The 56013-nt window shown below is 71.8% G+C and carries 51 protein-coding genes (2 of these 51 running past the window's edge); 27 read left to right on the top strand and 24 right to left on the bottom strand.

The annotated features are described in order from the left end of the window. Together ABTX78_RS10500 and ABTX78_RS10495 are read right to left on the bottom strand one after the other, a co-directional pair. Positions 1 to 141 carry the start of an ATP-grasp domain-containing protein gene (locus ABTX78_RS10500; protein ID WP_352206405.1) on the bottom strand. It extends 606 nt beyond the left edge of the window, so the window shows 141 of its 747 coding nt (coding positions 1-141); the start codon lies at positions 139 to 141; the stop codon falls past the left edge of the window. Between the two features lie 588 nt (positions 142 to 729). Continuing rightward, a complete protein-coding gene (locus tag ABTX78_RS10495) occupies positions 730 to 1587 on the bottom strand; it encodes a hypothetical protein (protein ID WP_352206404.1) in 858 nt (285 codons plus the stop codon). A gap of 136 nt (positions 1588 to 1723) precedes the next feature. Here ABTX78_RS10495 and ABTX78_RS10490 point away from each other — a divergent pair, with 136 nt between their 5' ends. The 5 genes from ABTX78_RS10490 (at position 1724) to ABTX78_RS10470 (ending at position 5982) form a co-directional block, all read left to right on the top strand. Beyond that, on the top strand, positions 1724 to 2101 hold the full coding sequence (locus ABTX78_RS10490) for a hypothetical protein (RefSeq protein WP_352206403.1): 378 nt from the start codon (positions 1724 to 1726) through the stop codon (positions 2099 to 2101). Positions 2102 to 2231: 130 nt separating this feature from the next. After that, positions 2232 to 2777 (top strand): NADPH-dependent FMN reductase, encoded by a 546-nt coding sequence (locus ABTX78_RS10485; protein WP_502993842.1) that lies wholly within the window; start codon positions 2232 to 2234, stop codon positions 2775 to 2777. Positions 2778 to 2918: 141 nt separating this feature from the next. Continuing rightward, positions 2919 to 3890 carry an ATP-binding cassette domain-containing protein gene (locus ABTX78_RS10480; RefSeq protein ID WP_352206402.1) on the top strand — a complete coding sequence of 324 codons (972 nt, stop codon included), beginning with the start codon at positions 2919 to 2921 and terminating at the stop codon, positions 3888 to 3890. Further along, positions 3887 to 4753, top strand: coding sequence for an ABC transporter permease (locus ABTX78_RS10475; RefSeq protein ID WP_352206401.1), 867 nt, complete (start codon positions 3887 to 3889; stop codon positions 4751 to 4753). The genes ABTX78_RS10480 and ABTX78_RS10475 overlap by 4 nt, the downstream gene beginning before the upstream one ends. 149 nt (positions 4754 to 4902) lie before the next feature. Further along, the gene (locus tag ABTX78_RS10470; RefSeq protein WP_352206400.1) at positions 4903 to 5982 is read left to right on the top strand and encodes a MerR family transcriptional regulator; all 1080 of its coding nucleotides are present in this window, start codon (positions 4903 to 4905) and stop codon (positions 5980 to 5982) included. Positions 5983 to 6100: 118 nt separating this feature from the next. Here ABTX78_RS10470 and ABTX78_RS10465 read toward each other — a convergent pair whose 3' ends face one another. From ABTX78_RS10465 to ABTX78_RS10445, 5 genes are all read right to left on the bottom strand, one after another. After that, a complete protein-coding gene (locus ABTX78_RS10465) occupies positions 6101 to 9325 on the bottom strand; it encodes an ATP-binding protein (RefSeq protein WP_352206399.1) in 3225 nt (1074 codons plus the stop codon). A gap of 270 nt (positions 9326 to 9595) precedes the next feature. Then, a complete protein-coding gene (locus ABTX78_RS10460; protein ID WP_352206398.1) occupies positions 9596 to 10216 on the bottom strand; it encodes an FMN reductase in 621 nt (206 codons plus the stop codon). Continuing rightward, positions 10213 to 11364 carry an LLM class flavin-dependent oxidoreductase gene (locus ABTX78_RS10455; RefSeq protein ID WP_352206397.1) on the bottom strand — a complete coding sequence of 384 codons (1152 nt, stop codon included), beginning with the start codon at positions 11362 to 11364 and terminating at the stop codon, positions 10213 to 10215. Before ABTX78_RS10455 ends, ABTX78_RS10460 begins: the two co-directional genes overlap by 4 nt. A gap of 130 nt (positions 11365 to 11494) precedes the next feature. Next, on the bottom strand, positions 11495 to 12277 hold the full coding sequence (locus ABTX78_RS10450; protein WP_352206396.1) for a bestrophin-like domain: 783 nt from the start codon (positions 12275 to 12277) through the stop codon (positions 11495 to 11497). Between the two features lie 45 nt (positions 12278 to 12322). Next, positions 12323 to 13513: a hypothetical protein gene (locus ABTX78_RS10445; protein ID WP_352206395.1), complete on the bottom strand. Its 1191-nt coding sequence runs from the start codon at positions 13511 to 13513 to the stop codon at positions 12323 to 12325. A 189-nt stretch (positions 13514 to 13702) separates the two neighbouring features. Between ABTX78_RS10445 and ABTX78_RS10440 the strand changes: the two genes are divergently transcribed. From ABTX78_RS10440 to ABTX78_RS10430, 3 genes are all read left to right on the top strand, one after another. After that, positions 13703 to 15739, top strand: a complete 2037-nt coding sequence (locus tag ABTX78_RS10440) for an oxidoreductase (protein ID WP_352206394.1) — start codon at positions 13703 to 13705, stop codon at positions 15737 to 15739. Between the two features lie 122 nt (positions 15740 to 15861). Continuing rightward, positions 15862 to 16401 (top strand): PadR family transcriptional regulator, encoded by a 540-nt coding sequence (locus tag ABTX78_RS10435; RefSeq protein ID WP_352206393.1) that lies wholly within the window; start codon positions 15862 to 15864, stop codon positions 16399 to 16401. 266 nt (positions 16402 to 16667) lie between these two features. After that, positions 16668 to 16859 carry a hypothetical protein gene (locus tag ABTX78_RS10430; RefSeq protein WP_352206605.1) on the top strand — a complete coding sequence of 64 codons (192 nt, stop codon included), beginning with the start codon at positions 16668 to 16670 and terminating at the stop codon, positions 16857 to 16859. A 21-nt stretch (positions 16860 to 16880) separates the two neighbouring features. Here ABTX78_RS10430 and ABTX78_RS10425 read toward each other — a convergent pair whose 3' ends face one another. Beyond that, entirely contained in the window at positions 16881 to 17981 is a 1101-nt protein-coding gene (locus ABTX78_RS10425; RefSeq protein ID WP_352206604.1) for a magnesium and cobalt transport protein CorA, read from the bottom strand. A gap of 272 nt (positions 17982 to 18253) precedes the next feature. On the opposite strand from ABTX78_RS10425, the gene ABTX78_RS10420 reads away from it, so the two are divergent. Further along, complete coding sequence (locus tag ABTX78_RS10420) at positions 18254 to 18793, top strand: DM13 domain-containing protein (RefSeq protein WP_502993847.1); 540 nt, start codon at positions 18254 to 18256, stop codon at positions 18791 to 18793. A 29-nt stretch (positions 18794 to 18822) separates the two neighbouring features. Here the strand turns inward: ABTX78_RS10420 and ABTX78_RS10415 are convergent, their stop codons facing one another. Beyond that, on the bottom strand, positions 18823 to 19650 hold the full coding sequence (locus ABTX78_RS10415) for a mycofactocin-coupled SDR family oxidoreductase (RefSeq protein WP_352206391.1): 828 nt from the start codon (positions 19648 to 19650) through the stop codon (positions 18823 to 18825). Between the two features lie 556 nt (positions 19651 to 20206). Here ABTX78_RS10415 and ABTX78_RS10410 point away from each other — a divergent pair. Beyond that, positions 20207 to 20602, top strand: a complete 396-nt coding sequence (locus ABTX78_RS10410; protein ID WP_352206390.1) for a hypothetical protein — start codon at positions 20207 to 20209, stop codon at positions 20600 to 20602. 25 nt (positions 20603 to 20627) lie between these two features. On the opposite strand, the gene ABTX78_RS10405 is transcribed toward ABTX78_RS10410, so the two are convergent. Continuing rightward, positions 20628 to 21593 (bottom strand): LuxR C-terminal-related transcriptional regulator, encoded by a 966-nt coding sequence (locus ABTX78_RS10405; protein ID WP_352206389.1) that lies wholly within the window; start codon positions 21591 to 21593, stop codon positions 20628 to 20630. A gap of 233 nt (positions 21594 to 21826) precedes the next feature. Here ABTX78_RS10405 and ABTX78_RS10400 point away from each other — a divergent pair, with 233 nt between their 5' ends. Beyond that, positions 21827 to 22378 carry a hypothetical protein gene (locus ABTX78_RS10400; RefSeq protein WP_352206388.1) on the top strand — a complete coding sequence of 184 codons (552 nt, stop codon included), beginning with the start codon at positions 21827 to 21829 and terminating at the stop codon, positions 22376 to 22378. Positions 22379 to 22393: 15 nt separating this feature from the next. Beyond that, on the top strand, positions 22394 to 22999 hold the full coding sequence (locus ABTX78_RS10395) for a response regulator transcription factor (protein WP_352206387.1): 606 nt from the start codon (positions 22394 to 22396) through the stop codon (positions 22997 to 22999). Positions 23000 to 23094: 95 nt separating this feature from the next. Here the strand turns inward: ABTX78_RS10395 and ABTX78_RS10390 are convergent, their stop codons facing one another. The 4 genes from ABTX78_RS10390 to ABTX78_RS10375 form a co-directional block, all read right to left on the bottom strand. Beyond that, complete coding sequence (locus ABTX78_RS10390; RefSeq protein WP_352206386.1) at positions 23095 to 24204, bottom strand: 3-dehydroquinate synthase II family protein; 1110 nt, start codon at positions 24202 to 24204, stop codon at positions 23095 to 23097. Further along, entirely contained in the window at positions 24176 to 25108 is a 933-nt protein-coding gene (locus ABTX78_RS10385; protein WP_313945184.1) for a 2-amino-3,7-dideoxy-D-threo-hept-6-ulosonate synthase, read from the bottom strand. Before ABTX78_RS10385 ends, ABTX78_RS10390 begins: the two co-directional genes overlap by 29 nt. Next, positions 25005 to 26759, bottom strand: a complete 1755-nt coding sequence (locus tag ABTX78_RS10380) for a class I adenylate-forming enzyme family protein (RefSeq protein WP_352206385.1) — start codon at positions 26757 to 26759, stop codon at positions 25005 to 25007. Before ABTX78_RS10380 ends, ABTX78_RS10385 begins: the two co-directional genes overlap by 104 nt. 75 nt (positions 26760 to 26834) lie before the next feature. Beyond that, positions 26835 to 28298 carry a multicopper oxidase family protein gene (locus tag ABTX78_RS10375; protein ID WP_352206384.1) on the bottom strand — a complete coding sequence of 488 codons (1464 nt, stop codon included), beginning with the start codon at positions 28296 to 28298 and terminating at the stop codon, positions 26835 to 26837. Positions 28299 to 28560: 262 nt separating this feature from the next. On the opposite strand from ABTX78_RS10375, the gene ABTX78_RS10370 reads away from it, so the two are divergent. The 3 genes from ABTX78_RS10370 (at position 28561) to ABTX78_RS10360 (ending at position 30697) form a co-directional block, all read left to right on the top strand. Then, positions 28561 to 30072 carry a SagB/ThcOx family dehydrogenase gene (locus tag ABTX78_RS10370; RefSeq protein ID WP_352206383.1) on the top strand — a complete coding sequence of 504 codons (1512 nt, stop codon included), beginning with the start codon at positions 28561 to 28563 and terminating at the stop codon, positions 30070 to 30072. 239 nt (positions 30073 to 30311) lie between these two features. Then, complete coding sequence (locus tag ABTX78_RS10365) at positions 30312 to 30488, top strand: thiazolylpeptide-type bacteriocin (protein WP_313945179.1); 177 nt, start codon at positions 30312 to 30314, stop codon at positions 30486 to 30488. A 35-nt stretch (positions 30489 to 30523) separates the two neighbouring features. Then, positions 30524 to 30697, top strand: a complete 174-nt coding sequence (locus ABTX78_RS10360; RefSeq protein WP_352206382.1) for a thiazolylpeptide-type bacteriocin — start codon at positions 30524 to 30526, stop codon at positions 30695 to 30697. Positions 30698 to 30841: 144 nt separating this feature from the next. Here the strand turns inward: ABTX78_RS10360 and ABTX78_RS10355 are convergent, their stop codons facing one another. Further along, the gene (locus ABTX78_RS10355; protein WP_352206381.1) at positions 30842 to 31396 is read right to left on the bottom strand and encodes a hypothetical protein; all 555 of its coding nucleotides are present in this window, start codon (positions 31394 to 31396) and stop codon (positions 30842 to 30844) included. Positions 31397 to 31611: 215 nt separating this feature from the next. On the opposite strand from ABTX78_RS10355, the gene ABTX78_RS10350 reads away from it, so the two are divergent. Genes ABTX78_RS10350 through ABTX78_RS10325 form a run of 6 tightly spaced genes read left to right on the top strand, consistent with a single transcriptional unit; the run spans position 31612 to position 41607 of the window. Then, positions 31612 to 32787, top strand: a complete 1176-nt coding sequence (locus tag ABTX78_RS10350; protein ID WP_352206380.1) for a hypothetical protein — start codon at positions 31612 to 31614, stop codon at positions 32785 to 32787. Beyond that, positions 32784 to 35360 (top strand): hypothetical protein, encoded by a 2577-nt coding sequence (locus ABTX78_RS10345; RefSeq protein ID WP_352206379.1) that lies wholly within the window; start codon positions 32784 to 32786, stop codon positions 35358 to 35360. Before ABTX78_RS10350 ends, ABTX78_RS10345 begins: the two co-directional genes overlap by 4 nt. Next, positions 35357 to 37048, top strand: a complete 1692-nt coding sequence (locus ABTX78_RS10340; RefSeq protein WP_352206378.1) for a hypothetical protein — start codon at positions 35357 to 35359, stop codon at positions 37046 to 37048. The genes ABTX78_RS10345 and ABTX78_RS10340 overlap by 4 nt, the downstream gene beginning before the upstream one ends. Then, entirely contained in the window at positions 37038 to 38972 is a 1935-nt protein-coding gene (locus tag ABTX78_RS10335) for a TOMM precursor leader peptide-binding protein (RefSeq protein WP_352206377.1), read from the top strand. Before ABTX78_RS10340 ends, ABTX78_RS10335 begins: the two co-directional genes overlap by 11 nt. 56 nt (positions 38973 to 39028) lie before the next feature. Then, positions 39029 to 40621 carry a hypothetical protein gene (locus ABTX78_RS10330; protein WP_352206376.1) on the top strand — a complete coding sequence of 531 codons (1593 nt, stop codon included), beginning with the start codon at positions 39029 to 39031 and terminating at the stop codon, positions 40619 to 40621. A gap of 26 nt (positions 40622 to 40647) precedes the next feature. Next, positions 40648 to 41607: a thiopeptide-type bacteriocin biosynthesis protein gene (locus ABTX78_RS10325; RefSeq protein WP_352206375.1), complete on the top strand. Its 960-nt coding sequence runs from the start codon at positions 40648 to 40650 to the stop codon at positions 41605 to 41607. A gap of 173 nt (positions 41608 to 41780) precedes the next feature. Here the strand turns inward: ABTX78_RS10325 and ABTX78_RS10320 are convergent, their stop codons facing one another. Continuing rightward, positions 41781 to 42596, bottom strand: coding sequence for an ABC transporter permease (locus ABTX78_RS10320; protein WP_352206374.1), 816 nt, complete (start codon positions 42594 to 42596; stop codon positions 41781 to 41783). Continuing rightward, positions 42593 to 43567: an ABC transporter ATP-binding protein gene (locus tag ABTX78_RS10315; protein WP_352206373.1), complete on the bottom strand. Its 975-nt coding sequence runs from the start codon at positions 43565 to 43567 to the stop codon at positions 42593 to 42595. Before ABTX78_RS10315 ends, ABTX78_RS10320 begins: the two co-directional genes overlap by 4 nt. Before the next feature lie 278 nt (positions 43568 to 43845). On the opposite strand from ABTX78_RS10315, the gene ABTX78_RS10310 reads away from it, so the two are divergent. Further along, the gene (locus tag ABTX78_RS10310) at positions 43846 to 45054 is read left to right on the top strand and encodes an FAD-dependent monooxygenase (protein ID WP_352206372.1); all 1209 of its coding nucleotides are present in this window, start codon (positions 43846 to 43848) and stop codon (positions 45052 to 45054) included. A gap of 196 nt (positions 45055 to 45250) precedes the next feature. Here ABTX78_RS10310 and ABTX78_RS10305 read toward each other — a convergent pair whose 3' ends face one another. From ABTX78_RS10305 to ABTX78_RS10295, 3 genes are all read right to left on the bottom strand, one after another. Further along, positions 45251 to 45802, bottom strand: coding sequence for a hypothetical protein (locus tag ABTX78_RS10305; protein ID WP_352206371.1), 552 nt, complete (start codon positions 45800 to 45802; stop codon positions 45251 to 45253). An 81-nt stretch (positions 45803 to 45883) separates the two neighbouring features. Next, entirely contained in the window at positions 45884 to 47821 is a 1938-nt protein-coding gene (locus tag ABTX78_RS10300) for an NAD-binding protein (protein WP_352206603.1), read from the bottom strand. A gap of 165 nt (positions 47822 to 47986) precedes the next feature. Then, positions 47987 to 48352: a PH domain-containing protein gene (locus ABTX78_RS10295; protein WP_313945166.1), complete on the bottom strand. Its 366-nt coding sequence runs from the start codon at positions 48350 to 48352 to the stop codon at positions 47987 to 47989. A gap of 173 nt (positions 48353 to 48525) precedes the next feature. On the opposite strand from ABTX78_RS10295, the gene ABTX78_RS10290 reads away from it, so the two are divergent. Beyond that, entirely contained in the window at positions 48526 to 49191 is a 666-nt protein-coding gene (locus ABTX78_RS10290; RefSeq protein WP_352206370.1) for a GOLPH3/VPS74 family protein, read from the top strand. Positions 49192 to 49271: 80 nt separating this feature from the next. Here ABTX78_RS10290 and ABTX78_RS10285 read toward each other — a convergent pair whose 3' ends face one another. Next, complete coding sequence (locus tag ABTX78_RS10285; RefSeq protein ID WP_352206369.1) at positions 49272 to 50963, bottom strand: TROVE domain-containing protein; 1692 nt, start codon at positions 50961 to 50963, stop codon at positions 49272 to 49274. Between the two features lie 702 nt (positions 50964 to 51665). Here ABTX78_RS10285 and ABTX78_RS10280 point away from each other — a divergent pair. Further along, positions 51666 to 52142: a lamin tail domain-containing protein gene (locus ABTX78_RS10280; protein WP_352206368.1), complete on the top strand. Its 477-nt coding sequence runs from the start codon at positions 51666 to 51668 to the stop codon at positions 52140 to 52142. Between the two features lie 373 nt (positions 52143 to 52515). Beyond that, on the top strand, positions 52516 to 53076 hold the full coding sequence (locus ABTX78_RS10275) for a DinB family protein (protein ID WP_352206367.1): 561 nt from the start codon (positions 52516 to 52518) through the stop codon (positions 53074 to 53076). Positions 53077 to 53220: 144 nt separating this feature from the next. On the opposite strand, the gene ABTX78_RS10270 is transcribed toward ABTX78_RS10275, so the two are convergent. After that, complete coding sequence (locus tag ABTX78_RS10270; protein ID WP_352206366.1) at positions 53221 to 53415, bottom strand: FG-GAP repeat domain-containing protein; 195 nt, start codon at positions 53413 to 53415, stop codon at positions 53221 to 53223. Positions 53416 to 53528: 113 nt separating this feature from the next. On the opposite strand from ABTX78_RS10270, the gene ABTX78_RS10265 reads away from it, so the two are divergent. Beyond that, positions 53529 to 53678: an FG-GAP repeat domain-containing protein gene (locus tag ABTX78_RS10265; protein WP_352206365.1), complete on the top strand. Its 150-nt coding sequence runs from the start codon at positions 53529 to 53531 to the stop codon at positions 53676 to 53678. Between the two features lie 149 nt (positions 53679 to 53827). Here ABTX78_RS10265 and ABTX78_RS10260 read toward each other — a convergent pair whose 3' ends face one another. Further along, entirely contained in the window at positions 53828 to 54127 is a 300-nt protein-coding gene (locus tag ABTX78_RS10260; RefSeq protein WP_352206364.1) for a hypothetical protein, read from the bottom strand. Between the two features lie 604 nt (positions 54128 to 54731). Between ABTX78_RS10260 and ABTX78_RS10255 the strand changes: the two genes are divergently transcribed. Continuing rightward, positions 54732 to 55466, top strand: a complete 735-nt coding sequence (locus tag ABTX78_RS10255) for a DUF6928 family protein (RefSeq protein ID WP_502993841.1) — start codon at positions 54732 to 54734, stop codon at positions 55464 to 55466. Positions 55467 to 55553: 87 nt separating this feature from the next. On the opposite strand, the gene ABTX78_RS10250 is transcribed toward ABTX78_RS10255, so the two are convergent. After that, on the bottom strand, positions 55554 to 56013 hold the 3' portion of the coding sequence (locus ABTX78_RS10250; RefSeq protein ID WP_352206362.1) for a GNAT family N-acetyltransferase. It continues 68 nt past the right edge of the window; 460 of the gene's 528 nt are visible here — the last part of the coding sequence; its start codon lies off the right edge, out of view; it ends in the stop codon at positions 55554 to 55556.

The following is a 56013-nucleotide window of genomic DNA, read 5'->3' as shown; positions in this document are numbered from 1 at the left end:
GAGGGGGCCGCCGTACCAGTGGAGGTCGCGTTCTTGGTGCCCCTGGGTGGAGGCGACGACCTCGATGCCGCGGTGGCGGGCGGCGTGGGTGAGGAGGGTGGTGGTGCTGGTGAGGGGGTGGGGGGCGAGGAGGAGGGACATGGGGGGACGGTAGCGGGGGTGTGGGGGTGCGGGGTGCGGGTTTTTGTGGCGGGGGTGCTTGGGCCTGCGGTTCTTGTCGGGCGTCGGGTGCAAAGGGCGGGGGCGGGGGGCCGGGGACGGGACGGGTGCTTGAGCCTCGGGTTCTTGTGCGGCGTCGGGTCCCGGGGGCCGGACTCGGTGCTTGAGCCTCGGGGCCCTTGTTCGGCGTCGGGTCCGGGGGCCCTCCGGGCTCGACTCCTCGGGGTCGGCGGCGTACAGGTCTGTTGCATTGAGCACCCGGGTGTTGCCGCCGATCCCCTGCGGGGCCGACCCTGCACGTCCCCTCCCGCGCGGTCGAGGACGTGGCTCCGTTGCGGTGCGGGCGCAGGCGAAGGCTCGCTGGTTCGGGGCGGTGGATGGGGTGCGGCGCGAAGCTCCGCGGGGGAGCCTGGTCCAGCGGCGCGAAGCTGCCGCCGTGGGGTTGTGAGGCGCGCCGGCCCCACATGAACTCCCTCTCCGAACCCGCACCGGGCCGGTGCGCAGGCCCGGGCGGTGCGTGGCCGGCGCGGCGAGGGGCGCGGCCCCACGAGACCCCCGCGTGCCGCACAGCTAGGGGGCGTGGGGCGCAGGTCCCGCAGGAACAGCCGACCGTGCTCGCCAGGACCACGCGCCGAAGGCCAGGGCCAGTACCGCGCCCGCCCCCAGGAGCCACCACGACGTCACCCGCAGCGTCGCCGTCAGCGCTTCGAACACCGCCTCCGCCGCCGGGCGGTCCACGTCCGGGGGGAGGTCGTCGAGCGCCAGACCCCGGCCGATCGTCAGGGCCAGGCGCAGGAGCGCGCCGCCGATCACCAGGGCCGCGCCCAGGAGCGCGAGGGCGTTCAGGCGGCGCCGGGCGAGGACGATCGCCGCCGCCGCGAGGAGCAGGGTGACCACCGGGAGCCGTACGCCCCAGAACTGGAGGTCCGCGAAGATCTCGCGCGCGGCTCCGAGCTTGTCCGCCTCCAGGATCGTGATCCTCGTGTTCCCCACCGGGACCTGGTCGGCGAACGGCACCCCCTCGTCGCTCAGCTGCTGCTTCACCTGCTCGATCACCGGCGCCAGGTCGATGCTCGCGGTGTTCACGTCGTCGCTCGTCAGCGCCTGTTCGACCGCGGTGTGGGCCGCGCGGTTCACCGTGTTCCAGGCGATCCGGTACGCGTCGGTCCCGGCGAAGGAGATCACCGCCTCGTGCACCAGGTTCTCCACACCCTGCTGGAGCGGCCCCGCGTCGATCTTCTTCATGACCTCCGCGGTGATGCGGTCCGCCACCGCGTTCTGCACGGCGCGGTCGGCGGCGAGCGGCTCCATCGCCGTGACGTATCTGTCGGTGTCGCCGATCTCGCGGTCCGCCCACACGGCCAGCGCGCTCAGCGGCGTCAGAAGAGCCACGAGCACGATGAGCACCGCCGTCAGAACGCTCCGCACTCCTCCAGGGAACGCGGGCCCCGCCGGGCGCGCGAGCCGTGGGCCGCCGACCGGGCTGATGGCCGGCCGCTCCGACTTGCCCGCGGCGCTGCGCGGGTGTGCTCTGAAGTGAGGACGAGGGAAGGAGTTCTCCGTCATGGCTGCTCACGCAACGATGCCCGCACGGCACCACGGATCGCTCAGCTGGGCCATGCCGCTGGGGCTGGGCACGCTCTTCGGTTTCTACGCGGGGTTCCTCCGTCGCACCGGCGAGGCCGTCAGCTGGTGGGACGTTCTCTACGGGGTGGTCGCCGGGTTGATCTTCACGGCGGTCGCCTACGGTCTCGGCCGCATCCAGAACGCCCTGCCGCGTGAGGTCCGCGCGGGCGCGTACGCGGTGGTGTGCGGCATGTCCATCGGCTTCCTGCACAGCTTGACGGGGACCAGCATCCTGCGGTCGGCGGGGATGGGGCTCATATTCGCCGCCGTGATGTTCGTCGTCTCCTACTACGTGTTCCACATGCGGGAGGACTGAATAGGTCGAGGACTACGTCTCCGACCTGCGGCGTCTTCCTCCTCGCGCGGCCGCCAGATCTCATCTCGCGGCCGCGCGCCGCCGTCTCGCGCCTGCTGGGTGAGGAGCAACCGCAGGAGGGAGGCGCATCGTGCATGAGACACCGCTGCGCGTCGCGGTCATCATCGGCAGCACCCGTGAGGGCCGCGTCGGCGAGAAGGTCGGACGCTGGTTCACGGAGCGTGCCGCCGAGCGGGCCGATGTGGACCTCTGCGTCGTCGACCTGATCGACTTCGACTTCCCGGCCCGCTACCCGGACCGTGCGACCGCGCGGATGCGGGACTTCGTCTCGGAGATCGGCCGCGCCGACGCCTTCGTGGTCGTCACCCCCGAGTACAACCGGTCCTTCCCCGCCTCCCTCAAGCAGGCCATCGACTACGCGTACGACGAGTGGCGGACCAAGCCGGTCGCGTTCGTCAGCTACGGCCACGGGTCCCGCGGTCTGTACGCCGTGGAGCAGCTGCGCTCGGTCTTCACCGAGCTGCACACCGTGACCCTGCGCAACGGTGTGAGCATCAACCTGCTCGACGACACGGGCGAGGACCGGGACCGTGCCGCCGCACTGATGCTGGACCAGCTCGGGTGGTGGGGGCTCGCGCTGCGCGAGGCCCGGGCCGCCCGGCCGTATGTCTCCTAGCGAGTGGCGAGTGGCGAGTGGCGAGTGGCGAGTGGCGAATGCTCGCACCGGCACCGATGACTTCCGGTGGCCGCACCGGTCACCACCCTGGACCTCCGACGACCTCACCTGACCCCCCGCCGACCATGCGAAGGAACGACGATGAGCACAGAACTGGCAATCGAGACCGCGGGCCTGGTGAAGGTCTTCGGTGAGAACCGGGCGGTGGACGGGGTCGATCTGTCCGTACCGGCCGGCACCGTCTACGGGGTACTCGGGCCGAACGGCGCCGGCAAGACGACGACGGTGAGAATGCTGGCCACCCTGCTGCGGCCGGACGGCGGCGAGGCCCGTGTCTTCGGCAAGGACGTGCAGAAGGACGCGGACGCCGTGCGCAGCAGGGTCAGTCTCACCGGGCAGTACGCCTCGGTCGACGAGGACCTCACGGGTACCGAGAATCTTGTGCTGCTGGCACGGCTGCTCGGTCACGCCAAGCCGGCCGCGAAGGAGCGGGCCGGTCAGTTGCTCGACGCCTTCGGCCTGTCCGAGGCGTCCGACAAGCAGGTGAAGAACTACTCGGGCGGTATGCGGCGCCGTATCGACATCGCCGCCTCCATCCTGAACACCCCGGACCTGCTGTTCCTGGACGAGCCGACCACCGGTCTCGACCCGCGCAGCCGCAACCAGGTGTGGGACATCGTGCGCGCGGTGGTCGCCCAGGGCACGACGGTGCTGCTGACCACGCAGTATCTGGACGAGGCGGACCGTCTGGCGTCCCGTATCGCCGTGATCGACCACGGCAAGGTGATCGCGGAGGGCACGAAGGGCGAGCTCAAGGCATCGGTCGGCTCCGGCGCGGTGCATCTGCGGCTGCGGGACGCCGAGCAGCGGCCGGAGGCCGAGCGGGTGCTGGCGGCGGCGCTGGGGGCGGAGGTCCTGCTGGACGCCGATCCACTCGCGCTGACCGCCCGGGTGAACGGGCACGGCACCCAGCAGGGTGCCGCCGAGCAGGCCGCGCGGGCGCTGGCCGAGCTGGCGCGCACCGGGATCACTGTGGACAACTTCGCGCTGGGACAGCCCAGCCTGGACGAGGTCTTCCTCGCCCTGACCGACAAGAAGGGGGCGGCGGTATGAGCACCGCGACGACGACGAAGTCCGTCAAGGACGGCGAGGACCTGGCACTCGAAGCACCGAAGGCCGAGGATCTGGCCGCGCTGCTGGTGGGCAAGGAGCGCCCACCGAGGCCGAGCGCGATCTCCGCGTCGCTGACGTTCGGCTGGCGGGCGATGCTGAAGATCAAGCATGTGCCGGAGCAACTGTTCGATGTGACGGCGTTCCCGATCATGATGGTGCTGATGTACACGTACCTCTTCGGAGGTGCGCTGGCCGGCTCGGCCTCGCAGTACATCCAGTTCCTGCTGCCGGGCATCCTGACGATGAGCGTCGTGATGATCACGATGTACACGGGCGTCGCGGTCAACACCGACATCACCAAGGGTGTCTTCGACCGGTTCCGTACGTTGCCGATCTGGCGGCCGGCGCCGATGGTGGGCTACCTGCTCGGTGACGTCGTCCGCTACTTCCTCGCCTCCGTGGTGATGCTGACCGTCGGCATGATCATCGGCTACCGCGCCGACGGCGGGGTGATGGGCGTCCTCATGGGCGTGGCCCTGCTGATGGTCTTCTCGTTCTCCTTCTCCTGGATCTGGACGATGTTCGGTCTGCTGCTGCGGACCGAGAAGTCGGTGATGGGCGTCAGCATGATGGTGATCTTCCCGCTGACGTTCCTGAGCAATGTCTTCGTCGACCCGAAGACGATGCCGGGCTGGCTCCAGGCGTTCGTCAACAACAGCCCGGTGACCCATGTGGCCACGGCGGTACGGGAGTTGATGGCGGGCAACTGGCCGGCGGCGGACATCGCCTGGTCGCTGGGCTGGGCCGCGCTGTTCGTGGTGGTCTTCGGTTCTGTGACGATGCGTCTCTACAACCGCAAGTAGCGGGCGGTACTTCGCGGCGGGCGTCCCCGGGTCACCGGGGGCGCCCGCAGTGCTGTGCGCGGCTGCCGAGGGCCGTTGTTGACCTTCACCCGGGGGGAAGCACCAGCATCGGCGGGGCCGGGCGAGGTGCCCGGCGCGAGGAGGTACACATGGGCCTGCTGACGATCGGCGCGTTCGCCCGCGCATCCAGGCTGTCCGCGAAGGCGCTGCGCCGCTACGACGAACTGGACTTGCTGCCGCCTGCCCACGTCGACACATGCACCGGCTACCGGTACTACGACGAGGCGCAAGTGGAGCGGGCCCGGCTGGTGGCATGGCTGCGGCGGGTCGGGATGCCGCTGGCGCGTGTCCGGGACGTCTGCGACCTGTACGCGTCCGATCCGGCCGCGGCGGCCCGCGACATCCGGGCCTACTGGGCCGGGGTGGAGGCGGAGACCGCCGCCCGCCGCGATCTGGCGGCCTTCCTCGCCGACCAGCTGTCAGGAAAGGACACCGGCACCATGTCTCAGCTCACCGCACCCCTGGGAATCCGCTACGCCGCGCGCACGGACCGCGGACTCGTCCGCGAGACCGACCAGGACTCCGCCTACGCGGGCCCCCATCTGCTCGCCGTCGCCGACGGGTTCGGCGGTCAGGGCGCACCCGCCGGAGCGGCGGCGATCGACGCGCTCAAGGACCTGGACGACGCCGGCTCGGCCGGCTCGGCGCGTATCGGCGATCTGCTCAATGCCCTGGAGGACGCCCTCGACCGGGCCAACTCCGCCGTGAGCGGCTTCGACGGCTCCGGCACGACCCTCACCGCGATGGTGTGGACGGGCTCCCGGCTCGCGCTCGTGCACATCGGCGACACCCGGGCCTGTCTGCTGCGGGACGGGGAGTTTTTCCGGATCACGCACGATCACACCGTGGTGCAGTCGATGATCGACGACGGCAGCCTCACTCCCGAGGAGGCGGTGACACATCCTCAGCGGGCGATGCTGCTGAGGGCGCTCGACGGACGTGCGGAGTCCGGCCGGGCGGATCTGAGGCTGCACGAGGCGCGGCCCCACGACCGGTATCTGCTGTGCTCGGACGGCCTGTTCACGGTGGTGGCCGACGAAGACGTACGGCACACACTCGCCACGGTCGATGCCCCGGACGAGGCGGTCGGTGAACTCATCGCCCGCGCCCGTCGCGCGGGAGGCCCGGACAACATCGCCTGTGTGGTCGCCGATGTGGTGCCGCTGTGACGCCGGCGGATCCCGCGCTGCACCTCACGCTGCATCGGATGCGAGCCCGCCGCCTGGAGGGTGAGGTGAGGCGAGCGGGCACTGCCTCGTCCGCGCTGCCCGCCGCGCCCCCCGGGCCTCAGAGCAGCCAGTCCACGGGGCGGCCCGGGCGGTAGGAGCAGTACGAACCCGTCGTGACCGACTCCCTCAGGTGCGCGGCCAGTTCGGGGTGGAGGGCGTCCAGTTTGCGGAGGGTGTCGCGGATGCGGGCCGTGACCGTCTTGCGGGCGCGTTCCGCCTCGTCCCCCAGTCGCCGGGTCCGGCCGCCCAGGCCGGCCGCCGTGCGCAACTCGTCCAGCAGCGCCGCCCGTTCGCGGCCGAACTCCTCAGACCTGCGGTCGTCGCCCAGCTCCGCCGCCCGGTCGATCTCCTCGTCCAGGCGCTCCAGCCGTCGCCGGTAACGGGCCTTGGCCTCCTCGTCGAGGACCGGGTCCCCGCCGAAGCTGCGGGCGGCGACCACCGCGTCACCGCCCTCGGGGTCGAGCAGGACCACGGCGGACAGGTCGTCGCCCGCATGCGTCATCAGGGTGTGCAGATCGCGCAGCCCCTTGGCATCGGGGACATGGACACCGCGGCCCGCGAACTCGAGCGCCCACACGGTTCCGTCGCGGCGGAAACGCTGCCGGGCCAAGTGGGGCTGCGCCGCCTCGGCGGCGAGTTCGGGGGAGACGGAGCCCACTCCGGCGTAGGCGTCGGCCGACCGGGCGTACGCGCTCAGGTCGTCTGCGCCCCTGGTGGACGCGGCCGCGCGCGGCGGGACCCCGTCCAGCAAATGCGCCAGCCCCAGCTCCTCCGCCTCGCGCCGGGTCGACGCGGCCAGTTCCGCCATGTCGCCGCCGGAGCCCAGCAGATCCAGCAGCGCCGCCCGCGCCCGCACCGACCAGGGTCTCGCCCGCAGCCGGTCCGCCGAGGTGTACGCGGCGGTCAGCGCCGCCACCGCATCCTCCCGGCGTCCGCGCGCCGCGTCGAGCATCCCCAGCCAGAGGTCGACGGGCCCGCTGATGTCGCAGCCGTACAGCGAGACGACCCACTGGCCCGTATACGGCGCGAGCGCGGCCCTGGCCTCGTCGATCCGGGCCGGGTCGCCGGACGCCGCGGCCGCGTGGGCGCGCAGCCGCATCCACAGCGGCGCGAAGATCCGGGGCACCGGGTCCGGCCGGGCCGCGATCTCGTCCACGAACCGCAGCGCCACGGCCGTGCGGCCCTGCTCGACCGCGGTGAGCCCCGCCAGCAGCGGCGGATGTGGATGGCCTTGGTCGGTGAGCGTCCCGACCACGGTTTCCGCCTCGTCGAACCGGCCCTGGAGGAGGAACAATGCCCAGTGCATATGGGCGGCCATGAAGGCGAACGGCGGATGCTCGTGCTGGAGCCCGATCGCGGCGGAGAGCAGATCGGACGCCTCCGCGAACCGGCCGCGCAGCGCCGCGATGAGGGACCGGTCGATGGCCATGCCCAGCTCGAACCGGCGCACCCCCGCCCGCTCGGCCAGGGCGGTGAAGGTGCGCACCTGGTCGAGATAGCGCGGGTCGCCGAGCTCCAGGAGCGTCACCCAGCGCATGGCCGCCGCGTGCATCTCCATGTCGCGGTTGCCCGTGCGGCGGGCGACCTCGCCCATCTCCGCGGTGAGCTGGAGGCGTTCCTCGGAGGTGCCGAGCCCCCAGATCGAGTCGTGCCGCGCCCACAGGGAGAACGCGAGCGCCTCGTCGTCCTCGCCGCGCCGCGCCAGCGCCGTGGTCCGCACCGCCAGGTCCTGAGCGATCCGCTCCGGCGTCAGGCCGGCCAGTTCCTCGCCGTTTCCGCCGGCCAGCGCGCGGTACGCCTCGCGCAGCAGCTCGACGCCCGACGCCTCCTCGCCGCCCAGCATGCCCCCGTGCTGGTGGAGGGTGATGGCGATGCGGGCGAGCACCTCGGGGTCGTCCACCGCGCGCGCCAGATCGACGGCGAGGTCGAGGAAGCGACGGCCCTCGGCCTCGTCGCCGTAGTGCCGCAGCTCACCGCCGAGGTCGAGGGCGACCAGAGCGGCCCGGCGCCGGTCGTCGCCGGCGGCCTCCAGCGCCCGCCGGTAGTGCCCGACGGCCTCCTCGCCCGAGAGCCTGCCGGAGGCGTCGCGCGCCGCCGCGAGCAGCAGGTCGACCCGCCGGTCCCGCTCCAGCTCGTCGCCGGCCAGATGGGCGTGCCGCGCCAGATCGGCGGGGAAGACCTTCTCGCTGAGGCCGGGGGTGCGGTCCAGCGCCCGTACGACGTCGGCGTGCCGCTCACGAATCCGCTGCTCGTCGAGCGCCTCGTACAGCGTCTCGCGGACGAGGTCGTGGGCGAAGGCGAACCGTCCGCCGCTGCGCACGGTGACCAGACGGGCCGTGACCGCCCGGTCCAGCAGCCGGTCCACGTGCGGGACGGGCGAGGACGAGGCCGCCGCGAGCACCTGGCGATGGAACTCCCGGCCCAGCACGGCCGCGGTGTCGAGCAGCCAGCTCACCGGCTCCGGCAACAGCGCGAGGCGTCGCCGCACCGCCTCGCGCACCCCCGGCGCGACGGTGGTGACCGGGCTGCCGCTGTGCCAGATCCTGGCGGTCTGCTCGACGAAGAAGGGGTTCCCGCCGGTGCGGCGGTGGACCTCCTCGACGAGGTCCGGCTCCGGCTCCACACCGGCGGTCAGCGCGATGAGCGCGCCCACCTCCTCGCGCTGGAGTCCGGTGAGGGTCACGGTCGCGGCGGCGCGGGCCGCCAGCGGGGCGATGAGCTGCCGCAGCGGGTGGTCGGGCGTCTCCACCTCGACGTCGCGGTACGTGCCCACCAGCAGCAGCCGCTCGAACCACGCGTGCTGGGCGGCGAATTCGAGCAGTTTCAGCGATGCCGGGTCGGCCCAGTGCAGATCGTCGAGCACGACCACCAGCGGCCGTTTCTGCGAGACCGTGACCAGGGCGGTCGTCACCGCGTCGTACAGCTGGAAGCTCTCCCCGCCGTCGCCCTCGCCGGGCTCCTCGCCGAGCAGGACGGCGAGCCGCCCGCCCGCCGCCTTCCCGGCCTCGGCCCACTCCGCCTCGTCGACCCCCCGCCGCAGTCCGCGCACGACCTGGACCCACGGCCAGTACCCGGGGGCGCTGTCCGAGTCCCAGCAGGAGCCGCCCAGCACCAGGGCACCCCGCCGGCGCGCCTCGTCGGCGGCATCGGTGACCAGCGACGTCTTGCCGATGCCGGCCTCGCCGGTGACCAGCACCAGGCCCCCGTGGCTGTCCGTCGCCCGGCCGATCTCCGTCCGGAGGACGCCTGCGGGGTGGTCGCGCCCGATGAGAGCAGGGGTCATGCCGAAACCATAGGAGGCGCCACTGACAACCCGCACGCGAGAAAGCGCGCGGGCTCTCCCACCGGGCCCGGCGGCAGGCCCGCTGTCTCCCGGCCCGGTGCGCCCTCATGCCGTGCCGGACCTGTGCCGAACCACCGGACCGGCGGACGCTCGTGCCCGGCCGCCCGCACCCGGCCCGCCCGCCGGCAGGCCCCGTGCCCGGCCCGGTGGGCCCTCGTGCCGCGCCCCACCGACCCGCCGGCGGCCCGGCACCGCGCAGCCCGCCAGATCTCAGGCGAACGGCAGGGCCGGCACCGGCTCCGTCTTCTTCCCGGCCGTCCTTCCCGACGCCGTGGCCATGAACTCCGCCAGGTCCCGCCCGGCCCGCTCGATCCGATCGGGCAGCGTGTCCGTCAGCGCGTCGCCCGTGCCGCCCCAGTCCTCCGACGCCGCGTACACGGCGGTCGGCACGACCAGCGCCCGCAGATGGGCGAAGAGCGGGCGCATCGCGTGCTCCAGCACCAGCGAGTGGCGCGACGTGCCGCCGGTCGCCCCGATGAGCACCGGCTTGCCGGCCAGCGCCCCGACCTCGACGAGGTCGAAGAACGACTTGAAGAGCCCGCTGTAGGAGGCGGCGAAGACGGGGGACACGACGATCAGGCCGTCCGCCTCGGTCACCGCGTCGAGTGCCTCGCCGAGCGCGGCCGAAGGGAATCCCGTCACCAGGTGGTTGGCGATCGGAACGGCCAGTTCGCGCAGCTCGACCACGCGCACCTCCGGCTCCCGGCCACCGTTCTGCTCACCGAGCGAGCCGCGTACGGCCTCGGTGAGGCGGTCGGTGAGCAGCCGGGTCGACGAGGGCACGCTCAGTCCGGCGGAGACGGCCACCAGTTTCAGCGTCTGCTCGCTCATGCCGCCTCCTTCGCGTCCTCGTCCGTGGCTTCGTTCGTGTTCTCGTTCGTCGTGGTCCCGGGCTTCGCGTCCTTGCTCCGGACGGTGGCGACCGCCGGGTGCAGCGGGGCGCTCTCCGGCACGCCGGCCGGCCGCAGCGAGGCGAACTCCTTGCGCAGCACCGGGACGACCTCCTCGCCGAGGATGTCGAGCTGTTCGAGGACCGTCTTCAGGGGCAGACCCGCGTGGTCCATCAGGAACAGCTGCCGCTGGTAGTCACCGACCGCGTCGCGGAAGCCGAGCGTGCGCTCGATGACCTGCTGCGGCGATCCCACGGTCAGCGGGGTCTGCTCGGTGAAGTCCTCCAGCGAGGGCCCGTGTCCGTAGACCGGCGCGTTGTCGAAGTAGGGCCGGAACTCCCTGACCGCGTCCTGCGAGTTCTTCCGCATGTACACCTGGCCGCCGAGCCCCACGATGGCCTGCTCGGGCGTGCCGTGGCCGTAGTGGGCGTAGCGCCGCCGGTACAACCCGACCATCTTCTTCGTGTGGGACATCGGCCAGAAGATGTTGTTGTGGAAGAACCCGTCGCCGTAGTACGCGGCCTGCTCCGCGACCTCGGGCGAGCGGATGGAGCCGTGCCAGACGAACGGCGGTACGCCGTCCAGCGGGCGCGGGGTGGCCGTGAATGACTGGAGCGGTGTGCGGAACTTCCCTTCCCAGTCGACCACGTCCTCCCTCCACAGCCTGTGGAGGAGCGCGTAGTTCTCCACGGCGAGCGGTATGCCCTGGCGGATGTCCTTGCCGAACCAGGGGTAGACCGGCCCGGTGTTGCCGCGGCCCATCATCAGGTCGACCCGGCCGTCCGCGAGGTGCTGGAGGTACGCGTAGTCCTCGGCGATCTTCACCGGGTCGTTGGTGGTGATCAGCGTGGTCGAGGTGGACAGGATCAGGTTCTCGGTGCGGGCCGCGATGTGCCCGAGGAGGGTCGTCGGGGAGGACGGGACGAAGGGCGGGTTGTGGTGCTCGCCGGTGGCGAAGACGTCGAGGCCGATCTCCTCCGCCTTGAGGGCGATGGCGACGGTCGCCTTGATCCGCTCGTGCTCGCTCGGCGTACGGCCGTTGGTCGGGTCGGTCGTGACATCGCCGACGGTGAAGATGCCGAACTGCATGTGAGCCCACCTCTCGGGGTCGGTTGGTTGTTGAATGTTAAACCAAACCCTGTAACGGAGGCCCCGGTCTCCCTATTCCGGATTGTCGGTGGGCCCTGTCCGCCCTGTTCCGGGCCGTCGGCAGGCGCCCTCAGCCCAGGCCCGCGGCTTTGGGGAACAACTGGCGGAAGGCGTCGGCGGACTCCGAGCCCGAGCGACCGAACGGTGCGTCGAAGTCCCACACCAGGAAGAGGAGGAACGCGATCAGCGCGCTGAACAGACCGGCGAGCAGCAGCTCGCGGTAGGAGCGCCCGATCTGCATGGTGAAGATCAGCCCGACGGTCACCAGGGCGCCGGTGATGAGGCCGAACCACACCACGCCCGGCAGGGTCGCGCCGGCGTTCTGCTCCCGGGCGTTGCGCGCGTCGTCGGCGACCGCCACCTGGTCGAGCATCGGCTGGTACGCCTGGGCCTCCAGCTCACCCACGGGCACGCGCTTGGCGACGTCCGAACGCACCACGTCGAGCAGCTCGCCGCCCCGCCCGGTCAACTCCTGGCCGTCGATCATCCGCGGCCACTCCTGGTGGACGACGTGCGCGACGTACCGGTCGATGTCCGAGTGGAGCTGCCGCTGAACGTCGGGCGGGTAGACCTCGGCGCGCTGGGTGACCTCGTACAGAGCCTGCGCCTCACGGCGTACGTCGTCCTGCGCGGCGCTGCGTGCCTCCCACACGCCGGCGATGGCGAGGCCCAGCACGATGGCGTACACGACGCCGACCATCATCGTCATGTACTCGAGGACATCCGGGGTCTCGGCGGGCTCCTCGCCCGTTTCCTCGGCGTCGTGCCGCCGGCGCTGGAGAAGAAGGGTGGCGATGAGGACGACGGCGCAGGCGGCGGCCATCGCGATGGCCAGGACCAGCCATTCCGACATGGGCTCACTCCGAAAGATGTGATGGTGCGGTACGTGTGGTGTCGCTCAGGCGCGGCCGCGCCCCGGTCGCAGCAGGGCCGCGGCGAGCACTGCCGGTGTCGTGGTGACGAGCACCAGGACGACGAGGGGCATCCCCTCGCGCTGCGGCCTACCGGGCAACGGCCTGTGGTTGCGTACGGTCACGGCCTGCGGCGGAGCGGCGGGCGGACCGGCCGCGGGAGGCGGCGGCACGACTGCCGGCTCGGTCTCGGGAACGACCGGCGCGGGCGGCTGCGGAGTCGGCGGTACGGGTGAGGGTTCGGGCGCCGGGGGTGGCGGCGTCGGGCGTGGCTGCGGCGGTGCCGGGGTGGTCGGCGCGGGCGGTTCCGGCGCCGGCACCGGCGGCGGGCTGCTGGGCGGCGGCGGGCTCGGGGGCTCGGTCGGCGGTGGCTGGGAGGGCGGCGGTTCGGTCGGACACGGCTCGGGTGGCGGTGGCGGCGGTGGGGGGCAGTGCGTGAAGAGGTCCACGGACACGTCCACGTCGACCGACACGTCCACCACGTGGGCGCCCACTCCGGGCCCGCCCCCGACGGACACCTGCACCGAGGCGCACACGAGTCCGGGCAGATGGACGCTCCATGAGCCGTGCGGGGGCAGGTGCGCCACGCTCACGGTGCCGGCGAAGAGGGCGCCGAAGGAGGGGACGACGGAGCCGGGGTCCGGAAGGACCGGGCCGATGGGCGTCGCCGCCGGGGCCGGGTGCTCCCGGTCGCGCTCGGCATCGCCCTCGCGCGAGCCCGAGCCCGTACGTGCACCCGCGCCCGCGTCGGCAGGTGCGCCGGCACCCGCACCTCCGCTCGCGTCCGGGGCCGGGTCGTGACCAGGAGGTGCCGGGGCGGCGTCGTCCCGCAGCGCCGCCCGCTCCTCGTCATCCCGGCGCGGCCCGGCGTCCTCCCGGTCCGGCCCAGCGCTCTCGGTCTCGCTGTCGCGGACCGCGTCGGGCTCCGGCCCTCTGTCAGGCTCCGCGCCCGCCCGGGACTCCGAGCTCGCTTCCGGTCTCGGCTCCTGATCCGGCGGGGCCGGACCGGGCCTTGGCCCGGCCGGGGCGGAATCCCCCGTGGCCGGCTCGGCCTCCGTCCTGGAGACGGACGGGGCCGGAACCGGCTCGTCCGTCACTCCTGCCGCTACGGCCCCGATCCCCTGCGAGCCGAGAATCGCAACGATCCCCAGTGCACTCAACTGCTCCCATCCCGCCACATCGGCACGTTATGGGTGAAGGCCGGGCAGAGGGGACCACTTTCACACGGATAGGTGAATCATCCGGTTGTCGTACCGGACTCTCCGTGACGGTGGCCGTGACCGTGCCCACAAGGTTTTGCACCTTGTTGCAAAACCGGGGACCGGCGGCTAGAACTGAGAGCCACGACCCGTCCCGTGGAGGCCCCGATGAGCCAGCCGAGCACCGGCCCGTACCCCCATCTCCTGAGCCCGCTCGACCTCGGGTTCACCACGCTTCCCAACCGTGTGCTGATGGGCTCGATGCATGTGGGCCTCGAAGAGGCGGAGAACGGCTTCGAGCGGATGGCCGCCTTCTACGCGGCCCGCGCCCGCGGCGGCGTGGGGCTCATCGTCACCGGCGGCATCGCGCCCAACGACCGCGGCCGGCCGTACGAGGGCGGCGCCAAGCTCACCACGGAGGCGGAGGCGGCCCAGCACCGCACCGTCACCGAAGCGGTGCACGCCGAGGGCGGCCGGATCGCGCTCCAGATCCTGCACTTCGGCCGGTACGCGTACCACGCGGACCTCGTGGCCCCCAGCGCGCTCCAGGCGCCCATCAGCCCGTTCGTGCCGCACGCGCTCACCGACGAGGAGATCGAGGAGACGATCGAGGACTTCGTGCGCACCGCCGCTCTCGCGCAGTCGGCCGGCTACGACGGCGTCGAGATCATGGGCTCCGAGGGCTACTTCGTCAACGAGTTCATCGCGAGCGCCACCAACCACCGCACCGACCGCTGGGGCGGCTCGTACGAGAACCGCATCCGGCTGCCGCTGGAGATCGTCCGGCGTACCCGCGAGCGGGTCGGCCCCGACTTCATCCTGATCTACCGGCTCTCCATGCTCGACCTGGTCCCCGGCGGCTCCACGCTGGAGGAGGTCGTCACGCTCGCCCGGCGGATCGAGGCGGCCGGAGTGACCATCATCAACACCGGTATCGGCTGGCACGAGGCCCGTATCCCGACCATCGCGACCTCCGTGCCGCGCGGCGCCTACAGCTGGGTCACGAGCCGGCTGATGGGATCCGTCTCCGTGCCGCTCATCACCAGCAACCGCATCAACACCCCCGAGATCGCCGAGCAACTGCTCGCCGAGGGCCGCGCGGACATGGTGTCGCTGGCACGGCCCTTCCTCGCCGACCCCGAGTTCGTGGCCAAGGCGCAGGCCGGCCGCGCGGAGTCGATCAACACCTGCATCGGCTGCAACCAGGCCTGCCTGGACCACACGTTCAGCGGGAAGCTCACCTCCTGCCTGGTCAATCCGCGTGCCTGCCACGAGACCGAACTGGTGCTCTTCCCCACCCGGCTGCGCAAGCGCGTCGCCGTCGTGGGCGCCGGGCCCGCGGGTCTCGCGTGCGCGGTGTCGGCCGCCGAACGCGGACACGCCGTCACCCTCTTCGACTCCGCCGACGAGATCGGCGGACAGCTGAACATCGCCAAGCGGATCCCGGGCAAGGAGGAGTTCGACGAGACGCTGCGCTACTTCCGCAACCAGTTGGAGACGCACGGCGTGGAGGTCCGCCTCGGGGCCCGCGTCACCGCCGGCACCTTCGCGGCGGACGAGTACGACGAGATCGTCGTCGCCACCGGAGTGACGCCGAGGACCCCCGAGATCCCGGGCGTCGACCACCCGAGCGTCGTCAGCTACCTCGACGTCCTCCGCGACGGCGCAGCCGTCGGCGAGCGCGTCGCGGTCATCGGCGCCGGAGGCATCGGCTTCGACGTGGCGGAGTTCCTCACCGACGACGGCGAGGGCGCGAGCCTGGACGCCGGGACGTACTTCCGTCAGTGGGGTGTCGACACCGAGTATCAAGGCCGCGGCGGTCTCACCGAGGCGAAGCGCACCGCACCGGCCCGGGCCGTGCATCTGCTCCAGCGCAAGACCGGCAAGGTCGGCGCGGGGCTCGGCAAGACGACGGGCTGGATCCACCGCACGGAGCTCAAGCACCGCGGGGTGACGATGACCCCCGGCGCGACGTACGAGCGCATCGACGACGAGGGACTGCACCTCACGGTCGACGGCACGGCCACCGTCCTGCCGGTCGACACGGTGGTGCTGTGCGCGGGCCAGGAGCCGCAGCGCGGACTGTTCGACGAACTCGCCGCCGCCGGCCGCTCGGTCCATCTCATCGGCGGCGCCGATGTGGCGGCCGAGCTGGACGCGAAGCGCGCGATCGACCAGGGCACCCGCCTCGCGGCCGCGTTGTGACGGGCCGGCGCCGGCTCACGCGCAGCACCGCGGGCCGTGTGCTCATGCTCGGCGTTACGCCCGTTCCGCCGCGGTCCTCGGGCGGCCGACGGTGCTTTGTGGACACTCCCTAGGATCGGGCCATGTCGCTCCCGCACGCCATCCTCACGGCCCTGCTCGAAAAGTCCTCGTCGGGCCTGGAGCTGACCCGCCGCTTCGACAAGTCGATCGGCTACTTCTGGTCGGCCACCCATCAGCAGATCTACCGCGAGCTGGGCAAGCTGGAGCAGGCGGGCCAGATCCGGGCGCTGCCGTCCGCGCAGCCGACGCGCGGTCAGAAGAAGGAGTACGAGGTGCTGCCCGCGGGCCGCGCGGAGCTGGCCTCCTGGGTGGCGCGGCCGGAGGACCCGAGGCCGGTCCGCGACCCGCTGCTGCTGCGGCTGCGGGCCGCGGGTGTGGTGGGCGGGGACGGGCTGCGGGAGGAGTTGGAGCGGCATCTCGCCCTGCACCGGCGGCAGTTGGAGCAGTATCGCGAGATCGAGAAGCGCGACTTCGCGCCGGAGCGGACCGTCACCGAGCAGGACGCGCTGCGGCACATGGTGCTGCGCGGGGGCATCGAGCTGGAGTCGTTCTGGACGAAGTGGCTCACCGAGACCCTGGCGTCGCTCCCGGCCGTGCCCTGAGGCCTGCGCGTCCCGGTCCGGACGCGCGAACCGCCCCTGCTCGTCGAGGGCCGTCGAAGCGCGTCCCGGCTCGTCGGGCCCTCGCACGCGCGTGCGACCTTTCGACTCTCATCGAAAAGCTCGCGCCGGCGGGGCCCGTCCGTTGAGAATCGCGACCAGGCGGACCGGACGGGACTCCGTTCTCGGCAGGGCTACGGGGGTGGCCTGCCGAGGACGGAGCAGTCCGGCGTGCGGGAGCTGACGGGGCGTGAGACGGTCGCCGGGTGATGGATGCACTGATGGTCGCCATGGTCGCCGCCTGCTCGGCCGGCGCACTCGCCCTGCTGGTCACCTCGGCCCTCGGCCTGGTACGCGCCGACCGTGGCGATCCCTCCGACGAGGCGCGTGCCATGACGCTCGCGCTGTACGGCTGTGCGGTCGCCGTCGCAACCCTCGGGATGTTCGTCACGCTGCTGTGAGCGGCGCCCGACCCGGGTGGCTCACAGCCAGCCGTTGCGGCGGAAACTGCGGTGGATCACCAGACAGGCGATCACCATGACGGCCATCACCACCGGATAGCCGAAGGGCGAGCCCAGCCCCGGCATGTGCTCGAAGTTCATTCCGTACGCACCGCACACCATCGTCGGCACGGCCACGATCGCCGCCCACGCGGTGATCTTCCGCATGTCCTCGTTCTGGGTGACGGTCACCTGCGCCAAGTGAGCCTGGAGGATCGAGTCGAGCAGGGCGTCGTAGGAGCTGATCTGCTCGTTGATGCGCGCCAGATGGTCGACGAGGTCACGGAAGTACGGCTGTATCTCCGGGCCGACCGGTGGCAGCGGGGTGGTCGCGAGGGCCCACATCGGCTTGTTCAGCGGCGCCACGGCCCGCTTGAGCTCCAGCAGTTCGCGCTTGAGCTGGTAGATGTGCCCGGGGTCGGCGCGCCCCGCCGAGGCGTCGAAGACGGTGCTCTCGACGTCGTCGACATCGGTCTGCACGGCCTCGGCGACGACGAGGTAGTCGTCGACGACCCGGTCGGCTATCGCGTGCAGCACGGCGGCAGGCCCCTTGGACAACTGCTCGGTGTCCGCTTCGAGAGCCTCGCGGAGCGGGCCGAGCGAGCCGTGCCTGCCGTGCCTGACGGTGATGACGAAGTCCGTACCGGTGAAGACCGTGAGCTCGCCGGTGTCCACGACCTCGCTGGCGGAGGTGAGTTCGTCGTGCTCCACGTAGCGGCAGGTCTTGAAGACGGCGAACAGCGTGCTGTCGCGGGTGCCGTCCCCTTCGTACCGCTGGAGCTTGGGGCGCTGGTGTGCGTCCACCGCGTCCGCAACGGCCAGCGGGTGCAGCGCGAAGAGCTCGGCGAGTCCGGCGAACTCGGCCTCCGTCGGCTCGTGCAGGCCGATCCAGACGAAGCGGCGGCCGTGCTTGCGGACCTGGCGCAGGGCGTCCTCGGCGGAGGCGTGGCCGGACAGGCGCACCCCGTCCTCGTAGACCACGCAGTTGACCACCGAGCTGCCGAGCGGCGACCTCGCCGGATGGCTGAGGTCGACGCGGGTTTTGTGCGCACGCCGCACGGCACGGCGCAGGGTGCGGATCATCGGCACGGCGGAGCTCCTTCGAACGACCGCCGGTCAGTGTGCCACCCGACCCTGTCCCCTGTCGTCGGCGCAGGTGGGAGCGTCGGGGGCGGGGCGGTTGCCCGGCGCTCCCGGCTCCGCGTGTTCGAGGGACGCGCGGGACGTAAGACTTTCGTCACCGGCCCCCTGCCACCGTCGCGACTCCCGCTGCCGTTGAATGCAGTCGAGAGCCGAGCGGATCCCGACCGGGGACGACGCCGGACGCGCGACGGGGAGTGGATCACATGCGGGCGATGCTGCGACGGCCGGTGGTCGTCGGACTGCTGCTTCTGGGACTGGCCGCGGGCGCCGTCGGTGCCGTGTGGTTCCAGCCGTGGAAGCTGTGGGTGAACGAGACCGTACGCGAGGACCTGCCGGCGGCGGCCCCCGCCGGGGTGCCGGAGCAGGACGCCGCTGCCGGCTCCCCGGCGCCGGCCGAGCCCCGCACCCTGGCCACCGGCGAGCTGATCAGCCATGAGCACCGGACGACCGGCACGGTGAAGATCGTGCGGCTGGCCGACGGCTCGCACGTCCTCCGGCTGGAGAACCTCGACACCAGCAACGGCCCCGATCTGCGCGTCCTGCTGGCGGACGCTCCGGTGAAGGAGGGCACGGCCGGGTGGCGTGTCTTCGACGACGGGAAGCACACGGCCATCGGCAAACTGAAGGGCAACAAGGGCGACCAGAACTACGCGCTGCCGCGCGACGTCGACCCGGCCGACTACACCAGCATGAGCATCTGGTGCGACCGTTTCGACGTCTCGTTCGGCGCCGCGGAGCTCGCCCCCGTGTGACCCGGCCCTTCAGCCGGTGACCCGGCCCTTCAGCCGGCGTTGGAGGCGCTGAGCCCCGCGGAGAGGGTCATGGCCTCGCCGTTGAGGAATCCGCCGGTGTCCGACAGCAGATGGAGCACCGCAGCGGTGACGTCCTCGGGTTCCATCAGCCCGGGCCCCTGGCCCTCCAGCGCCGGCAGGACGTCCTCCCGCGCCGGGTCGTCCAGGTCGGGCCGCAGCAGCCGGTACGTCGCCGGGTTGTGGATCATCGTCGTGTTCACCCCGGCGGGCAGCACCGCGTTCACGGTGATGCCGTGCTCGGCCACCTCCAGCGCCAGGGACTTCACCAGCCCGATCACGCCCCACTTGGCCGCCGCGTAGTGTGCGCTGTTCCTCGCGCCCATCCGGGCGACGACGGAGGAGGTGGCGACGATCCGTCCGTAGCCCTGCTCGATCATGTGCGGCACGACCGCGCGGAACGAGTGGAAGACGCCGGTCAGATTGACGTCGATCATCTCCTGCCACTGGAGGGCCTCCATCGAGGCGAGGGGGGAGGCGGACGCGATCCCGGCGTTGGCGAGCAGGAAGTCGATACGCCCGAACTCCGCCAGCGCCCGTGCCGCGACGTTCTCCATCTCCTGGAGACTGCGGACATCGCCCATCAGGGCGACGCAGCGCCGGCCGGTGGACTCCACCAGGCCGACCGTGTGGGCCAGTTCGGCCTCGCTGCCCAGCGGATAGGGGACGCTCTCCAACTCCCCGGCGATGTCGCACGTCACGATGTCGGCGCCTTCGCGCGCCAGGGCCACGGCATGCGCCCGCCCCTGCCCCCGCGCGCCACCGGTGATCAACGCGACCTTGCCGTCGAACTTCCCCACTGCGTGTGCCTCCTCGACGCGAGCCTGTCCGGACCGAACCTATGGTCGGAACCGGCGCGCCACCAGACGGCATCCGAGTCTGCCCGCCGCACACTGCCGGCGTGCATCTCATCGATCGGCCGGCCCCGGGGACACCCCGTGTTTCGGTAATTCCTGAAATGACAGCGACAGAAGCGGACGCTTCTCTACCGGTGGCAGGCATTCCGCCGGGGAATGGCAGATGATCACCGCTCGTGCGCCGTCCGGGACCGGCGCGCTCGGCCACCGCGCCCACCCGTCCTCCGTCGCGGCCCGATGGGTGCCCCGCTCCCACCTGCTGTTTCTCCGCGCCGCGGCGGGAGTCGGTGCCGCCGTCCGGCATGAACCGGCCACCTTCGCGGCAGGCACCTTCATGCCAGGCAGGTTCCTGGTCTGGCCGAAAGCAGACAACGGTACGAGTTCGGTGATTTCCTCTAGTCACGCAGTCGAAAGGCCTCGGGCCGGACGGCCGCCGGACGACTTCTTCCGAATGGAAACACTGCCGCATTCGTATCCACCGCACGAATGGAGACGATCAATGTCACGTGTAACCCGCTGTACCGCCGCCGCTTCCGTCATAGCCGCCACGGTTCTCGGCTCGCTGCTGTTCTCCTCGCCGGCGCAGGCCGCCGGACAGCAGGGGCCGGCCGCGTCGGTGCAGACCTCCCGGACGCCCAGCGGCGAGGGCGGCGATGACGACTTCGTGTGGCCGCAGCCGAAGACCGAGCCCGGCACGGACGGCGCGCGGAACGCCTCCGGCGCGGACCGGACGGCTTCCGAGGACGGCGATGACGACTTCGTGTGGCCGCAGCCGCAGGGCGAGCCGGGCGTCCCGGACGACTTCGTCTGGCCGATCCTGGGTGAACTCCCCGACCTCCCCGGCCTCCCCGGAATCCCGGACGACTTCGTCTGGCCGACCCCGCCGAAGAGGTGACTACGTTGTCAGCGCAGCAGCTGCGTCAGATCCACTCCCGCCGGGTCGCCTGCACGCCGGCCTCGAACCGGCTCGACGCGCCCAGCCGGTCCATCAGCTCGGCCACGATGCGGCGTTCGGTCCGGACACCGATACCCAGAGCACGCGCCACGGCCTCGTCGGTGAGACCCGTGGCCAGCAGCTGGAGCAACTTGCGCTCCTGCGCGGTCAGTCCGCCCGGATGCGAGTCCGCGGGGGTGTTGAGGGGGCTGGCATGCTCCCAGTACGCCTCGAACAGGGCGCGCATGGCGTGCACCACGGGCGGGTTGCTGAACAGCAGCGCGGACGGCTGTGCCTGGCCCGGGAGACCGGCGACCACCGCGGCCGTGGTGTCGACGATGAGCAGTCGCATCGGCAGGGTCGGCGAGGTGCGTATCTCGCTGCGGTGCTCGGCCATCCACTGGGCGTGGGCCTTGGTCACCCGGTCGTTGGCGACGCTGTCGAGATAGATGGAGCGGAAGCGTACGCCCCGGGCGAGCGCTCGTTCGTTGAGCGGCCGGCCGGCCTCGATCGACTCCTCCGTCAGTGCGTTGACGGGGTGGAAGGCGAGGGATTCCGCGACACAGGACTCGGCCAGGGCTTCGAGGCGGATCCGGATGTCGTCGACGTTGTCGAGGTGTTCCGTGCCGCCGAGCGACTCGGTCCCTCCGGACGCGGTGTATTCGGCGGCGAGGGCGGCGAGGGCCGCGCGGTTCTGCTCGATCTGCTGTTGGCGCCAGGCCAGTTCGTCCTGCTCCCGCTGGAGCAGGACCTTGAGACCGAGTGCGGGGTTGACGGCTCGCAGCCGGCCCGGACTGTCCCGGGACGGTGCCAGCAGAGCGAGCTTGGACAGCCGGCCGAGTGCGGCCTCCACCTCCTCCGGTGTGCTGTCCAGAAGCTTGGCGAGCTGCACGGGGTCGTGTTCCTTGTGGAACAGGATCGCGCGATAGACGCCAAGGGTCTGCTGATCCAATGACGAAACCTCGTCCACGTGGCATTTCCCCCTTGAACCACGGTTGAACGGAACTTCACTGCGAAACAAGGGCACGCACGCGGACGTGCACCTGGTTCCCGCGCGAGCGACTCTGCTTCACGGGCGGGCTCCATCTGTTCACACATTTGGCACGTTACCTGCTCGTCGTACCCACCAAAAGGGATCTACGACTGCCGCCGGGTTCTGCCCGCGCACATTCCTCAGGAGTCCTCATGCCGTTCGCCGGGCCGCACCCTCCCGCACCGCTCGACGGCTGCATCGTGCTCGTCGTCGACGCCACCACGGGCGTCGGCCGGATCGTCACCGCACGACTGTGTGCGGCCGGTGCCGCGGTCGCCGTCGTCGGGGCGGGACACCCCGGGCGGGGCGACGACGCGGCCACCAAGGCGGCTTTCCTGTGCAAGGAACTCGCGGACATCGATCTTGTGGCGCTGCCGTACCGGACGGACATCGACGACCTCGACATGGTGCGCGAGCTGCCGGCGCAGATCGCCTCCGACCTCGGGCCGGTCTCGGCCTCGGTCGTCGTCATTCCGTCCGGCTCGGGAACGGACAGGCTCGCGGAAAGGTTCCGTGCCGCGTCCCGGGTGATCGCCGCGGCCCTCCCCGAGGGAGCCCGGCACGTCGAACTCGCGTCGGACACCACCGCCGGCCCAGGCCAGGACGAAGAACTGGCCCGCCGCGTGGTCGAACAGCTTCTCTGCGGAGCGAACTGCCCGCCGGACGCACTGCCGTCGGCCGGGCCACCGGTCACAGCACACTGATTGTGGGGGCACAGCATGTCGATACGCGTCGTCGTCGCCGGTGATCACCAGCTCGTGCTGGAAGCGTTCGCCGAGACACTCAACGGAACGGACGGTCTGGAGGTGGTGGGTCTCGCGACCACCTTCGAGGCCGTACTGCCCACCGTCGAACGGTGCAGGCCGACCGTTCTCCTGCTCGGTGAGAGCACCATGGGCGGCAAGGCGCTGCGGATCGCGACCGACGTCCGCTCCCACCACCCGGGCTGCGGAGTCGCGTTGATGGTCGGCACGGCGACTCCGGCCGTGGTGGACCGCGCGGTGGCGGCGGGCGCCCTCGGCATCGTGCCGAAGAACGGCCGGCTGCCGCAGCTGATCACCACGCTGATGGGCGTCGCGGGCGGCTGTCTGACCGTCGACCCGGCCCTCATCCGGCCGCCGGTCACGGGCGACACCTCCCTCAGCATCCGCGAGTTGGACGTGCTGCGGCTGACGGCGGGCGGAGCCACGGTCAAGGAGATAGCGGGGGAGCTCTATCTGGCCTCGGGGACGGTACGCAATCTGACGTCGGCGGCCATCAAGAAGCTCGGCGGGCGCAACCGCTTCGACGCCGCCCGCATCGCGGTGGAGCAGGGGTGGCTGTGAGGCGGCGGAGGAGGTCCGGACACGCGCCGGCCCCGGCACCAGGCGTGCCGGGGCGGGGCGTCCGGGAACTGTTCGTCCGTCTGCACGGACTGCTGCTACTGCTCCAGGCAGAACTCGTTGATCGGGTAGCCGACATGGCGGTCGGCCGTCGGAAGGTGACCGAGGATCGTGTCGCCCGGCTTCAGTTCGGTGCTGTTGAGGACCGCGGCGCCGGGGCCGAGGACCCGCACGTGCCAGTCGTCCTGGAGGATCAGGTTGACGGCCTGGCCGTTGGGCGCGACCGCGTCGATCGAGATGAGGGGACGGGTCTCTATCTTGACCCGGCCGACGCTCACGGGACGGGTGCGGCCTTTGACGTCCACGGCCAGCACGGTGCTGCCGGCGTGGAGTTCGCTCAGATAGTGGGTCCGGCCGTTCTGCGAGACGGTGTACGAGTGCAGGGCACCGGCGTTGACCCGGAACGGGCGCGTGGGCATGTACGGCAGCGGATGGGTTTCGCTGACGCACAGCACCATGCCCTTGGAGTGCGACCCGACGAGGATGCCCTCGTCCTTGCGGAAGTACGTCGTGGTGTCGACGCAGGCGCGCTCTCCCATGCCGATGTGACTGGCCGCGGTGACCTTCAGCTCCACGAGCGGGATCTCGCCGGTCCGCGAGGTGGCCGCCGTGCGCAGCGCGGTCGCGTCGCCGACGGTGAGGCCCTGCATCAGGACGCCGTCGGAGCCGAGTTCGAGGACGCCGAAGATGATCTCGGCCTCCTCGCTGTTGGACGCCGTGGTGACGATCGAGCCCGGGGCACCGGTGGCGGCCGCGATGACGATCTCCAGCGGGATCTTCGTGGGGTCGCGGAAGTTGAGGACGCTCCAGTTCTCCAGGCGGGCCGCGAGGCAGGCGTCCTCCAGGGTGTCCGCGTCCACGATCTCGACGTACCGGCCGAACTCGACGTCCGGGTGGGCGGCGGCGAGCCCGGCGCGGGCGTCCCGGCCGCCGGGGACGACCACGAGGTCGGCGCCGCTGAGGTCGTCCGGGACCACGCCGTCCTCGAAGAGCAGGATCTTGCGGACCGTCGGCGGCAGGCCGGCGAAGGCGGCCGGGTCGGCGGCGACGACGCCGTCGATGCGCTGGTGCAGGGCTTCTTCGAGTACTGCCGCGGTGGCGGTGCCGGCGTTGCGGATGTCAAGCCAGCACAGTTTGGCGTCCGTCATGGTGGGGCCCTCCTGTCGTGTGGTGGATCTCGGTGTCGTCGAGGTGGTCCGGGGTCAGCCGTTCGTCGGCGAGCCGCTCGTCGTCGAGCTGCCCGGCCACGAACGGACCCGGGTGGAAGTGCTGTTCGGGGAAGTGATGGACGAGCCGGGCGACCTTGGCGGCCAGCCGGCGCGGGTCGGGCGCCTGGAAGATGTTGCGGCCCATCGCCACCCCGCCCGCGCCGCCGGCGAGAGCGTCCCGGACATACGCGAGGACGTCCTCCTCCCGTGCGAGGGCGGGGCCGCCCGCGACGAGAACCGGTACCGGGCAGGCGGCGGTGAGGTCGAGCATCTCCGCCGTCGACCCGAGGAAGACGGTCTTGACGAGGTCGGCCCCCAGGTCGGCGGCGATGGTCACGGCGTGCGCGACGGTCGCCGGGTCCCGGGGGTCGGTGATGCGGGGGCCGCGCGGGTACACCATGGCCAGCAGCGGCAGGTTCCAGCGGTCGCAGGCGTCCGCTATCCGCCCGAGATCGCCGATCTGCTGGCGCTCGTCGTCGGAGCCGAGGTTGACGTGGACGCTGACCGCGTCCGCGCCGAGCCGCAGCGCCTCCTCGACCCCGGCCACGATGTACTTCGCGGTGGGGTCGAGTGCCTGACTGGTGCTCGCGTTGAGGTGGATGATCAGCGACATCGCGGCGAACCGCTCCGGACTGATGTGCCGCACACTGCCCTTGTGCACGACGACGGCGTCCGAACCGCCGGCCGCGAGCCGGCCGGCGAGCTGGTCGAGGGTGGTGCCCTTCGGCACGACCGGGCCGTCATGGATCGAGTGGTCGAGAGGAGTGATCATCAGGCCGGCCGTGCTGTGGCGATAGAGCCGTCGCAGCCGCAGTGACCGGGCGAAATGGCCGAATGTGGTCATGAAGCGCCCTTTCTTGTTCGCGGGTGGGCGTGATCGTGGGCGGGGTTCCTGAGGTCGGCTGCTCGTTCCGTCGTGGTGCACCTCCGTGGTCGGACCGGGCGCGGGGAGGCGTCCGGGTGTCGTGGGCCGGGGTGGTCATGGCGCGCAGATAGGCGCGGTCGGGTTTGCCCGAGGGGGTGAGCGGAAGCTGGGGCCACACCGAGATCCGGACGGGGGTGTGTTCCGGAGTCAGCGTCGCGGCCACGAATCCCCGGAGGTCGCAGGAGGTGCGCGGAGCGCCGTTGCGCAGCTCGACGGCGGCGTGCACCTGCTCGACGAGGTCGCTGTCGCGGACCCCGAAGACAGTGGCCTGGCGGACCTGCGGGTGCCGCAGCAGGGCGCCCTCGATCGCCGCCGGGTCGAGCTTGAGACCGCCGTGCTTGATGACGTCGCCGACGCGGCCGTCGAGACGCAGATAGCCGTACCGGTCCCAGTGCCCGAGGTCGCCGGTGCGCAGCCAGCCGTCCTTGAGGGTGGCGCCGGTGAGTTCCTCGTCGTCGAGGTAACCGGCCGTCACCGTGGGCGACTTCACCCAGATCTCGCCGGTCTGCCCGCGTTCGGCCGGCACGGGACTGCCGGCCACCCGGATCTCCAGCGCCACCCACGGGAAGGGCCGGCCGACGGTGCCGAGCAACTCGGGTTCGCGGTGGTCCAGCGGGGTCAGACAGGTGATGCCGCCTGCCTCGGTGGAGCCGTAGACCTGGATCAGCACATCGCCGAAGATCTCGACCGCCCGCGCGACCCGGGCCGGGGCCGCGGGGGTGCCGCTGTAGGTGACGCGGCGGAGCGAGGTGAGGTCGGCCGTGGTGATGCCCGGGTGGTCGAGCAGCCGGTAGAGGTGCGGCACCGCGAGATAGACGTCGGTGACCCGGTGTTCGGTGAAGGCGCGCAGCACGGCCTCGGTCTCGAAGCCGTCGTGCAGGACCACCGTGCCGCCCGTGGAGAGCACCGCGTCGGCCATCGGCGCGGTGGTGTGGCTGATGGGCGTGACGGACAACAGCGTCGCGGGTCCCCGGGGATCGAGGCCATGGGCGAGGCGGTCGACGAGGTCCTCACGGGTGCCGTAGCGCTGGGCGACCATTTTGGGGCGGCCCGTGCTGCCGCTGGTGAACTCGACGGAGGCGAGCGCCTCCGGCCGTACGGGTGGGAAGTGCGTGGGCAGGGCGGCGCGCGCCGGCGCCTCCCGGGGGATCGGCAGCACGGTCAGTCCGGGCAGCCGTCTGGCCAGCCACCGCCCGCGCTGGGCGCTCTCCTCGTCCACCAGGAGCAGGAACGCACCGATGTCCCGGAGCAGTTCGGTCTGGGTGGCCAGGGAGAACGTCTCGGTGTCGGTCCTCGGGTTCATCGACCGGATGTAGACGGACGTGGCCCCCAGGAGGTGGACGGCGTAGCGGGCGCTGAGCATCAGGGGATGGTTCGGTCCGGTGAGCACGCCCACCGCGTCGCCGTGTCCGATGCCGCGGGCGTGCAGTACGGCGGTCGTGCCGAGGACGGAGTCGCCCAGTTCACCCGCCGCGACGGTGGTGCCCGGCCCGTGCACGACGGCACGGGCCGGATCCCGTTCCAGTGCGTCCAGAATCCGCCGCGCATAGGTGCTGTCTCGGGTGGCCATGACCCTCCAATCTTCAAAGTCGTTACATCACGGGTCGGATGGGGAAGTCGGACGGGACCGGAAATGCGGGGCCGGTCACGTGATCTTCATTTGCGCCATCATTCCCATGGCGCTGTGGTCGATCATGTGGCAGTGATAGGGAAAGACCCCGCGGTGCGAATCGAAGGTGAGCTGGAGTTTCGCCGTCTGGCCGGGGAAGAGCAGCACCGTGTCCTTCCACCCGGCCTCTGCGGGATGGACCGGCTGTCCGTCGCGTTCGAGAATGCGGAACTGCACCAGATGCGTATGGAAGTTGTGCGGAATGGTCGCGCTCTTGTTGGTGACGGTCCACAGTTCCGTGGTGCCCCACCTGATCTCGGTGTCGATGCGATTCGCGTCGAACGTCTTCCCGTTGATGTACGCCTGGTGGCCGCCGGTCTCCGGCTCGTCCATCTGGAGCTCGAAGGTGCGCTCCACGGCCGGCTTCGCCAGGGCCGGCAGGGTGGTGAGGACGTCGGGGACGCGGCTGGGGTCGGCCACCTTCTCGCCCACGTCGAAGCGCATCACCTTGCCGACCTGCTCGACCGGGCCGGGTCCGATCAGGTTCTCCAGGACCAGCTGGGTGCCGGGGGTGTACTGCGCGAAGTCGACGACGTAGTCGGCGCGTTCACCGGGGGACAGGACGAGCACCGGGGCGGGTGCGGGCGCCGGCAGCAGTCCGCCGTCGGAGCCGATCTGGGTCATCCGGCTGCCGTCGGACAGCCGCAGGACGAAGATGCGCAGGTTGGAGGAGTTGAGCATCCGGAAGCGGTACTTGCGTCCCTGGACCTTCATGTACGGCCAGGGCCGGCCGTTCACCATGATCGTGGTGCGGTTGAACGCGTCGTCCATCGTGTAGACCATCGCGCCCGCGTCGTCGAACTGCGCGTCCCGCAGGATCAGCGGCACCTCGTACGCACCGGACGGCAGCCCGAGGCGGTCCTCGGCCGCGTCACCGAGCAGATAGAGGCCGGACAGCCCGCGGTAGACGTGCTCGGACTCCATGTGGTGGGCGTGGTCGTGGGTCCACAGGGTCGCGCCGGGCTGCTTGTTGGCGTAGACGTACGTCCTGCTGCGCCCGGGGGCGATCGTGTCCATCATGCCGCCGTCGTGCGCGACCGGGTTGTTGCCGCCGTGCAGATGGACGGAGGTGGGCATCTCCAGGGCGTTGATCTGCTTGACCACCGCCGTGCGTCCGGAACGGGCCCTGATGGTGGGCCCGGGGAACGAGCCGTTGTAGGTGAGGACGTCCGTACGCCGCCCGGGCAGGATCTCGTGGCTGGTGCGGCCCATGGTGACCGCGTAGAAGTCGGTGGTCCTCGTGCGCAGATAGGGCGCCAGCACCTTGGGAAGGGGGAGCGGCACCGCGAAGGGGGTAACGGCCGGGGCGCCGGCCGCCGTTGCCGCCTTCGCGGTGCCGCTCGGGGTGGTGAGGGTCCGGAACACCCCGCCGGCCGCGCCGACCGCGCCGACGGCACCCGTGGTGAGACCGAGTCGTATTGCATGACGACGAGTGAGCACGACATTTCCTTAGTGGCGAGGTGAATTCGTGCTACGAGCATGCGGCGGAACCGGTGAATGTCCGAGCGAAGGGGTTCTGCTGCTGTCATCTGTCACGTCATTCATGACCTCGATCACCTCAGCGGAACGGGCCTTTCCGCGTGACGGTTGTCATGGCCGGACATGGTCTCTGTCACCGGTTTTCCGCCGGCCGTCACCACAACTCCGGTTCGGCATCAGAGTGTTTTCCGACGTCTGTTCCCTGCGCACCCCGGAGTTCCGCATGACGACAGAGAAAGCTCCACCGCCCCGTACCGCACCGGTCTTCCGCGAGGACGTACGGGTCGCGTTCGAAGGCGAGTCGGCGACGCTGACCAGCCCGGTCACCTCCCTCACGCTGCGCCCGGTGCGCGGCGGCATCCGCACCGCTCTGGTCCGGCTCACCGAGGGCCCGGCCCCGCTGGACGAACTCTTCGACGGGCTGCTGCCCGCCGAACAGGTCCAGGTGCAGCGGTTTCTGGACCGGGCGGGCCATCTTCTGGCGCACAGCGTCCTCAGCCGGGACGAGGGCCCGAAGCGGCGTGAACTCGTCCGTCTGGAAGCCGTCGCACGCGACGGCGAGCACCGGTTCGCACCGCTCGGGCCCGATGCGACCGTGCGGCTCTCCCGGTTCGCGTTCTGCCGTTCCCGTGGCGGGGCCCTGGTACTGGAGTCACCTCTGGTGAAGTACCGCGCCGTCCTGGTGGACGGCGCCGCGCGCGACCTGGTGGCCGAGCTCGGGGCTCCGGCCACCGTGGCGCGTCTCGCGCAGAGCGTCGCCCTGGGTGGTGACGAGGTGCTGGACGTGCTCGGCCGTCTGGCGGGCGCCGGCTTCGTCGAACAGGCGGACGGCGACGGGGTGTTCTTCTCCGACAGCGACCCGACGCTGCGCCAGTGGGACTTCCACGACCTGCTCTTCCACTCCCGTATCCGCTCCGGGCGCTATGACGAGCTGTTCGGCGCGGTCTACCCCTACCGCGGGGAGATCGAGCCGCAGCCTGCGGTGAAGCCCGTCCCGGACGGCCCGGTGACCAAGCTGTACCGGCCGACGCTGGAGGAGATCGAGAGCCGCGACCCGCTGCTCACCACCGCGCTGGAGACGCGGCGCTCCATCCGCTCCTACGGCGAACGGGAGCTGACGGCCACGGAGCTCGGCGAGTTCCTCTACCGCGTCGCCCGGGTCCGCGCCCACTTCACGCCCGGCGCGGGCAGCGACCGCGACGAGGTCGTCTCCCGGCCCTACCCCAGCGGCGGACAGGGATACGAGCTGGAGCTGTATGTGACGGTGCGGCGCTGCGCGGGCCTGGAGGCCGGCATCTACTACTACGATCCCGTCGGCCACCGGCTCGTCCTCGTCAACAGCGATGCCGTGGACCGCGAGTCGCTGTTCCACGTGGCGTCGCGCGCCACCGGTATGGAGACGCGTCCCGACGTGCTCGTCACCGTGACGGCACGCTTCCAGCGCATGTCGTGGAAGTACCGCGCCATCGCCTACGCGACGACGCTGCGGCACACCGGTGTGCTCTACCAGACGATGTATCTGGTGGCGACGGCGCTCGGCCTCGCGCCGTGCGGGCTCGGCAACGGCGACGCCGACATGTCGGCGCGGGTGCTCGGCCTGGACTATCTGCGGGAGTCCTCCGTGGGCGACTTCCTGCTCGGCAGCCGCAGTCCCGGCGACTCGGTGGCCGGCGAGCCGGAGGAGGGCTGGCGGCTGCTCAACAGTCCGGAGTGGTCGCTCCCGGCCGAATCGTAGGCGATGGGAACGGCTCGCCCCGGCCCCGACCTGCGCCGAAGCGCCGCTTTTCCTCCCCGTGCGGGAGGGAAAGCGGCGTTCTTGTATTCGGCGGGCGGTTGTTTCGGCATGACAGCCGTCGTATTCGCCGTGATAAATGTCAGGACGGAGTCGGGAACACTAGCCACGGATGGGCGCCGAGCGCATTATTGATTCAGCAGCCGAAAACGGCGGCAAAAGAATCCGGAAGGGAATTCACAATGAGCATCAACGACATCAAGAACGGCGACGACGCGGCCAAGGCGTTCGAGGGCTTCGACGCGGACGAGCTGGAGACCCTTGAGGTCGAGCAGGGTGTGGCTCTCCCGGAGATGGGCGCCTCCAGCGGTTCGATCGGCACCTCGTCGTCCTCGTCCTCCACCTGCTCCGCCTGCTGAGCACCCGCTTCGCGGATCACCGGAAGGAACCTGGAATGAGCGGGAACGACTGGGAGTACGGGGAAGACGTGGCGGCGGCATTCGAGAGTTTCGACGTCGAAGAACTCGAGACCCTCGAAGTCGCGCAAGGCGTCGCACTTCCCGAGATGGGCGCTTCGACGGGCTCGATCGGGACCTCGTCCTCGTCGTCGACCTGCTCGGGTTGCTGATCGGAAGTTGCACCAAAGGATGCGCCCATCCAGCCGGCCGGTTGGATGGGTACATCCTTGTGTCCGGACGGGTGCCGGCCCACAGGTCCCGTCCCCGGTCCGGCGCGGCCCCCGGTCGCGGACCACGTTCCGTATCCCGGCGGTTCAGCCCCGCACCGCGACATGGAACGACGAGAGCCACAGCACCACCGCGGCCCCCAGACCGACCACGACGCGCGCCGTCTCACCGGTCGTGCCGGCCGCGATCGCCACGAACCCCACCACCGCGACGACGCTCAGCGCGACGGCGGTCCAGGTGTACTGCCACTGGTCGAAGAGGCGCGCGAGCGGGAAGAAGTGCAGCCCCACGACGAGGCAGATGCCCGGCGGGATCAGCTCCGGTCGGCCGGTCGCGTTCGACGCGGCGATCACCGCGAAGACGGCCACCACCTCGGCCGCGTTGACGATGCCCACACCGCGGTTCCACTTCTCCGGCAGACGCACGCTGCGGACCGCCGGTCCCGCGGCCCCGCGGAAGGCCAGCACCACACCCGCGACGCTCAGCGCGGCGCCCACCACGCCGACGGCGACCGACACCGGCACCGCCTCTATCCCCGACCCGCCGGCGAATGCCCAAACAAGGGCGAAAACCGCCAGAACGATCGCTCCTCGGCGGCGCAGATTCTGCGTGAGTGTCTGGCACTCCGGCTCCGTAGTCATTGCGCGAGAGTACAACGCCATTCCGTTCATTCTGACGGGTTTCGGCCAACCGCCCAGAGGGTGCAATCGGCAGCTCCCACGCCGCGCCCCGTACCGGTGTCACGGAAACCGTGACGTATGTAAGCGGCCACTCCGTATTCACTTCTCGGGCCGGACGAATCGCCGGAAGATTCCTGTCAGACGTTTGTTTTCGATTTCTCGGAAGGTGCGAAAGCATGGGGATTGAAGCGCCGGAGCGCACTGCCGTGAAGCCGGACTCCGCCGGCCTGACGGGAGTACGGCTCCACACCCGGATGCCGGTGACACCGGCGTGGCTGACCCAGCGCATCGTGCCGGTCGCCCGCGCCCTGAGTGAGCAGGGAGCACCCGCCGTCCAGCTGCGCCGCGGCTGGCTGCACGGTCCGCACGTCGACATCCTCGCCCTGAACGTCCCGGGCATGCCCGGCGGCGCCGACTGGGAGGCGACGGCGGCCGCGCTCGACGCGGGACCGCTCGACCCGCCCCGGGCGCTCACCGAGGAGGCATACCTGGGGCAGGCACGGGAGTTCGGGCGCCTCGAAGCCGTCCAGCCCCCGTACCTTCCGCTGCGCGAGCACGGCGCCGTCGCCCACCTCGGGCCCGCCGACACCGCCTCGCGCGAACCGCGGCTCGACCGCTTCCGCACCGTGGTCCTCGGCGCCCTCACCAAGCCGCTGCTGCGCACGATCGAGGGGATCACGGCGGAGCCGGCCACCGCGACCGTGCGCCTGGCCGAGGCGTTCGCCGCGCTCGCCGACACCCATCTCCTCGGCCCCGCCCACGGAGTGTTCTCGCCGCGCTCGCACGTGGAGGCGTTCCTCGCATGGGCGGCCCCGACCAAGGACGTTCGGCCGCTGTTCCGGGAGCGGCTCACCCGGGACGCCGCCCGGCTGCGCGCCGTGGTCGAACAGCGCCTGAGCGGCGAGGTGTCGCCGGCCGCGGCCGAGTGGCGCACCGCCTTCGCCTACAGCTCAGGAACCCTGGAGAGCGCGGTCGCCTCCGGCACCCTCACCCTCGACCTGCTCGACTCCGTCACCGACGGCGTCGACCGCAGCGAGATGGGCCCGCCCGGAGCGACCCGCACCGTGCCACAGGGCGACCAGCCCGACACCGACTTCCACCGGGCCGTCGGAGCGTCGGGGGTGGTGGCCAGCCCCTCACGGTGGTTCGCCGCCTTCCGGCTGCTGACGAACCTCTTCTACGAGCAACTGCCGCTGCTGACCGTCTCTCCCATGCAGCGCTACTACATGTGCTTCGCGATCGCCGAAACGGTCGACGAGGTCCTCGGCGTGTCCTGGCAGGACCGGCTGAACGCCCAGCGGGACCGGATGACCGCCGCCACGACAGCCGACACCACGGGAGCCCCGCGATGACCACGACCGCATCCGCCCGCGAACCCCTGTGGTTCCTGCGCGTCAATCCGCTGCGCCGCAGCCGGCTGAGCGATCCGGCACAGCGCCGTCTCCTCGACGAACTCGCCACCGTCGAGGAGACGCTGACGGCCGCCGCCGAGGAGTGCTCCGAGGAGCTCTACCACCGCATCGCCGCCGCCACCGACGACACCGAGCGCCGCGATCTCATCGCACTGCGCCGCTCCATCCACAACGGCCGAGCCCCGAAGAAGGCGCCCGACCCCGCCACCCCCGCGGTGACCCGGTGGCTCGAGACCCGGGACGGCCGGGAGCGGCTGCGCGCCGAGATATCGGCCGGGTACGCGGTGGCGGCCGACCGCGAACGCGGGTGCCTCGCCGCGCTGTTGGGCGACGACGATCTGCTGCGCTCACTGGCGCTGATCGCACCCGAGGTCCACCAGGAGGCGGTGCGCTACCGCGCCGCCGTCCTCGGCCCCGGCAAGGTCACCGCCCGCACCCGCAAGTCCGAGCGCGGGCTCATCCAGTACGTCACCCGGGCCATGGTGCGCACCAGCCCGCTGTCCCGGTTCACGGCCGTCGGCATCGCCGAGCCGGGCCCGGACGGCGTCGACCCGGGCGACGTGCCGTTCGAGGGCGCGACGGCCTTCCCCGGCCTGGACCGCGTCATGCTCGGCTACGTCCTGGGCGGGCTGCCCGACCCCGGTGACGCGGAACTCGCCGATCTGTGGATCGGGTTGCCGCCCACCTCCGCCCCCGACGAGGCGGCCGGCAAGCTCTTCTTCCTCAAGCTCGGCGAGACGGGCATGCGCCGTCTCGCGGTGCCCCTGGACGGGCCCGTCGGCGATCTGCTCGACGCGGTGTCCATGGGACCACGGCCCTACCCGTCCGTCGTGGCGCATGTCGCCGACCGCGCGGGCTGCTCCGCCGAGGACGCCGAGCGGCGTGTACGCCACGCCCTCGGGCAGGGCGTGCTGTGCAGCTTCCACGAGGCCGAGGACGGCTCCGCCGACTACGATGACCTCCTGACGCCGGACGATCCGCGCGCGGGCGACCTGACCGCGGCCGTCCGGGCGGGCCTGCCCGCGCTGGCCGCCGCGCCGGCGTCCGAACGCGGCGCCGTGCTCGATGAGTTGCGCGGCAGTCTCGGCAAACTGAGCCACCTCGCCGGGCGGCCCGCCCAGATCACGGTCGAGGAGGACTACGTCATGCCGCCGCTGACGGTGGCGACCGAGCGGTGGCACCGCCCCCTGGCCGACCTCGGACCGGCCGTCGAGCTGCTCACCGTCTTCGACTGGCTGCACGACGTACGCGTCCTGATGACCGCCGCGTTCGTCGAGCGGTTCGGCGCCGGTGCCAATGTGCCGCTCGCCGCCAACGCGCCGTTCGTCGTCGGCGAGGTCTCCCGCCGCGCCGCCGCCATGGCCGCCGCCTACGGCCCCGACGGCACCGGCGACATCGCCGCCCTCGACGGCATCGGCCCTGCCGACGGCTCCCTGGAGCGCATGTACCTGCTGCGCCGCGAGCTGACCGAGGCCGTCCACACCCGTCTGTCCAAGACCGTCGACGCCGGCGAGGACACCCTCCGGCTGACGGCCGAGGACGTCCGGGAGCTCACGGCGGCCCTGCCCGACCGGTTCCGCCAGGACCGCCTCATCTACGGCGTCCTGCTCCAGCAGGCCGGCGAGCAGCTGATCCTCAACGACGGACTGCCGGGCCACGGCATGCTCTACGCCCGCTTCCTGGAGGCCGACCGGCGGCTCGGCGGCCGCGCCCTGCCGCTCCTCGCCGAGCATCTGCAGCGCGCCTACGGCTCGGACGGCCACCGCGTCACCGAGGACCTCGGACTGCACCGGCTCAACGTCAACGCGCACACGCCGATCCTGCCCGGCGGGCTCCGGCCCGAGGACTGGTTCGGACTGCGCCTCGCGCACGACCCGGACACCGACACCCTCAGGGTCGAGGACGAGGACGGCCGGCCCCTGCGGGTCCTGCCGCTGGGCACCGGCCACCCCGGCCTCTTCCCGCCGCCGCTGTCCGTCGCCTCCGGCCTGGTCATCAGCGGCCGTCTCTTCAACGCCCTGCCCAACAGCTGGCACGCCGCCACCCCTTGGGACCGCGGCACCACCAGGACGGCACCCCGGATGGCGGTCGGCGAGGTCCTGATCGGCCGGCGCCGCTGGTACGGCGGCGAGGAGCTGGCCACCGCCGTCGCCGCCGGCCCCGACGAACTGGACCGGCTGCTCGCGCTGAACGCCTGGCGGGCCCGGCACGGTGTCCCCGAGGAGGTCGTCATCAAGACCGCCCCCGAGGACGAGGGCCCCCTCTCGGTCGGCGCACCCGACGTCCAGTCCAAGCGGCTCCAGCAGAAGCCGCAGTACGTGGACCTCACCAGCGCCCTGAGCGCGCGGGTGCTGCCGCGGATGCTGGACCGCCGCGGCGCGGACACCGGCGGGAGCTACCTGGAGGAGGCGCTGCCGGCCGTCGTGGACGGCACCCACGCCACCGAATGGGTGGTCGAGGTCGGCCGCGAGCCCGGCGGCAGCTTCACCTACGACACGGGGGAGCGGTCATGAGGCTCGTCGCACGCCCGGACCTGCACTTCGCGCCGGTGCCCGGCGGGGTGTACTTCAGCGGTACGCACGGGCAGTTCGTGCTGCGCGGCTCGGAGCTGCTGTTCGCCGTCGCGGAGGGGTGCGTACCCCTCCTGGAACCGGGCGCCACCGAGGACGAGCTCGTCACGGCGATCGGCACCGAGCGCGCCCGGCCCGCCGTCCGCCACCTCGTGGACCGGCTGCGGGCCAACCGCATGCTGCTGGACCCGTCCGCGTTCACCGTTCCGCCGCCGGACACGGCTGAGCGCTCCCGTCACCCCGAGGCGATCGCCCGACTGGAGACCCTGCTCGACGACCCGTACGCCGCGTTCGCCCGGCTGCGTGCCGCGACCGTGCTGCTGACCGGGCCGGCCACGGCGACCGGGCCCGCGGCGCGCGGCCTGCGCCGGGCCGGCGCCGGGCAGGTGACGGTCGCCGACTCCCCGGCCGCCTACGGCGGTTCGACGGAGACCGTGGACGCCGTCGTCGTCTGCGGGGCGGGCAGCGCTGCCGCCCTCCCGGCCGGCATTCCCGACGGCGTCCCGGTGATCCCCGTGCTGCTCGGCGAGCGCGTCACCGTCGTCGGGCCCGCCGTGACGGGCCCGGACGGCGGCCGCACCTGGCAGGCCTTCCGGGACCGCGCACTCGGCTGGGCGGCCGCGCAGAACACGGAGCCGGCGGCCCGCCCGGTCGCCGACGCCCTCGCCGGCGCACTCGCCGGCCAACTCGTCTTCGACGCCCTGACGGGCACGGCGGACATGGGCGAGGCCCATGTCGTGCACGGGACGGCCCTGGTCGCGGACCGGGTCACCGTCGAGGGAGCTCACATGGCGGCCGCGACCGGCCGGCCGAGCTCCCTCGAAGACGCCCCCGCGGAGCCGATGCCCGAGCCCGAGGACGCGCTGGCCGCCGCCGGCGCCCTCACCCGCCGCTGGACCGGGCTGTTCGCCTCCGGAGCCGGTGAGGACCTGCCGCAGATGCCGCTCGCCCTGCGCCCGGCGGAGCCGCGCGCGGACCGTACCGGCGCCGTCGTCGGCTGGGCCGGACACCAGGAGACGGCGACGATCGCCGCCGCCCTCCAGGCCCTGCGGGCCAGGTCGCCCGAGGGCGGCACACCCGCCGCCGGTCTCACCGAGCAGCACTGGCTCCTGGACGGCGCCCTGCGCGAACTCACGCCGTCGGCCGCGCCCCTGGCGGACGTCACGCCGGACCACCTCGACCCGGAGGCCGCCCGGATCCTCGGCGCGGTGCGCCCGCTGCTGCCCGACGCGCCCACCCTGGAACTCCTGCACCTCCCCGGCCTCGACTGGCGGCTCGCCCGCGTGGCCGGGGCGGGGGACGTGCTCGGCCTCGGCTGGGGCGCGAGCGCGCAGGAGGCCACCCGTACCGCGCTGTGCACGGCACTCGCCCGTCTTCAGACCGCCGGGGACGGCGAGGGGTGGGTCGCGGACGTGTCGACCGACGCGCTGCTGTTCGCCGGTGCCGACGTCCTCGGCGCCCTGCGCAAGCAACTCACCACCCATGCCGAGGAGTCGGGCCTCGTCCTGCGCGGCCGGGCCGTGCGGTCGGATGCCGTACTCGGCGAACTCCCCCTCTGGTACGGCCCGGTGGAGGCAGCCGCACGGGCACCGCGGACCCAGGACACGCAGGAGACCCAGGATGCGAACTGACCTCCCCGCGGGCCGGGCCGGCGCACCGGCGTACGGCCCCGGGCTCTCACCCCCGTACGACGACGAGGCCTGGCACACCGCGTTCGCCGCCCTGGCCGAGGCCACCGACGGCGCGGTCGCCGTGAACCGCGGCTGGGACCTCGCCTTCGAGCGCGAGCGCCTCGACGAGGCCGCAGCCCGGGGCCGCTCCCACCTCTCCATCCGGGTGCACGGCGACGAGGTCCTCGTCGGCCCGCTGTGGCTGCCGGGCACCGACGCGGGCTGCGCGGGCTGTGCCGAGGTGCGCGACCGCACCGTCCTCGAACACCCCCTGGTGGGGGACCTCACCCAAGCCACCGCGGCCCCGTCCCCGAGCGCGCCGCTGCTGCCCGAACTGCTCCGGGCGACCCTGGAGCATCTGGCACAGCGGCCGCTGGGGCCCGGCGAGCTGTACGCCGTCTCGCCGCGCGGTCTGCGCCGCCACCGCATCGCGCGCAGCTTCCACTGCCCGGTGTGCGGCCCGACGGAGGCCGAACTGGACGGCACGGCCGTGCCGTTGCCGCTCGCGTTGCGTGCCCGGCCCGCCTCGCCCGGCGACCCCACCCGCTCGGCGCACAGCCGCCTCGTGGAGCGCGGGCTGCTGCGCGACCGGCTCGTCGACGACCGCTACGGCCCGGTCCGCGCGATCCTGCGCGAGTCCCACGCCCCGTTCGCGATGAGCATGGCCGTGGTGCCCGACGCCCCGGCCATGGGCCACGGCCGCGCGCAGACCTTCGCCGAGACCGAGCCCGTCGCCGTCCTGGAGGCGTACGAACGCCTCGGTGGTTTCCCGTACGACATCCCGGTCCTCACGGGCCGTGCGTACACGGAGATCGCCGATCACGCCGTGGACCCCTCGACCCTCGGCCAGTACACGGCCGAGCAGCTCGCGCACCCCACCTCGCGGGTGACGCCGTCGGACGAGCACACGCCGATGGACTGGGTGTGGGGCCACGACCTGGCGGACGGCAGAGCCCTGCTCGTCCCCGCCGACCACGCCTTCTATCAGTACGAGTACGCGTTCCGCCGGGACCGGCGGGCCGCACGCGAGGTCGGTCCGACGGCGCGCGAGCACTACTTCTACGAGTCCTCCAGCGGCTGTGCGGTCGGCTTTGGCCTCGAAGAGGCCGCGCTGCACTCGCTGTTCGAGCTGGCGGAGCGCGACGCGTTCCTCACCTCCTGGTACCGGGCGGCGCCCCTGCCGTACATCCCGGAGGCGTCGATCACCGACCCGACGAGCCGCGGCATGATCGAACTGATCAGGGCGCGCGGCTTCGACGTCCATCTGCTCGTCGCCACCCAGGACATCGCGCTGCCCGTGGTCTGGGTGCTCGCGGTGAACCGGCTGAACCCCTTCCCGGCGACGTTCTCGTCCGCCGGGTCCGGCGCCGATCCGCAGTCCGCGATCCGTGGAGCCCTGCGCGAGGTGGCCCAGCTCGTCACCAACCCGGTGGACTGGACCCGCGAGCAGGTGGAGCCGATGGTCGAGGACCCGTGGCTGGTGCAGGAGTTGGAGGACCACGTCCGGTTCTCCTCGCTGCCCGAGACCGCCGGCCGTGCCACGGCCGCCCTCGGCGGGGCCCGGGTCACGCTGGACGAGGCCTTCCCCGACTGGCCGCGGCGCCTGGCGGAGGCGTCCGGCGGCGATGTGCGCGGAGCACTGGAGTTCGTCCAAAGCCTGTTCGCGGACGCCGGTCTCGACCGGATCGTCCTCGTCGATCAGACCAGCCGCGAGCACGCCGACGCCGGTATCTCGGTCGCGCGCGCCGTCGTGCCCGGCATCCTGCCGATGTGCTTCGGCCATGCCCAGCAGCGTCTTGCGGGGCTGCCCCGGCTGGAGGCCGCACTGCGCGGCACCGGCCAGGAGCACCGGGCGATTCCCTACGACCCCCACCCGTTCCCGTGACGGCGCCGGTGACGGTCGCGGCCGGGCGGGGTCCGGTGGCGGGGGAATCCCCGCCGGTGCGGCGCTCGCCCGTCGATCTTCCCGGACCCGAAGGGGACAACAGCATCGCGCGCGAACCGCTCTGGTTCGCGTACGGCGCCGGCGACGACCAACCCGAGCCGCCCTCCTGGACCTGGGACGCCACCCCGCCCCCGGACACCCATGTCGCGCCCGCCCCCCCGACGGGCGCGGGCGCCCGCACCACCCTGCCGCTCGGCACGGCCGGGCTGCTGGAGCGGATGCCGTTCCCCCGGCTCCCGGCCGCCCGCCCGGTCCCGTGCGGGCCGCCCGCCCTCGCCGTGCCCGACACAGAACGGCGCGGCCGGGCCCTGGTCACCGCGTTCGGGCCGCAGCGGCGTGAGCCCGAGAACCCGTACAACGACCACCGGACCTACGCCTCGCCGCGCTGCCTGTTCCCCGTGCACGCCTTCGTGGACGGAGGCGGCGACGACCCCTGGCGGCTGCTGGAACCGGATCTGCACGCCCTGACCGGGGCGCCGGAACCCGGGGAGATCCGGCGGATCGCGCTGACCGGCCGCTACACGGCGATCCCGGCGGCGTACCAGTGGTTCCGCGGCTCGCTGGTCGCCATCGAACTGGGCATCGTGCTGCGGGCGCTGGGCGTCGGTCTGGAACTCTTCGGGGTGCCCGCCAGGCTGCGGCTGCCGGACGCCGACGCGCATGCGCTGATCGGCGAACTCGGAGCGGAACGCGCCTGGGAGTGGTCGCTGCCCCTCGTGCTCGACCTCGGCGACACGGCCCCGGCGGCTCGTACGACCGGCGACCCCGAGGCTCCCGCGGCTCGTGCGACCGGCACCCCGGCGGCCCCCGCGCCCCGGACGGCCGGCGGCCCGGCCCTCGTACCCGGTGGCATCGGCGCGGGCGACCCGGCGTTCGCCGACCTGGTGCGGGTCAACCGGAGCCAGACGTACGGCGGTTCACCCGCGCCGATGACGACCGCCGTACCCGCGGGCCTGCCGGCCTCCGGACGGACACCGAACTGGGCCGAGCTGCTGTGGAGCCGTCACTCGGGACGGATGCCGCGCGGACTGCACGGCATGAGCGGCCGGCCCGCCCGGCTCCCCGCCGAGGCCCTGCGGACCGCCATGAGCTGGCTCGCCGTACCGCCGCCGGGACCCGAACTCGCCGCCGCCTTCGACGCGGTGAAGGTCACCGCCGTCGTGCAGGGCATCGACGGGTACGACGACGGCGTCCACCGCGTCGAGGACGGCACGGCCCGCCCGGTGCGCGCCGACGCCTCGGCGCCCGCGGCGCTGGAGGAGAACTACGGGTACGGGGTCTCGCCCGTCAACGGCTGCCGCATCCGGCACGCCCCGATGACCGTCTTCTTCTCGGTCCGGCCCCGGGAACTGTTCGCCCGGCTCGGCCCCGCCGGCTGGGGCTCCGCCCAGCACGCCTGCGGCTGGGCGGTCCACGGACTGTGCCTGTCCGCGGCCGCGTCGGGCCTGTTCGCACGCCCCGTCAGGGCGTTCAAGGAGATACCCACGCAACGCGTCATCGGCCTCGACGAGGACGAGGCGATCGTCCTGTCGGCGGTCGTGGGGGTCCCGCAGGACACCGGTGGCGCGCTGCTCGACCTCAGAGTCTGACGGCTCGGAGCGCGAAGGAGCGACACATGACGCAGCGAGAGACGACCGGGCACACCACCCCGGCCGGCGGGACCACGGGCTGGAACGCGTGGCACCTGCACCTCGGCACCACCGCACGATCGGCCCACGACCGGGTACTGACCGAGGTCGTGGGCCCGGTGGTACGCGAACTGGGCCCGGACCGGCCCTGGTTCTTCATGCGGTACTGGCAGTCCGGGCCGCACATCCGGCTGCGGGTCGGCGACCTCGACCCACGGACGTACGACCGGGTCGAGCGGAGCCTCACCGAGCGGCTGGCGGTCGCAGGCCGGCTCACCGGCGGCGAGGAGCCGCTGGACGCGGACGCCTACCGGCTCGGCGCCGGACGGCTGGCCGCCGCGGGCGAGACGGGCGACAACCGTTTCGTGCGGGAGCTGCGGGAGCCGGGCGTCCACCGGGCCGTCTACGAGCCGGAGACCGAGCGCTACGGGGGCGCGTCCCTGATGCCCGCCACCGAGCGGCTCTTCCGGCTCGCCAGTGAGCTCGTCCTCGGGTGCGTCCCCCGGATCTCCACCGACGGACACCGCGCGATGCTCGCGCTGCGCGGCACGATGGCCGCGGCCGGCGCCCTCGGCGGTCCGGAGGAGCGCTCGTACTACTACGCGCACGGCCTCGGCGCGTGGCGCGCCTGGGCGACGGAGGCCGGCCACCCGGACGACCTGCTCGATCGGATCATTACCGTCAACCGGGACGGTTCCGCCAAGGACGCCGCCGCGGACCACGGCCCCTTCGCCGGCTGGCACAGCGCGCTGGTGTCCCTGAAGGACCTGATCGAGGAGAAGTCGCCGACCCACCCGGGCATGATCCTCTTCTCGCACGCCCACATGCTGCACAACCGGCTCGGTCTGAGCCTGCTGGACGAACTGCGCACGTACGCCTGGCTCGCCCATGTCTTTCCCCTCCCCGAGGGTGCGCACGGCCTCGGGGAGCTGACGCGGACCGCCTGACCCCCCGCGGGACGACAGGGCCCGGCCGGATCCCTTCCGGCCGGGCCTTCTCGTACGCCCGCGGGCTTCCCAGCCGGCGGGGCGGCGTTGCGGTCACCGGATCCCGGCGCACCGAGGGGGGCCTCCCAGGGAGGCCCCCCTTGCCGTGAGCGGTGCGGTGTCGCGCGGATGCCTCACTCCGGTCGCGGGTCCCAGCGGAAGCGGCGCACGGCGATCAGGGCGCCGATGACACCCCAGGCCGCCAGGACGGCGAGTTCCTTCCACTGGTAGCCGGGGTCGTTCGCGAACGGCGCCAGCATGGCGTCGTTGAACGGCTTCACCGGCAGCAGACCCGCGATCGTGTTCAACACGTCGGCGTGGATCGGAAAGTAGCTGCCGGAGATGAAGACCAGCGGGAACTGGATGAACTGCACGACGGCCGGCGCCGCCTCCGAGTTCTTGATGAGCGAGGCGACGCCCACACCCAGGGCGCAGAAGCTCGCCGCACCCAGCACCAGGGTCAGCACGACGGGCCCCCAGGCGGAGGGCAGCGTCACGCCGTACAGCGAGCCGATGCCCATGACCAGAGCGACGTCGACGACGCTGACCACCACACAGTGGACCAGCAGGCCCGCGAAGTAGATCCAGGCGGGCAGCGGGGTGGCGTGCAGCCGCTTGAGGATGCCCTGCTGGCGGCGCATCGCCAGCACGATCGCCAACTGGCCGTAACAGGCGCCGAGTACGGACACCGCGGCGATCGTCGGTGTGTAGTACTGCATGCCCGTGAGACCGAAGAAGAAGGTCTCGCCGCTGCCACCGCTGAAGACGGCACCGAAGATCCCGATGATGACGATCGGCAGGACGAAGGTGAACACCATCGACTGCGGGTTGCGCCAGAACGACAGCTGCTCGAAGCGGATCTGGTGGATGAGAAGGGACAGTTGGCCGCTTCCGCCACGGACCGCTGGGCGGTCGGCACGCGTGGCCGTGGTCGGGGTCAGGGTGGTCATGAGCGGCTCCGGCTCGGTCGGCGCCGCCCTCGGGCCGAGGACGGCGAGGGTGCTTCCTTGTCTGAGTGGTCCGCGTACTGGCGCGTGAGATCCAGGTAGACGTCCTCCAGCGTCGGCTGCACCACGCTGAGGCGCTCCAGCGGAGTGCCGCGGCGCAGTGCCCAGTCGGTGAGCTTGTGCAGCGCCGCGGTCGGCTCCTCGGCCTCCGCCGTCACGAGGCCGTCCTCCACCGACGTGACGGTGAGCGGGATGTCGGACGGCACGGCGCCGCGCGGCAGCGCGAAGCTGATGCGGGCCAGCGCGCTGTCCCGGCCGCCGAGGGTCTCCGGTGTGCCGGTGGCGACGATCTCGCCGCCGGCGATGACGACGACCGAGTCGGCGAGCGCCTGGGCCTCGTCCATGTAGTGGGTGGTCAGCACGATCGTGGTGCCGGCGTCCCGGAGGTTGCGCACCACGTCCCAGGCACCCCGGCGGGCCCCCGGGTCGAAACCGGTCGTGGGCTCGTCCAGGAACAGCAGCTGCGGGTCACCGATGACGCCCAACGCCAGGTCCAGACGCCGCTTCTGCCCTCCTGAGAGGTCCTTCACCTTCGCGCCGCGCTTCTCCTGCAGACCGACGAGGTCGATCACCTCGTCCACGCCGCGCGGCGCCGGGTAGTAGCCCGCGTTCCGCGCGATGGTCTCCCGTACCGACAGATACGGCTCGACGGCGATGTCCTGCAGCACGAGACCGATCCGGCCGCGCAGCCACTTGCCGTCCGCCTTCTTCCCCGGGTCGCGCCCGAGCACCTCGACCCGGCCTCCGTCGCGTTCACGGAAGCCCTCGAGAATCTCCAGTGTGGTGGTCTTGCCCGCGCCGTTCGGACCCAGCAGGGCAAAGATCTCGCCCTCCGAGACGGTGAAGTCCACACCGCGTACGGCCTCGTGGTCTCCGTAGCGCTTGCGCAGGCCCTCCACGGCCACCGCGGTCACCGCGGTCCCTCCGGTTCCTTCACTGTCTTTCCTCCCGGCGTAGTGGTCGCCCGCGGACAGAACTCCGGGGCGCACTCCGGACGTTAGGACCGGGCCAGGGGCTTCCAGGAGGGCGCGGAGGGGAGCCGGTGACGGACGTCATGGAACCGGCGACAGTTGTCAGGGGAGGGCGTGACCCGCGTTGCCGCCGGGGTGGCGGCCGCACATTCTCGTGGGGCGGGGCCGGTGCGAGAGCCGCTCCGCCGACAGGTGCGGCGACGCGGAAGGCGGTCACAGACGTGCGGTTCGGGGAAGTGGACGAAGTGGGACGACCGCGGATCACCGTGGTCGGCGCGGGCATCGGAGGCCTGGCACTCGCCGGCGCGCTGTCCGCGAACGGCACACCGTACGAGATCTTCGAGCAGACCCGGCAGCTGGCCGAGGTCGGGGCGGGCGTCCAGCTCTCCCCGAACGCGATCCGTCCCCTGGTCCGCCTCGGTCTCGAACCCGCGCTGCGCAAGCACGCGGTACGCATCGAGGCGATGGAGGTACGCGGCTGGACCGGCCGCCCCATCGCCCGTACCCCGCTCGGCGGGGACTGCGAGCGCATGTTCGGCGCGCCCTATCTGACCATTCACCGGGCCCATCTCCACGAGGCCCTGCTCTCCCTGGTGGACGGCGACGGCCTGCACCTGGGCCGGCGGCTGCGCGCCGCTCAGGAGACTTCGGAGGGAGCACGGCTCACCTTCGACGACGGCACCGTCCGCCCGGCTGATGTCGTCGTCGGCGCGGACGGAATCCACTCGACGGTCCGCGAGACGTTCCACCGCGACGCCCCGGTCTTCGCCGGCCTCGGCATCTACCGCGGTCTCGTTCCGGTGGACCGTCTGCCCGCGGAGGCCCGCGAGGCGCTGGTCCGTCTGTGGCTGGGCCCGGGCGGGCACTTCGTCTGCTACCCGGTCTCCTCGGGCGAGTACATCAGCTACGCGGCGACCGTGCCGATGTCCGACGCACCGCCCGAGTCCTGGTCGGCACCGGGAGACCCGGAGGACCTGACACGGGCCTTCGGGGCGTGGAGCGGCCTGGTCGGCGACATCGTCCGGGCCGTGGAGAGCACCCACCAGTGGGCGCTGCACGACCGGCCCCCGCTGCGCACCTGGTCCAGCGGCCACATCACGCTGCTCGGTGACGCGGCGCACCCGATGCTGCCGTTCATGGCCCAGGGCGCGAACCAGGCGATCGAGGACGCGATGGACCTGGCGGCCTGCCTCGCCGACGACTCCGGCACACCGGTCGCGTCCCGGCTCGCGCACTACGAGTCGCTGCGCATCCCACGCACCGCGGAGATCCAGCGCGGCTCCCGCGGCAACGCCGGAGTCCTGCATCTGCCCGACGGCCCGGCCCAGCGCCGCCGGGACGCGCGGATGGCGGTCCATGCGGCCCTGCACGACCGGGCGACGCTGTACGCGCACGAGACCGGTCGCAGTGTCGTGCCCTCGGGGGTGTGACACGGCGGTGGACGGCAAGGAGCCCCGGGCTGGCGGCCCGGGGCTCTGTGCTGTTGTCGGACACACTCGGGCGTGACCGGGACATCGGGTCCTGTGTGTGAGGCCGGCGCCGTCCCAGTACGTGAACCGTGCGCCGGGTCCTGCGCATCAGGTCCTACGCGTCCGGCCCCGCGCGCCGGGTCCTGCGCATCGGCTCCTACGCGTCGGAGTCCTCGAAACGGGCGTCCAGCACCGCGTCGAGTTCCGCCGCCCACTGCTTCAACTCCGCCTTGGACGAGGCCTCGACGTCGTTTTCGAACCAGCGCTGACTGGACACGTAGACGGTGACACCGAACCGCCGGCCGAAGCGCGGCGTGCCGATCTCCACCGCCCCGATCTCGTCCCAGCCGAAGCGTGCCTCTTCCTCGTCCAGCCGGAAGGTGATTCCTTCCGCGTCGGCGACGATGGCGCCCCGGCGGTCGGAGACCTCGAAGACGGGCCCGTCGTCCCCGGCCGATCCCTCTTTCCCGGGATCCTCGGGCGCGGACCCCTCCGCGTCGGAGCCCTCGTCCTCGGACGTCACGCGCTCGGGCGCGGCGTCCTCCGGCGGTGCCTCGTCGGCCTGTTCCGCGTCGGTGGCCTGCTCGGGGACGGCCGCGTCCCTCTCGTCACCCTCCGCGGGGCGTGGGGGCACCAGCCCGGGGATGTGTGCCGGGTCGAGTCCGGCGGCGGCCGTCGGCGGGATGATCGAACCTATGCGCTGCTCCACGGCAGGCAGTATGGCGGACGAACCTGTGCGGGTCCCAGTCGAACCGCACAGCCGGCGCGAACGTGAACGCCCCGTCGCAGGTCACCCGTCCGTCCGGGTCGTCCCGCGTGGGATACGCGACTCGGGCTGCCGGCCCAGGAGTTCGGCCATTCCTCTCCGGGTGGCCGCCACCACCACACAGTCCTCGGGCCGCAGGACGTATCCGGGGTGGAGGTCCCACAGCAGCCGGCCGGCGTGCTCGCGGCGGATGTCGCGGCGCGCGGTGGCGAGGTCGGGGCGGCGGTCGTCCGGCTCCGCCATGTCCAGGGCGATCACCCGCCATGCCCCCGGCCGGAACGCCTCCGCGACCGTCCGCCCCTCGAACTGCGGATGCCCGGCCACCTCCAGCGCGGCGATGAGCAGCACCTTGCGCTCGACCGGGATCGCGCCGAGGATTTGCCGTCCCATCATCGCGCCGGCGAACGCGGGAGCGGCGAGCGTGGAGACGCTACGGCTCCGGGTCAGCGCGTCGGGATGGGCCACGCGCAGGGTGCGGTAGACGGCGGTGGCGAAGTCGTCGTCGTACAGCCGCAGGGCGACCCGCAGATCCGCCTTGACCGTCCGCGCGTACAGCGTCGCCTCCAGGTTGGTGGTGTCGACACTGGTCAGGGACAGCAGCGCGTACGCACGGTGGATCTTCGCCGCCTCCAGGACGCCCTCGTGCGTGACATCGCCCAGCACCACGGGAACGCGCAGCCGCCGCGCCAGCGGGATGCCCCGGGCCTCGGGGTCCTCCTCCACGCACACCACCGGGATTCCCAGCTCACGGAGTTGGACCAGGACGCGGGTGCCGACCTTGCCCAGCCCGAGCAGCACGACGTGCCCCGACAGGCCGCGCGGGGGACGGCGCAGCGCCGCCGCGCCGCGGAACGCGCCGAGCGCCTCCAGCCCGCCCGCGATCAGCACGGGCAGCAGCGCCAGCCCGGCCAGTCCGGACAGCAGCTGGAGCACCTGACGCGCGGTGGGCTCCCCGACGGCCGGGTCGCCGATGGCGAACAGGTCGAGCAGGGTCAGATACGCGGCCCGCAGCGGGTGTTCGCCGGTCGTCAGCCAGGAGGCGACGGCGAGTGCGAGCACGACCGCCCCCATCCCGGCGAGCGCCCAGCGCAGCCGCCGCGAGAAGATCTCGCCGAGCGGCGCACCTCGTCCGGCCAGCTGCCGGGGCGGTACCGCGGGCCCGCTGTGCGACACGGCCTCCAGCACCACCGTGCCCCTCCGCGTCGAGGCGGCGACGGTCGCGTCGTCGGGCAGCAGCAGCGGTCTGTCCGCGCCGATGTCCGAACCGGCCGTGCCGGAGGGGCCGTGGCCGGTGGACGACAGCAGCGCGAGGGTGCACAGACCGGAGTCGGGAGCCTCGCCCTGGCGGTGCGGCGGCCGCTCCACGGCTCGCAGCAGCAGACCGTCGGCCTGGACGACCTTGCTCGTACCGGCCACGGCCGTGGCGGCCAGCGCCGGCGCGGCGGTGTCCGCGTCCGACAGCACGGTCGTCGACGCGTCCAGCTCGGACGTGTCCAGCCCGGGCATCGCGACCACGGCGGCCTGGTCGAGCAGCGCCTCCAGATACTGGCCCAGCTTGCGGTTGTAGAGCCGGATCACCAGCCGCAGTCGTGGATTGAGCCGGCGCGCGGCCAGCGCGGCCCTTATGTTGGTCTCGTCGTCGTCATGGACGAGAGCGACGGCGGCGGCCTGTTCCGCACCGGCCAGCCGCAGCGCCTCCTCGGTCGGCTCGGCGGCTTCTATCTCGCGTACGGGCAGCAGGATTTCGCCGCTGGACCCGGTCGCGTCCGCTGCCCCCGGCCGGTTCATCGCGGCGCTCACCCGCCCGAAGAGCGCGGAGGCGATCCGGTTCGGCACGGCGGCCGCCGGACTGCTCGCCGACGACCGCGCCGGCGGTACGACGAGGGTGACCCGCTGGCCGTACACGCTGTGCAGCTCACCGGCGAGCCGGGTGGCCAGCGCGTCGTCACCGCAGACGATCATCTGCCCGGCGGGCACGGGCTGTTGGGCCGCGGGTGCAAGGGAGGAGGACACGCCCCAACCCTCTCGCGCCGACCCCCCTCGGCGCACGGCGGCCTCCCGCGCGTGCGTCCCCGTTCAGCGCGGAGCCGGCCCGGTTGCGTGGCTCCGGGGACGCGCGGCGGAGGGCTACCGCGCCACGAACTGCGTCAGGATGGCCTGCACCTCGTAGATGTCGACGCCCTTGGTGAAGGTCTTCTGGATCGGGGCCGGCGTGCCCGACACCCAGATCTTGAGCTCGGCGTCGAGATCGAACGTCCCGGCGGTCTCCACCGCGAAGTGCGTGATGCTCCGGTACGGCACGGAGTGGTACTCCACCTTCTTGCCGGTGATGCCCTGCTTGTCGATGAGCAGGAGCCGGCGGTCGGTGAAGAGGATCGTGTCGCGGATCAGCAGATACGCGGCGTGCACCTGCTCGCCCTGCCCGAGCAGCCGCGCGTAGTCCTGCTGCGCCGCCGCCGGGTCGATGGTGTGCGCGTTCCCGAACAGTGCCATGGATGGCCCCCCAACTCGTCGATGCGAATCTCCCAGCGTATAGGGGTGGCCCAAATGACCGGACGGCGTGGCGATCACACGCCATTCGCCGCTGCGGGGACCGCCGCGGGAACTGGCGGCCCACCCCCGGGCGTCGAACAGGGCAGGGGGAAACGACTGAAGGGAACAGACACATGACGGTCACGCTGGGCGAGGAGATCATGCTGCTGTCGCTGGACGACGAGTCCGGAGAGGCGAAGGAGCGGCAGGCCGCGGGCTGGGCCGTCGCGGGCGGCATCGTGCTCGAACTCGTCCTCGCGGGCCGCATAGCGGTGGACCGCGAGCGGCTGACCGTGAAGGACACGACGCCCACCGGCACCCGGCTGCTCGACGAGCGGCTTGCGCTGATCGACGCCTGGGCGTCGAAGAAGAGCAGGCCGCCCAAGATCACCGACTGGCTGACCAGGGACCACGACAAGGCCGTCACCGCCACGATCGACAGCCTGCGCGACCGGGGCCTGGTGAGCGAGGAACAGCGCAAGGTCCTCGGCCTCTTCCCGGTCCGCCGCTACCCCGAGGCCGACGGTTCGGCCGAGCGCGAGCTGCGCAGCCGCCTCGCCGCCCTCGTTCTGCACAACGCCACTCCGGACGACCGCTCGGCGGGCCTGATCGCGCTGATCCACGCGGCGAAACTGCACCGGCTCGCCTTCCCGGACCTGCCGCGCAAGGAGGTCTCACCGCGGATGGAGGAGATCGCGCACGGTCAATGGGCGGGCGAGAGCGTGCGCACCGCCATCCGGAACATGGAGGCGGCGATGGTGGCGGTCCTGGTGACGACGACGGTGGTGGTGACGAGCTGATGGTCGGCGGTTCGTCGGCATCGCGGCGCGATCGGTGACGTCGAACCGGGTGCGCGGTGCCGCCGCGCACCCGGTGCACATCAGGGGCGGGAGTCTATGGGCTGCTCCCAGGGCCACTTCGCGTCCCGCGCCGCCTCCAGGAGCGGGATCAGCCGGAAGGCGGCGTCGCTGAGGCCACCGAAGGTGTGGCGGTGCGGCCCGTTGGCGGAGTGCCCGGTGGCGTAGCCCTCCAGGTTCCAGGTGTAGACCGGAATATGGCGGGGCACCGCGGCGAGCGGGTCGGTGCAGAGTGTCGACTGCACCTGCTCGTCGGTGACGACGACCACCCGGGAGTGCCCGCGGTAGTGCTGCCTGACCGCCGCGGCGGTGTTGGTGCCGCCGAGGTCGTGGAACCGGTCCACTGCCCGCAGGACGGACTCACCCGGCCCGGTCTCGACCGTGCGGCTCCCGGTGCCGAACTCGACCAGGTCGGCCTGTTCGGCCCGGATCGCGAGGGCGGTGCCGAAAATGGCGGCGGCGTCCGCCCGGGTGAGGTCGTTCCCCTCGCTGGTCTGCCAGAACATCGAGCCCGAGCGGTCCACCAGCACGAGGGTGCGCCCCGGCAGTGCGGGCACATGGGCGAGCGAGTGATTGAGGGCGGTCTCCAGAGGCTGCGCCCAGCGCGGCGAGGGCACATTGCGGTGGGCGGCCAGATAGCGGAACGGGAACTGCCGTGAGCGGGCTACCTCGTCCGGGTCCGAGATCCGGCGCGCCACCTGAGCGGCGATCTCGTCGCTGACGCCCGCGAGATCGAAGTTGCGCAGGTTGCGGACGAGGGCCATCGACCCCATCGCCGGGATCACGGCCTCCCACACCGCCGCGTCGAGCGGGCCGTGCAGCCAGCCGGCCAGCGCCTCCCACGACATCCCCGCCGCCGCCAGCCGATCGGCTCCGTCCGGCCCGGTGACCAGCGCGTACCGCTCGGCCACCGGCACGGCCATCAGCGCGTGGTGCGCGCAGAGGAGGGCTTCGCCGACGGGCGGCACTACGCGGTGGGGCCGGTGCCGCCGGTCCAGTGCGTACCGGAACAGCTCTCCTTGCCAGGGCCGGTCCGCGGCCGGAGCGGGATGCGTCAACTCCAGTACGTCACCGAACCGGTAGGCCCGGGCGTCGCTGTCGTACTTCAGCAGCGCCCGCCCGGTGTAGAGCCGGCGTACGGCGTCGGCGACCCCGCGCTTGACGGGCTGGGGCAGCCGCCGGCCGTACCGGGAGGTCCAGTACGCCAGCAACTCGCCGGGCTCGTCGGGGCGTTGAAGTACGGCATCGATCGCCTGCCGGCTGTACCCCGCCTCCCCCGCCTCCAGCCGCGCACGGGCGAACTCGGCCGCGCCCACCAGCGAGGCCGTCCGCATCCGGGCGTCGGTCCGCAGCCAGCCGAGCAGTCCGAGGGTCCATGCCGGTTCGCTGAGGGCGAGTTCGCGGATCAGCCGCAGATAGCGGTCGTCGCGCGAATCGGCGCTCTCGTAGAAGGTGTGCCGCCCGACCATGTTGGCGACGGCGAGCAGGAAGAGCGCGTCCTTCGGCTCCCGGACGTACCCGGCGCCGCCCTGATGGTTGGTGATCCACGGCAGTCCCCGGGTGACCGCCGGCGCGGACGCCCCGCGTGGCGGGGTGGCCCACCGGCCCTCCGTGGAGAGCGGGGAGGTCACTCCGCGCGCGGTGAGGCCCGGTACTTCGGCCTGGATCTCCGCCCTGGCGTCGGCTTTGGTCCGCGGGCGGCTGAACCGGGTCATGCAGAAGTCCCCCTGGGGAGCGACGGGTCGACGAGGTGGGTGGCGGCTGTCGGCCACAGCGGTGCGCGGTCACGGGACGGCAGGCGTGGGACCGGTGAGCGCGCGGGATCGAGGGGCACGGGTCGAGGACGTGGGTCGAGGACTCGGCGGTGTGCGCCTTCCGAGATCGGATATGCGCACCGGTGGATGTTTCAGGAAGTAACCGGGACGCAGCGCATCGGAAGGCGCGGGACGTGACGCTACCCGGCGCCGCTCGCCACGGCATCCGAATAAATGACCCGCACCCGTGGACGCACGGCGAGCCCGTTCGACCGGCAATTTCTCGCACCTGCGTACGGCATGGGGCAGACCGTTCGAGGATCGGCCGCTCCGCTTCGTTACCTGGAGCGAAGCTCTGCCCTGGGTGGCGAGCGGGGTGGCGCGGGGGGGTGGTGCGCCGGAGCCCGCAAAGGCTTGCTGTCAGTGACCGCCCGGGTTGGTGCAGCAGGCACGTTTTGTCTGGAACGTCACTTCGCCAGTTAGTTGAACGACGCAATCAAGAGTTACGGAAATGTCCGCATTCAGTAACACGAAGCGGAGCGCCTGCGGACCGGCGCCTCGGGGCCGCAGAGTTTGGGTCCTCGGCCCGGGGACGGCCGAGAACCCGTACAGCACAACGGGCCGAACGGACCGTTGTGCCCCTGATTCGAGGGGGCTTTTCTCTTGTCTGCTTCTCGTACCGCTCGCACTCTCGTCGCCACCACCATGGCCGCCGGCGCGGTGGTGACCGCCCTGGCCATGCCGGCCGTGGCGGCCGACCGCGGACACGACCGCGGGCACGACCGCGGACCCGCCAAGTCGGCGATCGAGCTGGGCCGCATCCAGTACGACAGCCCTGGCCGCGAGGACAACTCCAACCGGTCCCGCAACGCGGAGTGGGTGGACATCAAGAACACCTCCCGCAAGCCGGTCAAGCTGAACGGCTGGACCCTGACCGACAAGGCGGGCCACCGCTACACCTTCCGGCACTTCACCCTCGCCGGTCGCTCCACGGTCCGCGTCCACACGGGCATCGGCCACGACACCCGTACCGACGTGTTCCAGGACCGCCGCAACTACGTCTGGGACAACAAGGACAAGGCCATCCTCAAGGACCGCCGCGGCCACGTCATCGACAGCAAGTCGTGGAACCGTCGCTGACACCGCGCGCAGCCGCGTAGCCGCGGCGCACCTGCGGCCTGAACCGGGCCGCACCGCATGACACCAGGGCCGGACCCCTCCTGACCGGGGCCCGGCCCTGGTCCGTGTCCGGCACGGTCGCTCAGGCCCGGAATGCCGCGCCCGGTCGGCCGGTACCCGACCGGCACGACCGGTACGACACGGATCGGGAAGGTCGCCGGACGCTGACTGCCCCTGGTCATGGGCCGCGGCAAGGTGCCGTTCGTCTCGGCATCACGCATGGATCGGAGCCCGCGGAAATTGGGGGGCGCCCGGGCGGTCGTCCCTGACACATTGGGCGGCAAACTCGGGGCACCCGCGCGCTTGGGCGGTCCCACGGACGAACAGGGAGCGCATGAGCGACCAACCCGCACGCTGGACCCAGGCAACCGTCTACCCCGACATGTGGGCCGACCCGAACGACGACCCGCGCAACAGCGAGGGCGCGAGCCCGGACGGCGAGCTCGCGACGCTGGACGACTTCCTGACCAACTACCGCATGACCCTGCGGATGAAGTGCGAGGGCCTGACCCCGGAACAACTGGCCCACCGCTCGGTCCCGCCGTCGACGATGTCGCTCCTGGGCCTGCTCCGCCACCTCGCCGAGGTCGAACGCGACTGGCGCAACTGGATCACCGACGGCGACCCGGCCCCGAAGCTGTACGGCACACGCGACGCGGACTTCACCGGAGCCGTCGCGGACCAGGCGGTGGTCGACGCCGCGTACGCGGACCTGGAACGCGAACAGGCGGCCACCGACGCGGCGTTGGCCCAGCACACGGACCTGGGCGCGCGCGTGGGAAGGGAGGATATAGCGGTGCGCGAACTGCTGGTCCACCGCATCGAGGAGTACGCCCGTCACTGCGGCCACGCGGACCTGCTGCGGGAGTGCGTCGACGGGCGGGTGGGGCAGTGACGAGGGCGCGTCTGCCGGAGGCGGGTGCGGGGGCGCGGTGAGGCAGGGCCCGGCGCCGAGCCGTGACGCGAAGGCCCTGACCGCTCAGCGGTCAGGGCCTTCGTCGTCTTCTCATGATCGGCCGACACCGCCGGCCTCGGAGCCTCAGAAGAGGCCCTTGTACGCCTTCCAGCTCGTGCTGATCTTCACGGTCGAGCTGAGGGAACCCGCGCCGTTGCCGTTGTTGCGCAGTAGATCCCCTGCCGCGTTGCGGGACACCAGATCGGCCTTGCCGTCCTTGTTCAGGTCACCGACCCCCACGAAAACGTTGCGTCCCGTCGCCCAGTTGTTGCCGAACACCAGAACGCGCGAACTCGCTGTGGCGCTACGACGGTACGGCCGCGGGCACGCTGAAGCCTCGGGCTGCCGTCTTCGCCAAGAACTGGGGCACGGGCCGGAACGTCTTCGTCGGTGTGGGTGATCTGAACCGGGACGGCAAGGCCGATCTGGTGTCCCGCAACGCGGCAGGGGATCTGCTGCGCAACAGCGGCAACGGCGCGGGTTCCTTCAGCTCGACCGTGAAGATCGGGACGGGCTGGCAGGGGTACAAGGGCTTGTTCTGAGCGGGCCGAGCGTCCTCGTCCACCGGGGGCGCGGCCCTCTGGTGGGCGTTCTCGTCAATGCAACCGCGCCGACTGCCCCGCCCGTAACACCCCGGGGAGCAGCGAGGCGTTGGGGCACGACCGTCACGCGCGCACATGACGCGAATTCGTCAGCCGGAAAGTTTCCCGCGGACAGCCACGCTCCCGGCCTTCATCTCCGCCCGCACCCGGTACTCGTCCAGAAACCCCACGACGAGCAACGACAGAACAGCTGCCAGGGTGAAGGCGGCGGTCAGCAGGTTGAGCACGCTGTACGGGCCGTCGGCCGCAACGATGCGACCGTCCTCCAGCAGGCATTCGAAGCCCAGGGGGATGTAGGAGGGTTCGTGGCCGGCGAGTTGATCGAGCGTGCCGGGGGGCGCCGTCGGATTCGACGAGGTGGTGAGGCCCGAGGAATCGCGGTCGGTCACCGAGTGGTGCAGATCTGGTGCGCGACACCTAGAGAGGTCTAGACAACAACAAAGCCCCGGGCCTCTGGCCTGGGGCTTCTGTCTGGAGCGGGTGACGGGAATCGAACCCGCGCTCTGAGCTTGGGAATCACCGCGCTTCTGGGCTTAGTTGGTGCCCTGACCAGCAGCAACGGGTGCCAGGGTGAGTCCTGGGGTTCGTCCTGGCACCCGCTGTTGACCGTGGCTTACCGGCCTGTCGGGCACGGATCGGGCACGGACGTGCATGCGGAACACGCAGAACGGGGCTGCTCTCAGGCGGCCGTGGGCGTACCGTCGGCCTGATCGCTTGGGGGTGGGAGGCAGTGTTGTACGCGCACGAGGTGATCGTGTCTTGCAGGGAATCTTGGCGACGTGCGTTTTCGCTGGCCCGGGGGCTGGTTGGACGGCCCTTGCTGGCCGTCATTGGCCGTCCTTGGCCGCTCGTGATCGCCCTCCGACGGCCCAGAGACGGCACGGAGCAGCCGCACTGATGACGCTGCTCCTGTGTCGTACCGGGGAGATACGGTGCAGCGACATTTGAGCTTGCGTTTGGGGAGGGGCCTTGGGAGCTAAAACCGGTCTGCTCGTGTACGCCGACGGCGATGTGCCCGGCCTTCTGCGGCACGTAGGAGCGGCGGACTTGGAGCAGACGTCCGCGATGATTCGGCGTCTCAACCCGGGATGCGAGATAGAGGAGAGCGGAGGCTCGGACCTGTACGACGCCGTGTATCCCCCGGACGGAACCACCTATGCAGCGAGCTGGCCCCGCGTGGAGATCATCTGCGATCGACGCGTGATGATCGATTCTCCGTCACAGCTCCCCGCGCATCTTGTCGCGGCGAGTACCGGTCGGCGGTTGGTCCTACACGCCATGCACAGCGTGGTCGACTGGCTGGCGTTCGCTGTGTGGGAGGACGGCCGCCTCATCCGGTCTCTGAGCCTGTCACCGGACGACGGGATCATCGAGAACATCGGGGAGCCGCTCCCCTTCGAACTTCCCTACTGGGCCGGGGACCGTCCGGCGGACATCATTCCGTGGCCGGGTGAAGAAGAGGAGCCGTACGCACTGCCCTTTCACCCTCTGGAGCTTGGCGAAGACGCGCTGCGTGCACTCTGCGGCTTCATCCAGGAGGGCATGCCGGAGCCGGGGAACGTTGACGCGGAGAACATCGAACTCCATGGCTTCCTCGTACGAGACCCGAACGGCCCCGACCCGTCCGAGAAGGAAGCGGAGATGCGGAGAGCAGTGGAAGCGATGGGGCCGCCGCGGGTCTACACGATGGGACCCGATGGTGTGCTGATCGAGCGGGACAGCCTCTAGGGCCTGTCCGGCGGATCGGGGGGTGTCTTGCGCATGTTGCGGTCACGCACCGCCGTGCTGGGCGAACCGGTTGACCTGCCCATGCCGTCAGACGACCCGCTGGGCCAGTACCTGTCCAGGCCAGGCATCGGACAGGAAACGAGCGGTGGGCGTGAAGCCGTTGCGTTCGTAGAATGCGACCAGTTCGCCTCCGCCGCCCGCCCAGCAGTCGACCCGCAGTAGCGCCACGCCGGCCCGTCGGGTCTCCTCGGCGGCATGGGCCAGCAGTGCCGCCCCGATGCCCACACCGGCGTGCTGTCGGTCGGAGACCAGCAGCCGGACGTACCGCTCGGGTTCCTCAGCCGGCGCGATCGGCATCTGCGGGCTGGGCCCAGAGTCCAACACCAGGGCGCCGACAGGTAGCCCGTCCAACTCTGCGATGTATGAGGTGTTCTCGGTCGTGTACCGCTCCACCCGCTCCACTCCGCCGGGCTTCTGCGAATACAGTGTCGTGCCCCACTGCTCGGTGTTGCCGCGATCGTTCATCCAGACCACCGCGGAGTCGAGC

Origin of the sequence: Streptomyces sp. NPDC096193 (genome assembly GCF_040302905.1) — a bacterium.
Lineage (GTDB): Bacteria > Actinomycetota > Actinomycetes > Streptomycetales > Streptomycetaceae > Streptomyces.
Note: the sequence above shows the minus strand (reverse complement) of the source record. Positions and strands in the feature narration are given on the sequence as shown.

What these genes read in the sequence shown, in the direction of transcription:
- ABTX78_RS10490 (WP_352206403.1), top strand. Translation starts at nt 1,724, where the DNA reads ATGGCTGCTCACGCAACGATGCCCGCACGGCACCACGGATCGCTCAGC.
- ABTX78_RS10480 (WP_352206402.1), top strand. Translation starts at nt 2,919, where the DNA reads ATGAGCACAGAACTGGCAATCGAGACCGCGGGCCTGGTGAAGGTCTTC.
- ABTX78_RS10475 (WP_352206401.1), top strand. Translation starts at nt 3,887, where the DNA reads ATGAGCACCGCGACGACGACGAAGTCCGTCAAGGACGGCGAGGACCTG.
- ABTX78_RS10470 (WP_352206400.1), top strand. Translation starts at nt 4,903, where the DNA reads ATGGGCCTGCTGACGATCGGCGCGTTCGCCCGCGCATCCAGGCTGTCC.
- ABTX78_RS10465 (WP_352206399.1), bottom strand. Translation starts at nt 9,325, where the DNA reads ATGACCCCTGCTCTCATCGGGCGCGACCACCCCGCAGGCGTCCTCCGG.
- ABTX78_RS10460 (WP_352206398.1), bottom strand. Translation starts at nt 10,216, where the DNA reads ATGAGCGAGCAGACGCTGAAACTGGTGGCCGTCTCCGCCGGACTGAGC.
- ABTX78_RS10455 (WP_352206397.1), bottom strand. Translation starts at nt 11,364, where the DNA reads ATGCAGTTCGGCATCTTCACCGTCGGCGATGTCACGACCGACCCGACC.
- ABTX78_RS10450 (WP_352206396.1), bottom strand. Translation starts at nt 12,277, where the DNA reads ATGTCGGAATGGCTGGTCCTGGCCATCGCGATGGCCGCCGCCTGCGCC.
- ABTX78_RS10440 (WP_352206394.1), top strand. Translation starts at nt 13,703, where the DNA reads ATGAGCCAGCCGAGCACCGGCCCGTACCCCCATCTCCTGAGCCCGCTC.
- ABTX78_RS10435 (WP_352206393.1), top strand. Translation starts at nt 15,862, where the DNA reads ATGTCGCTCCCGCACGCCATCCTCACGGCCCTGCTCGAAAAGTCCTCG.
- ABTX78_RS10430 (WP_352206605.1), top strand. Translation starts at nt 16,668, where the DNA reads ATGGATGCACTGATGGTCGCCATGGTCGCCGCCTGCTCGGCCGGCGCA.
- ABTX78_RS10425 (WP_352206604.1), bottom strand. Translation starts at nt 17,981, where the DNA reads ATGATCCGCACCCTGCGCCGTGCCGTGCGGCGTGCGCACAAAACCCGC.
- ABTX78_RS10420 (WP_502993847.1), top strand. Translation starts at nt 18,254, where the DNA reads ATGCTGCGACGGCCGGTGGTCGTCGGACTGCTGCTTCTGGGACTGGCC.
- ABTX78_RS10410 (WP_352206390.1), top strand. Translation starts at nt 20,207, where the DNA reads ATGTCACGTGTAACCCGCTGTACCGCCGCCGCTTCCGTCATAGCCGCC.
- ABTX78_RS10400 (WP_352206388.1), top strand. Translation starts at nt 21,827, where the DNA reads ATGCCGTTCGCCGGGCCGCACCCTCCCGCACCGCTCGACGGCTGCATC.
- ABTX78_RS10395 (WP_352206387.1), top strand. Translation starts at nt 22,394, where the DNA reads ATGTCGATACGCGTCGTCGTCGCCGGTGATCACCAGCTCGTGCTGGAA.
- ABTX78_RS10390 (WP_352206386.1), bottom strand. Translation starts at nt 24,204, where the DNA reads ATGACGGACGCCAAACTGTGCTGGCTTGACATCCGCAACGCCGGCACC.
- ABTX78_RS10385 (WP_313945184.1), bottom strand. Translation starts at nt 25,108, where the DNA reads ATGACCACATTCGGCCATTTCGCCCGGTCACTGCGGCTGCGACGGCTC.
- ABTX78_RS10380 (WP_352206385.1), bottom strand. Translation starts at nt 26,759, where the DNA reads ATGGCCACCCGAGACAGCACCTATGCGCGGCGGATTCTGGACGCACTG.
- ABTX78_RS10370 (WP_352206383.1), top strand. Translation starts at nt 28,561, where the DNA reads ATGACGACAGAGAAAGCTCCACCGCCCCGTACCGCACCGGTCTTCCGC.
- ABTX78_RS10365 (WP_313945179.1), top strand. Translation starts at nt 30,312, where the DNA reads ATGAGCATCAACGACATCAAGAACGGCGACGACGCGGCCAAGGCGTTC.
- ABTX78_RS10360 (WP_352206382.1), top strand. Translation starts at nt 30,524, where the DNA reads ATGAGCGGGAACGACTGGGAGTACGGGGAAGACGTGGCGGCGGCATTC.
- ABTX78_RS10355 (WP_352206381.1), bottom strand. Translation starts at nt 31,396, where the DNA reads ATGACTACGGAGCCGGAGTGCCAGACACTCACGCAGAATCTGCGCCGC.
- ABTX78_RS10350 (WP_352206380.1), top strand. Translation starts at nt 31,612, where the DNA reads ATGGGGATTGAAGCGCCGGAGCGCACTGCCGTGAAGCCGGACTCCGCC.
- ABTX78_RS10345 (WP_352206379.1), top strand. Translation starts at nt 32,784, where the DNA reads ATGACCACGACCGCATCCGCCCGCGAACCCCTGTGGTTCCTGCGCGTC.
- ABTX78_RS10340 (WP_352206378.1), top strand. Translation starts at nt 35,357, where the DNA reads ATGAGGCTCGTCGCACGCCCGGACCTGCACTTCGCGCCGGTGCCCGGC.
- ABTX78_RS10335 (WP_352206377.1), top strand. Translation starts at nt 37,038, where the DNA reads ATGCGAACTGACCTCCCCGCGGGCCGGGCCGGCGCACCGGCGTACGGC.
- ABTX78_RS10325 (WP_352206375.1), top strand. Translation starts at nt 40,648, where the DNA reads ATGACGCAGCGAGAGACGACCGGGCACACCACCCCGGCCGGCGGGACC.
- ABTX78_RS10320 (WP_352206374.1), bottom strand. Translation starts at nt 42,596, where the DNA reads ATGACCACCCTGACCCCGACCACGGCCACGCGTGCCGACCGCCCAGCG.
- ABTX78_RS10300 (WP_352206603.1), bottom strand. Translation starts at nt 47,821, where the DNA reads ATGATCGTCTGCGGTGACGACGCGCTGGCCACCCGGCTCGCCGGTGAG.
- ABTX78_RS10295 (WP_313945166.1), bottom strand. Translation starts at nt 48,352, where the DNA reads ATGGCACTGTTCGGGAACGCGCACACCATCGACCCGGCGGCGGCGCAG.
- ABTX78_RS10290 (WP_352206370.1), top strand. Translation starts at nt 48,526, where the DNA reads ATGACGGTCACGCTGGGCGAGGAGATCATGCTGCTGTCGCTGGACGAC.
- ABTX78_RS10285 (WP_352206369.1), bottom strand. Translation starts at nt 50,963, where the DNA reads ATGACCCGGTTCAGCCGCCCGCGGACCAAAGCCGACGCCAGGGCGGAG.
- ABTX78_RS10275 (WP_352206367.1), top strand. Translation starts at nt 52,516, where the DNA reads ATGAGCGACCAACCCGCACGCTGGACCCAGGCAACCGTCTACCCCGAC.